This is a genomic window from Pandoraea commovens (assembly GCF_902459615.1).
In the GTDB taxonomy this organism is placed as follows: Bacteria; Pseudomonadota; Gammaproteobacteria; order Burkholderiales; family Burkholderiaceae; genus Pandoraea; species Pandoraea commovens.
The window spans coordinates 1-55969 of sequence record NZ_CABPSA010000003.1 but is presented as its reverse complement, the minus strand read 5'-3'; the positions used below and the strand labels follow the sequence as shown (position 1 = coordinate 55969).

The window sequence follows — 55969 nt, the reverse complement described above, 5'->3', positions numbered from 1 at the left end:
GTTACCCATCGACAGATCGATGATGTCCTCGCCACGACGGCGCGCGGCCATCTTCAGTTCGGCGGTGATGTTGAAAACGTACGGGGGAAGACGATTGATGCGCGCAAAGCTGCGCGAGCCCTGAGAGCTGGACATGTTGAACCCTGGAACGTAAGCGCCCGGAACCGTCCGAGCGACGCCGGTGTGCTGGCCACACCGTGACGGCGACTGTAGCGCGGCGTCGGGCGCTTTGGCAAGACATTCTTGCAAGCGAATTTTGCAATGGGGGGGACGCGCCTTCGGGCACAGTGTGTTGCACAGGAGGACGCGCGACGTGAGCGGCGCTGAGCAAGTCCGTCGGTTAAGATGACCGGCCTTGAACCGGGCAGCGCGAAAGCGAAAGGAGTGTCGATGGAGTACGTGTACCTGTTGGTGGCAATCGTGGCGGAAGTGATTGCGACGTCGGCATTGAAGGCATCCGACGGATTCTCACGCGTCGGTCCGGTGGCGCTGGTCGTCGTCGGGTATGGCATTGCGTTTTACATGCTGTCGCTCACGCTGCGCACGATCCCGGTGGGCATCGCCTATGCGATGTGGTCGGGACTGGGTATCGTTCTCATCTCGATTGCGTCACGCGTGCTCTTCGGTCAGAAACTCGACGTACCGGCATTGCTCGGTATGGCGCTCATCATCGCCGGGGTACTGGTAATGAATCTCTGGTCGAAGTCGTCGGCGCATTGAGGTCATTGATGCCATTGATGTCATTGAGACGTGGCTCAGCGATCCCCTTCGGCTTCGGCCAGCACCGCCTTGAGCGCGCCGATACAACTGTCGATTTCCGCACGTTCGATGACGAGTGGCGGCGCGAGACGCAGCACTGTCGAGCGGGTTTCCTTGGCGAGTACGCGCCGTCTTAGCATCCGCATCGAGAGGTCGTGCGCGTCGGCCCGAGCGGGATCGATTTCGATGCCAGCCCACAGGCCGCGTCCGCGCACTTCCCGAATCAGCGGCGAATGAATCGCGTGCAGGCGCGAAAGCAGGTATTCGCCCATTTCCGCACTTCTGCCCGGTAGGTCTTCGTCGGCCATGACGTCGAGCGCTTCGAGCGCGACGGTGGCTGCAAGCGCGTTGCCACCGAACGTCGAGCCGTGGCTGCCCGGCTCGAACAGGTCGATGACGTCGCGTCGCGCGACGAAAGCGGACACGGGCAGCAAGCCGCCGCCAAGCGCTTTGCCGAGCATGATGCCGTCCGGCACGATGCCTTCGTGCTGATAGGCAAACCATCGGCCGGTGCGTCCCAGACCCGATTGAATTTCGTCGAGCAGCATGAGGACGTTCTGCTCGGTGCACAGTTGACGCAGTCCGCGAAGAAAGCCGTCGGGCGGCACGACGATGCCGCCTTCGCCCTGAATGGTTTCGAACAGGACGGCGCAGGTGTTGGGGGTGATGGCGGCGCGCACGGCGTCGATGTCGCCATACGGCACGCGGATGAAGCCGGGTGCGAACGGCCCGAAGTCAGCGCGATAGGCGGGTTCCGACGAGAAGCCGACGATGGTGGTGGTGCGCCCGTGGAAATTACCGTCGGCGACGATGATTTCGGCGCGCTCGGCGGGAATTCGCTTGACGCTGTAGCCCCAGCGACGCGCCGCCTTGATGGCGGTTTCGACGGCTTCCGCGCCGGTGTTCATGGGCAGGGCGCCGCCGAGCGTGGTGAGATCGCAGAGGCGTTCGAGAAAAGCGCCGAGGCGGTCGGTGTAGAAGGCACGGGAGACGACGGCGAGGCGCTGCGCCTGCGCGGTGAGCGCGGCGACGAGACGCGGATGCGCGTGCCCGTGACTGACGGCGGAATAGGCGCTCATCATGTCGAGATAGCGATTGCCCTCGACGTCCCAGACCCAGACGCCCTTGGCATGCGAGAGCACGACGGGCAGGGGTGAGTAGTTGTGCGCACCAAAGCGTTGTTCGCGTTCGATCTCGTTCATGAGCGCGTTCCTCCACACCTGAAGTCTAGATGCGAACGAGATGGCACGCAAAGGGGACAACTCCCGAAGCGCCGCGCATGAAACTGGCCTGTACGTGCGCTATAATCGCCGATTACTCGGATGTGGCGCACGTTTCACGTGCACTCAGCCCCCCGAGTCTCTCCGGCAGCGATACTCGATCGCCGCCATCACGCACTGCCCATAGCTCAGTTGGATAGAGCATCGGCCTTCTAAGCCGACGGTCGGGGGTTCGAATCCCTCTGGGCAGGCCAGCAAATTTGACGTGCTTCAACTTGGCCGACGTCTGGCCTGTCGTGTATTCCCGGTACTGTCGTGGTCTGACGAGTCGGCCTTCGCGCGTATTGTGGCGATGTCGGCCCCCACGTGCCGTACAGCGCTTACAAACGCGTCCAGCGCTGGCGTTTGATTTGTCTCCGCGCGCGTCACAAGACCCACGGCTGGCATGGGCCATTCGCCCGGTGCGTTCAGGATGGCGATGACGCCGAGCCGCTGATATTGGACGGCAATCGGCCGGGGAAGAAAGGCGAGCCAATCGGTGTCCTGCAGCATTTGCAGATTCGCAAGCACCGAGACACATTCCACCCTGGGTATCGGGACCGTCGTCAGATGGTCGGCGAAGAATTGCCGGATCGACGTCCGCAATGGTGCATCGCCGCCCGGGAATATCCAGTCGGCGGATGCAAGCATCGCCGGTGTGATCTTTTTACGCCGGGCCAGAGGATGGTGATGACGAGCGACGATACAAACGCTCTCCTCGAACAGCGCTTCCCGACAAAAATGGGTCGCTGCAGTCCCTTCGCCTAGTCGACAGACAACGCAGTCGAGCTTGCCCTGAGCCAATCCGCCGAGCATCCAGTCGATCGACCCTTCATGAAACTCCGCCACTACGCCGGGCGCATTCTTCGATAAGTGCGTCAGCACTTTGCTCAGAAAATCGGGAATCGCGACCGGCATGATGCCCACGCGAACTTTTCCGAGGGCACCGTTGGAGATCAGTTCAAGATCGCTGCCGAGCTTTTGCATCTCAGTCAACATAATCCGCGCACGATCGATAACGATCTGGGTCGCAGCGGTGGGCCTGAGTCCTCGTGGATGACGATCAAATAATCGTGTGCCGAACAGCGTCTCCAACTCGCGAAGCGATTTGCTCGCGGCAGGCTGCGTCATGTGAAGACGCGTGGCCGCACGGTGAATGCTGAGCGTATCTGCCAGTGCGACAAGCAATGCCAGATGTCGTGCCCTCAGGCGGGCGAGAAGATGTCGTTCTATGACTGGTGGCATGGAATACCCTGATATCGCGAAGTTATCAGTCCCCAAAAAGAAAGCATTACTGACGCGCGGATGGGTCGTGCAATTCTACATGCGCAAATAGTTCGATAAATCAAACCAATCGGAGACCCCGTATGCAGAAGATGCTACGAAAATGTGGCGTGATCCTGGCGCTGCTGAGCGCAATAGGGAGTACCTCGGCGAGTGCTGAAACGATGCGCGTCACGCTTCTCGGCACCGGCACACCGATACTGAACATCAATCGCTTCGGGATCAGCGTGCTTGTGGAGGCGGGTACACAAAAGCTGCTGTTCGATGCCGGCCGGGGCGTAGCGATGCGCCTGCATCAGCGGCAGGTTCCATTGCGTGACATCTCCGCCGTCTTCATCAGTCTGTTGAACTCAGACCATATCACCGGGCTGCCCGACCTTTATGCCACCGCGCCGCTTCCGACCGATGACGGACGTCTCAAAACGCCGATGACCCTGTTTGGACCCGATGGCATCGACAACGTGGCGCGTGGCATCGAGCTGATGTTCAAGGACCAGAACCGGATGCGAATGCTGGAAGGCGAGGTGGTCGAGCCGGCGACGCATATCCACGCAAAGCGAGTCGAGCCTGGGATCGTCTATGAAAAGGATGGGGTGAAGGTCTCGGCCTTCCTGATCGAGCACGGTCATGTCAAACCGGATTTCGGTTACCGCATCGAATACGGCGGACACGCCGTTGTCATTACCGACGACACGACTTACTCCGAAAACCTTGTCGCACATTCGAAGCATGCCGACCTCATGGTTCAGAGCGTCGCCATTGGCAGTCGCGCACTCGAACGGGCCGCACCGGACTACGTCAATCACTTTTACGGATATCTCGCCAGCCCGGAGAGTGCGGGTCGCATTCTTTCGGAAGCCCAACCTAAGCTGGCGGTGTTTGCCCACATTTCACTTTACAGCCGTCCGGACATTCCGCGTGCCACCGTGGATGAGTTGCGTGAGCGCGTTCAGGCGGCCTATCGCGGGAATTTCGTCATTGGAGAGGACTTGATGACCTTTGATATCAATGACCACGGCGTCACACAAGCCCCGTATTCGCCAGAAGTCAGACAACAGGAGCCGCGGACCTGAGCGTGGGGCATGGCCGTGTTGGCTCAGGGGCCGAATGTCCGCGCTGCACGTTGTCGTCGTCGGGAGACCTTACGCCGCGGCGTAAGTGGGGCCGTCCCAGCCGTCGAGGTACTTCGGTAAGTCGTCGACGACATCCACCACGCGCTCCCGGTAAAACAGGTGCATTGTCGGCGCGAGTGCGGCGTCGAGCTTTCCGCCGGTCGCGCGGGCGGTGAGGGCGTTCGGCACCACGCGCATGCCCAGGCGATTGGTGCCGAAGACGACTTCGCCGCAGACGTCGCAGAACGTCTTCGTCATCTGCTTTTCCGGATGTTTGAACGTGCGTCCGGCCCGCTCGCCAACGCTGACCGCCTCAGACGCCCACGCCGTCGCGGAAAAGACCGACGTGCCGTAAAAGTCCCGGCATGACGAACAGTGGCAGTTCGCCCGCGCGGCGGGACTGCCATGCAAATCCAGGGACATACTTCCGCATAAACACGTGACATTCAGTGACATGAGTCTCTCGCTAAGCGTGCCGTTGGTCGGCGTCGCGCCAGAGTCTAACATTGGCCATCACTGGGGACGGTCTCGCCTTGCCGTATCATGGCGGCCTCTCTCCCGGAAAAGTCCTGAAATGCAAGTCCTCGTCGACGCCGACGCCTGCCCCGCAGTCATCAAGGACATCCTGTTCCGCGCGGCCAAGCGTGAAGAAATGATGGTGACGCTGGTGGCGAACCAGTTTCTGCGCACACCACCGTCGCCGTTCGTCAAATCGATCCAGGTGCCACCGGGGTTCGATGTGGCGGACGCGCGTATCGTTGAGATGGTCGAAGCCGGGGATCTGGTGATTACCGCCGATATTCCGCTCGCGGCGGCGGTCATCGAGAAGGGCGGGCGTGCGCTCGACCCGCGTGGGAGCTGGTTCACGCCGGAGAACATCAAAGAGCGCCTGTCCGTGCGCGACATGATGGACCAGTTGCGCTCCGCCGGGATCGAGACCGGCGGTCCCGCCCCGTTCAGTCCGCGCGACGGCAAGGCGTTTGCCGGTGAGCTGGACCGCTTTCTGGCACGTCTGCGTCAGTCACCTCGTTAGGCGTCGTCAGTCCTCTGCGCGAGGCATGCGCGCCTTCAACGCCACCAACATCTCCAAGATATCGCTCGGCAGCTTCCGTTCGCGGGCGATGTCCACACAATCCCGGCCACGGTCGTCGGCAATCGCAGGGTCCGCACCTGCATCGATCAGCAGACGCAGCGTGGCGAGCCGTTGCAGTCGTGCGGCGTAGAACATCGGTGTCTCGCCGTGGGCGCGCAGATTGAGCAACGAGTGGCAATCCGCGATTCCGTAAGCCGTTGCTTGCCTGTCACGCAAACTCACGCTTGTGGCGCACTCGCACGCAGCAATTCGGCAAAACGTGCTTCGCACCAGCGCATGACATCGTTGGGTTCGCGACCGAACCGCCAGAGCATGCGTACCGGTAACTGAGGAAGACCGAGATCGTCGCAGCGAAGTTCATGAAGATCTTCGTATTCCGCAATATCGATCGGCAGCACCGCCCAGCCCAGCTTGTCCACAACCATGCTGGCGATGACGTAGGAGCTGTCCGCCCGCCAGATCGACGGACTCAGTTGCAACGGCGTAATGTCGTCCATTTGCAACAGAATCTGACGATATTTCGCGAGATCCCCGCGCGTGACCTGATCGCGATAGGCCAGCGGATGGTCGCCTGCCACGAACACGCCCTGCACGGCCGAGCCGATGTACTTGTGGCCGAGCGCCGACGAAATCGCGCCACGGTCGACGTGAAAGCCAATATCCGCGCGCTGCTTCTCCACGTACTCGGCGACTTCCGTCGAGGTGCCGTTGAGCAGCGTCAGTTCGAGGTAGGCGAACTGATAGGCGAGGTCGCGCACCAGTTCGCTGACGGCCTGATACGGCAACGCCTCGTCCAGCGCCAGCGACAACTGGGGCTGTTCGCCGAACGCCAGCGCGTTCGCCCGATGGTTCAGCCCCTCGGCCTGCCGCAGCAACTCCTTGGCTTCGAGCAGCATCACCTCGCCCTGATCGGTGAGGCGGGCGTTTCGGCGGCTGCGGTCGAATAGCTCAAATCCCAAATCCGCTTCGAGCAACGAAATCGCCGTGCTCACCGCCGACTGGGCTTTCCCCATACGACGGGCGGCAGCGGATATCGAGCCGTCCTCCGCTGCCGCCACAAAGTAGCGCAATTGTTCAATTGTCCAGTTCATCCATTCATTTTATAGATAGGTTCCAACTTTTTCTAACAACAATTTCGCGGGAGAATCGCGCAGCTCCAATATGAAACGCCAGATTGAAACGCCAACATAGGCTTGGCGGCAGACGACCGGATCCCCCGGTCCGGTGGTCTTGGGCATAGACCTCCTTCGCGCAACGCGTACCTGCCGCCCATGGTGTCTCCGGAGCGATGCGGGGCCCCCGGTCCTCCCCCATCGCTGGCTCACTTGCAGCCAGCCCGTCGCTCGACGCCGCGCACCGAACGCGGTTGCGACACCCTTGACCGGATGTCGTAAATCCAACGTGCTTACATGTCATCGAAAATCGATAACCGAACTCTCCGTACCCGTTTCGGAGTCCTGACGGGTGTTTCCGCCACTCTGATCGCCAGCGTGTTGCTTCTCGCCGCATGCTCTGGCCGTGACAAAAAGGAAGAAGCCGACGCCACACCGGAGGCCGTCGTGCGCACGGTCGAGCGTCGCGCCGAGCCGCTCACGACCGAGCAACCGGGCCGTCTCGAAGCGTTCCGCAGTGCCGACGTGCGCGCCCGTGCGGGCGGCGTCGTCATGGAACGTAAATATCAGGAAGGCCAGAAGGTCGCCAAGGGCGACGTGCTGTTCCGCATCGACCCGCAGCCGCTGTCCGCTGCGCTCGACGCCGCACGCGGTGCGCTCGCCAAGGCGCAAGCCGAACACGATTCCGCCAAAGACAAGATCGAGCGCTATCGTGGTCTCCTTGAGGAGCGTGCCATCAGCGCCCGTGAAGACGCCGAGTCCCGTGCCGCCGAAGCGCGTACGCGTGCCGAAGTGCTGGCCGCCCGCGCCGAAGTACGCAAAGCGGAACTCAACCTCGGCTATACGAGCGTCGTCTCGCCTATCGCGGGACGCGTGCGTCGTGCGGAAGTCACCGAAGGCGCGCTGGTCGGCCTCGACTCGCCCACACTGCTCACGCGGGTGGAACAGATCGATCCGATCTACGTGAACTTCTCGCAGCCCGCCGCACAGGTCTACGCGATGACGCGCGACCTGCGGGCAGGCAAGCTGGAGCACGGCAACGAGGCGGCCGCTCCGCAGGTGCACGTCACGCTGCCGGATGGGCGCGAGTACACCTTGCCCGGCAAACTGCTCTTCACGGATCTGGCCGTCGACCCCGGCACGGACACTATCGCCATGCGCGCCTTGTTGCCGAACCCGGACGGCGTGCTGCTGCCCGGTGCGTTTGTACAAGTGCGCATGCAGGGCGCGGTGAACCCGAACGTGGTGCGTGTGCCGCGCGAAGCGCTCACGCGCACGACGGCGGGCGCCATCGTCCGTGTGGTCGGCGCCGACGGCAAAGTGCACGACCGCAAGGTCCATGCCGATGCCATCGAAGGTCATGACTGGCTGGTGACGGACGGTCTCAAGGGCGGCGAGCAGGTCATCGTTCAGAACCTGACGCAGTTCTCCGACGGCATGAAGGTCAAGACCAAGGTCGCAGGCAATGACACTAAAGATGCCAAGGACGTGAAGAACGCTGGCGAAGACACCGCCAAGTCCACCGACGCCAAGCCTCAGGGCAACGGCAGTCCGGCCTCCAATGCGGAGACGTAATCCAAATGGCTCGTTTCTTTATCGATCGCCCGGTTTTTGCCTGGGTGATCTCTCTGATGATTACGCTCGTCGGCCTGCTGGCCATTCGGGCGCTACCCGTCGCGCAGTACCCTGACATCGCTCCGCCGATGGTCAGCGTATACAGCAGCTACCCGGGCGCTTCGGCGAAGGTCGTCGAAGACTCGGTCACGGCCATCATCGAACGTCAGATGAACGGTGCGCCGGGGCTGATGTACACGTCGGCCACGAGCGGTAACGGTGAGTCGTCGGTCAACCTCACGTTCCGTCAGGGCACTAGTCTCGATCTGGCCGCCGTGGAAGTGCAGAACCGGCTGAAGACGGTTGAGTCACGCTTGCCGGAAGTCGTGCGCCGCTACGGCGTGAAGGTCGAACGTGCGGCCGACAACATCCACATGGTGGTGACACTGTCGTCGCGCAATCCGGCCATCGGCGAGTTCGATCTGGGTGAGTTGGCGGCGTCGCAGGTCGTCAACCAGCTCAAGCGCGTGCCTGGCGTCGGTCAGGTGCAGTTCTGGGGGACGGAGAAGGCCATTCGCATCTGGCCCGACCCGGCCAGACTCGTCGCGCTCGATCTCACCGCCTCGGACATCGTGTCCAAGGTGCGCGCCTACAACGCGCGTGTGACGGTCGGCGATCTCGGCGCTGGCTCGACGCCGACGTCCGCACCGATCAACGCTAACGTCGTCTCCGACACCACCTATTCGACGCCGGAGCAGTTCGCCAGCATTCCGTTGCGCGTGCGCGCCGACGGTTCGGCCATCCGGCTGGGTGACGTCGCGCGCGTGGAACTGGGTGCGTCGGACTACAACTATTCGTCGCGCGTCGACGGGCTTCCGGCCACCGCGATGGGTATCAAGCTCGCGGCAGGCTCGAACGCCGTCGAAGTGATGAAGGCCGTGCGCGCTGTGATGGACGAACAGGCAAAGCTGTTCCCGGCAGGCGTCGAATACCAGATGCCCTACGAGACGGCGTCGTTCGTGAAGGTGTCGATCCAGAAGGTCGTGAAGACGCTGCTCGAAGCCATCGTGCTCGTGTTCATCGTGATGTACCTGTTCATGCAGAACCTGCGTGCGACGCTGATCCCGACGCTCGTCGTGCCGGTGGCGTTGCTGGGTACGTTCGGTGTATTGCTGGGCCTCGGATACTCCGTCAACACACTCACGATGTTCGGCATGGTGCTGGCCATCGGCATTCTGGTGGACGATGCCATCGTCGTGGTGGAGAACACCGAGCGGATCATGGTCGAGGAGGGGTTATCCCCGTACGCGGCGACGGTCAAGGCGATGAAGCAGATCAGCGGCGCCATCATCGGCATTACGGTGGTGCTGGTGATGGTGTTCATTCCGATGGCGTTCTTCTCGGGCGCGGTGGGCAACATCTACCGGCAGTTCGCGGTCACGCTCGCGGTGTCGATCAGCTTCTCGGCATTCCTCGCACTCTCGTTGACACCGGCGCTGTGCGCAACGTTGCTGCGCCCGGTGGCGCACGACCACCACGAGAAGCGCGGCTTCTTCGGCTGGTTCAACCGTACCTTCGCGATGGGCACCGAGCGCTACACGCGCCGGGTCGACAAGACGCTGCGCCATCCGTGGCGCTCGATGCTGGTGTACGGCGCGATTCTGATCGCGGTGCCGCTGGCGTTCATGCGTCTGCCGTCGGCCTTCGTGCCTGAGGAAGACACCGGCAGCTTCATGGTGATGGCCTCCGAGCCGCAAGGCGCAACGTTGCCCGAGGCGATGACGGCACTCAAGCGCATCGAGAGCTATCTGATGCAGAACGAGCCGGTCAAGCACGTGTTCGTGTTGGGTGGCTGGAACGAATTCGGCGCGGGCCCCGGCGGCGGCATGTTGTACGTCACGCTCAAGGACTGGCACGAGCGCACGTCGAAGCATGACGGCGTGAACGCCATCGTCGAGCGCGTGAACGCGAAGTTCACCGGCCAGCCGGATCGCATGATGATCGCGATGAACAGCCCGGCGCTGCCGGAACTCGGTTCGTCGAACGGCTTCAATCTGCGCTTGCAGGATCGTGCAGGTGTCGGCACGGAAGTGTTTACCGCCGCGCGCGACGAGTTGCTGCAAAAGGCGGCCAAGGATCCCGTGCTCAAGAACGTGATCTTTGCCGGGCAGGGCGAGGTGCCGCAGATCGACATCGCGATCGACCGTCGCAAGATGGAAGCGCTCAAGGTCAACATGGACGACGTGAACACCACGCTCGCCACCATGTTCGGCTCGGAGTATGTCGGCGACTTCATGCTGGGTGCCGAGAATCGTCGCGTCGTCGTGCAGTCGGACGGGCGTCAGCGCGTGTCGCCGGAGGATATCGGCAATCTGCGCGTGCGAAATGCCAGTGGCGAGATGGTGCCGTTATCGTCGTTCGTCACGCTCAAGTGGAAGCTCGGCTCGCCGCAGTTAAAGCGCTATAACGGCTATCCGTCGTTCACGCTTCAGGGCGAATCGGCGCCGGGCAAGAGCAGCGGCGAAGCCATGGCGCGCATGGAGCAACTGATGTCGGAGATGCCTGCGGGCATCGGGCACGAGTGGAGCGGTCAGTCGCTTGAAGAGCGGGCGTCGGGCGCGCAGGCACCGATCCTGTTCGCGCTGTCGGTGCTCGTGGTGTTCCTCGCGCTCGCGGCGCTCTACGAGAGCTGGGCGATTCCGGCGGCGGTCATCATGGTGGTGCCGCTCGGCGTGATCGGCGCACTCGGTGCCGTGAGTCTGATGGGCATGCCCAACGACATCTATTTCAAGGTGGGCCTGATCGCGACCATCGGTCTGTCGGCGAAGAACGCCATTCTGATTGTGGAAGTGGCCAACGATCTCGCGAAGCAGGGCATGACATGGTTCGATGCGGCAGTGGAAGCCGCGCGACTGCGCTTGCGTCCGATCGTGATGACGTCGCTGGCGTTCGGCTTCGGCGTGGTGCCGCTGGCGATTGCGACCGGCCCGGCGTCGGGGGCGCAGCGCGCGATCGGTGTGGCCGTGCTGGGCGGGATCGTGACGGCCACGGTGCTGGCGATCTTCCTGGTGCCGTTGTTTTTCCTGCTGGTGGGCCGCTTCGTGCGCCGCTCGCATCCGGGTAAGGATGCGCCGCACGACGCGAATGATGCCGCACCGGCCGTAGAGGGGAAGGTATGACGATGTTTCGACCCCGCATGCGCGGGATAACTGTGGCGGGCGTGTGCTTGTTCGCGCTGCTGGCCGGATGCACGATGGCGCCGACTTATGAGCGTCCGGCTGCGCCGATGCCGACGACGTACGAAGCGCCGACAGGCAGCGGTGTGCATCTCGCACTCGCTGATCCCCTCTCCGCCGACGCCGATTGGGCCGAGGTCTTCACGGACGCGGACTTGCAGACGCTGATTCGCCGTGCGCTCGCACAGAATCGCGACTTGCGGCTGGCGTCGCTGCGCGTGCAGGAGGCGCGCGCGTTGTACGGCATCGAGTCGGCCAATCTGCTGCCGAGCGTTCAGGCAGGCGGGGCGTTCTCCCGTCAGCGATACTCCGGCTCGGCCGGGCAACCCGATGGCGCAAGCAATATGCCGGGCGGTTATGTCGCCAACGACGTGCGCGCGACGGTGGGCGTGAGTGCGTTCGAGCTGGACTTCTTCGGGCGCGTGCGCAGTCTGCGCGACGCCGCGCTTCAGGAGTATCTGTCGAGCGAGGAAGCACAACGCGCGGCGCAAGTGAGTCTGGTGGCGGAAGTGGCAACGTCCTACATCGGGCTGGTCGCCGCGAACGAGCAGATCGCTTACGCCCGCGATGTGCTGGCGGCGCGTGAGGACGGCATTCGCGTCATTCGTCTGCGCGCCGAGCGCGGACTGGTCGACGACCTCGACCTGAACACGGAGACGACGCAGGTCGAAGTGGCGCGGGCGGCGCTCGCTGAACGTGAACGTCAGCGCAGCGAGATCGTGCACGCGTTGCAGGTGCTCACTGGCGACGTCGGCGCGAAGCCTGCGGCGGCATCGTCGCTCGACGGTGCTTTCGTGGTGCCGGTCGCAGCGGGCTTGCCGTCGTCGCTGCTGATGCGGCGTCCCGACATTCGTCAGGCCGAAGCGAAGCTGCGCGGAGCTAATGCGAATATCGGTGCGGCGCGTGCAGCGTTCTTCCCGTCGGTCAGACTGACGACCGACATCGGTACCGCCAGCGCCAGCTTCTCCGATCTGTTCGGCGCAGGCACCGGCGTGTGGTCCTTCATGCCGCAGATCACCGTGCCGATCTTCAGCGGCGGGCGCAACATTCAGGGCCTCAATCTGGCGAACGTCCGCAAAGAGATGGCGGTTGTCTCGTACGAGCGCACGATCCAGACAGCGTTCGCGGAAGTCGACGATGCGCTCACAGCGCAGCAACTGCTCTCGCGTCAATATCAGGCACAAAAGCGTGTGTCCGATGGCGAACGCGAGCGGCTGCGGCTGGCCAAACGTCGTTATGTGAACGGCGTGGCGAGCTATCTCGAATTGCTCGACGCCCAGCGAAGCGAATTCCACGCGGCGCAGCAACTGATCGATGTGAAGCAACGGGTGCTCGTTAATCACGTGGCGCTGTATCGTGCGTTGGGTGGCGGATGGAAGCCGGAGAGTGATGCCTCGTGACGCGACCGTAACGTGATCGGCTAGGTTGCCGTCAAACAAAAACCCCGCCGGGTCTAGCGATCCGGCGGGGTTTTTTCATGCGTAGCCGTCAGCCACGTGGTGACGACAGGCGCAGGCGCGTTAGAACGCGAAGCGGCCTTCCGAAGCGATCTTCGCGATCGGCTCGCGCGGGCTCGGCACTTCGCGAGCGCGCAGGCCTTCGGGCAGTGCGTTCACGTCGCCGCCCGGACGGCCGATGGCGATGGCTGCTTCGATCTTGTACTTCGGCGACAGATCGAGTTCGTTGCGGATCTTGTCGTGTTCGATACCGGCCAGACCGTGCGTCGCCCAGCCCGAGAGCGAGGCTTGCAGCGCGAGGTAGCCCCACGCCGCACCGGCGTCGAAGCTGTGGGTCGGGGCCGGGACTTCCTTGTCGCTGCCCGGGGGCGTGAGCGTCGACTTCGAGATCACGAGGACGATGGCGGCGGCGTTCTTGGCCCACGTCTGGTTGAACTCATTGAGGAAGCCGACGAACTGGTCCCAATGCGGCGTGCCACGGCGGGCGAAGACAAAGCGCCACGGTTGCGCGTTGTAGGCCGACGGTGCCCAGCGGGCGGCTTCGAAGAACGACAACAGGGTGGCTTCGGGAATCGTTTCGTCCTTGAACGCACGGGGCGACCAGCGGGCCACGAATTGCGGGTCGATAGGATGATCGGCTTGGCGGGTGGTGATATCGGTCATGCGAATAGTCTCGTCGGCTAAAGTGCAATCAGTGCGGTCAGATACCTCTGATCGGGCCGCTAGGATACCCTGCGCGACGGGCGATCCCAACGAATATCGCCGCACGTGCATATGACTTGCGGTTATCTCGGCGGGCACGCCTTTGTCCTCGCCGTGGCTTCATCGTCTGTGCGACCGCCGTCCCGCGATATCATCGCCCTCCATGAACACCTTAAAGAACATGCGGATCTTCGTGCGCGTGGCCGACGTCGCGAGCTTTGCCGGTGCGGCGCGCGCGCTCGACATGACCACGCCTCAAGTGTCCAAGGCCATCTCCGAACTCGAAGCGCACCTGCGCACGCGGCTGCTGCATCGCACGACACGCAAGCTTGCCCTGACGGACGCAGGCAAGCGCTACCTTGAGCGTTGCCGCGACATCATCGCACTGGTCGATGTCTCGGAGGCCGAAGCCGGGGCCGCGAGCGCCGCACCCAGCGGAACGCTGCGTCTGCACGCGCCAGCCAGCTTCGGACAGGTGTTCGTGGTGCCCGCGCTGGCGCGCTTCCTTGAGCGGTATCCGGACGTCGAGGCTGACTTGCTGCTGTCGTCGCGCGTGCCCGATCTGCTGGAAGAGAACATCGACGTGTCGCTGCGGCTCGCCACGGCGCAGTTGCCCGATTCGGGGCTGGTGTCGGCGCGGATTTGCCGGATGGCGTCGGTGCTGTGCGCAGCCCCGCAGTATCTTGCCGCGCATGGTGCACCGCGCTCGCTGGACGAACTGGCGCAGCACACGCAGGTCCGCCTGAACGCACCGCATTACTCCGTCGATCACTGGCTTTTCGAAGGCCCGGACGGCGCGGTGAAGCTGCCGGTGCCCTCAGGGCGGCTGCGCGTGAACACGGCCGACTCGCTGGCGGCGGCACTCATCAGCGGCTGTGGCGTGGGGCCGGTGCCGTTGCTCTCGGCACTCTCGGCGCTGCGCAGCGGTTCGCTGGTGCGAGTGCTGCCCGATTACGAGTTGCAGGGGACGAATGTCTACGCGGTCTACGCGTCGCGGCTGTACCTCGACGCGAAGGTCAAGACATGGATCGAGTTTCTTCGGACATTTGTGGAGCAGGCGCTGTCTGCCCCAGACGCCGCAGCGATAGCGCAGCCACTGCGATCAGCAGGCCGATGACCAGCGACACCCAGAGGATGGCTGCGTCGCCCCAGTGTGCGCGAGCCACCGAGTAGCCCCAGGGGGCGACGGCCGAGACCGCGAACGCGGGGGTGAGCAAGGTGCCGAGCGCCCGCGCGTAGGCTTCGTGCGAGAACAGTTCGAGCGGGAGGCTGGCACGTAGCAGCGTCGCCAGTCCATTCAGTGCGCCATAGAAGAAGATGAAGACCCCGGCGGCAATGACGGACGACATCCCCGCCAATCCGAGCCCGAAGCACAGTGGCAGCCCGCAGCCGACCACCACGTTGAGATTCACCGCGCTCGACTGACGCGGCTGAAGCCACTCCAGTGTTCGTGCACACACCTGCCCCAGCCCCCAGAGCGCGGCGAGCCCGACCGGTAGCCCTTGCACGCTCAACAGCGACGTCAGGTGGGCCGCCAGCCCCGACGACAGGATCGAGACCAGCGCCATGATCGCGCCGTAGAGCAGGGCGGGCCGCCACGGCAACGGGGCGCGTGTCTTGCTGCTGGCGTCGGCGGCTGTTGCGCGCGGCGGCGTTGGCGGCAGGCTGCGCAGCAACGCCCACGCCAGCAGGCCGAATGCGCCATACACGAGCACCCCTGGTCGCCATCCCCATGTGTCTCCGAGCCAGTTGCCTACCGGCCAGAAGACGGTCGTGGCGAGGCCGCCGATCAGGGTGATCTGCGTCATCGGTCGGCGAGCGGTGGGCCCGTAGAGGGCGGCAAGCGTGGCGAAGGCGGCGTCGTACAACGACAGACGCATGCCCACGCCGAGCAGGCACCACGCGGCGTAGAACTGCGCGAGCGTGGTGCTCGTGGCCAGTGTGGCGCATCCGGCGGCGTAAATCAGGGTGCCGAGGCACATCACGCGGCGTCCCCCCATGCGTTCGAGCCAGCGGCCTGAAAGTGGCGACACGGCGGCCATCACCAGCATGGCGAGCGACGGACCGGCGAAGACCCAGGTCTGCGCCCAGCCGGTGTCGCGTGCGATGCGCCACGCAAAGGCGCCGGGCAGATAGAAGCTCACGCCCCAGTTGATGAGTTGTGCGAGGCCGAGCCGGAGAACGAGAGGCATGACGATATGGGGGCAAAAGGCCGGATTCAGGCCGGATTCAGGCGTCGTCGCGAAACGTCGACGAGGCTTTGGCGCGTTAGGACGCCCGGACCGACGCCACACTCTGCATGGTGCGCCTGCCGCATCTCTTGGTAAAGTCTTGGCATCTTATCCGGTTCATAAGGAAAACTTTGAGATGCGACGCCTGAATCTGGATCAGTTGCATACCTTCGCCGAAGTCGTTGACGCTGGCAGTTTCTCGGCGGCAGCGGTGCGTCTCGACCTGTCGCAACCGGCCGTCAGCCTTCAGGTGCGTCAACTGGAGCAACGCCTGAACGTGCGGCTCATAGAGCGGGTGGGTAAGCGGCTCAAGCCGACGTCGGCCGGGCTGACGTTGCTCGAACATGCGCGCCGCATCGATGCCGCCGTCGAAGAGGCGATGCAGGCGTTGTCGAGCCACGCGCGGGGTGTGGCCGGGGAAGTCGCTATCGGGACGGGGGCGACGGCCTGCATTCACCTGCTGCCGCCCATGCTGCGCGCGATGCGCAAGCGGCATCCGCAACTGGACATCCGGGTGAGCACGGGCAATACCGACGACGTTGTTGCAGCCGTCACGGAAAACCGGCTCGATATCGGCCTCGTGACGTTGCCCGCTGCGGGGCGCAGCCTGCACGTCACGCCGGTTTTGCGCGACGAGTTCGTCGCCATAGCACCGGCGAACGACAACACGTGGGGCGACGAAGTCACACCGCACACGTTGGCCGCCGCGCCTATGGTCGCATTCGAATCCGGCAGCAGCACCCGTCTGCTAATCGACGACTGGTTTCTGCAAGCCGGGTTGCGCATGCGTCCGGTCATGGCGCTGGGCAGCATCGAAGCCATCAAAGAGATGGTGGCGGCAGGACTCGGCTACAGCATCGTGCCGAAAATGTCGGTGAATGCCGTTCATCATCGACGCGGATTGCGTATATCGACACTCACACCGGAACTAACGAGAACGTTGGCGATTGTCGTCAGGCAGGATAAACCGCTCACGCCGGGATTGCGAAAAGTCCTGTCGGCATTGGAAGGGCTGGGCAGCGTGTTGTGAAATTCAATGAGAAAATGATTCGCACTCCACGTGAAAAAGTGTCGTTGTTTTATTGGGCAAAATTACTCCCCGCAAAACACAAGGCTCGGACTACAATGCGCGAATAACGGCATCCAAACCGGCAATTATTGAGAACGTGTAACTCGCAATGCATCACAACCTTTATCGATATGAGGGGCTGCTGGGAGCCCGCTCGGTCGAGGCGCTGGACGCCGAGTTTCAGAAGCTGACGCAAACGCTGGAATACGACGCGCTGTTTTATGCTCCGTTGTTGCCGCGTCGCGAGCGAGAAGCCGCCGCATTCCAGATGGAAGATCAGATCATTTCTGCGCAGGGCATGCCGAGCCGTCACATCTTCACGACGTTTCCGCCTGCCTGGATCGAGCGCTATCAGAGCGCGGGATATGCTGAAGTCGATCCTGTGCTGGTGGCGGCGAATCTGTCGCCACTGCCGATTCTCTGGCGCACGTTTCTCATGCAAAAGCGGCCGCATCCGATTTTTGCCGACGCGAGAGCGCATGGTCTGGCCAGCGGCGTATCGATCCCTATCTATGGCGCTGCGGGCGAGCGGGCGATCTTCAGCGCGGCGACTGCGAAATCGCCGGAAGAGTCGGCCGAACTCGAAGCGCGCATGGTCGGTGAAATCTATCTGACGGCGCTGTATTTCCATCAGGCGATTCAGCAACTCGACATGCAGTGGGTCGCCAGTCGTTGCACCGGCAAGCTCAGCCCGCGCGAGATCGAAAGTCTGTTGTGGGCGGCGCGCGGGAAGACTGCTTGGGAAATCGGATTGATTCTGAAGATCTCCGAGCACACCGTCACGTTTCACATCAATAACGCCAAGCGCAAACTTGGCGCGGTCAACCGGCATCAGGCGATTGCCGCCGCGATCAGCACCGGTCTGATTTCTCCCTGAAGTTATCCATTTCCAAACGAGTTCGTGAGCGCCAATTCCGGGCGTTCACGAAGCCGCTTTGCCTTGTGATTTCACATCTGTCGCCTTTGCCCATTGCGCGACATATTCCCGCCATTTTCGAGACATTCCTCCCCTGAATTCAGCGGATTTCACACCTTTTCCGAAACGGTGTGTTGTCGCTTTGAGGCTAGTTCAATTCCTAGGGAAAACTATAATTTACTCATGGCGAAAACTGATCGGTTAGCGGTTTTCGTCACTTTGAACGACATACGAACGATAAAAGGAGTTTTCCATGAAAAAGAACCTGCTGAGCGCCATTGCGCTGGTCAGCCTGACCGTAGCCGCTGGCTCGGCTTTCGCTGCCGATCAATCGACCGGTGTGACCCGTGAACATGTGCGCGCCGAACTGCAAGCCGCACGCGAACTCGGCCTGTCGCCGGTGACGGAATTCAACTTCCCGTACACCTTCGAGCAATCGGTTCAGTTGCAAAAGCGCACCGCCGAAATCGAAGCGGCGCAACACAGCGCTGCCCCGCAAGCCCCGGCAGTCAACTGAAGTCTCGATGTGTGGAAGAGGGACAGTCAGTCCCGAGATGTACTGAAGTGCTGAAGTTGCACCCGATTCGCCGACGGCCCGCCTGATTCGTTTGATCGCATCGACCGTTCGAGCATTACGCGTCCCGCCCGCGCCGCGCGAATCTTCCTCACGACGCCCTAGCGCGTCACTTGCCACAGCCCCGCCAGAGGACCTCGGTCCCGACGGGGCTTGTGTGTTTCTGGAGGCCCGGCAGCGTATCCGAGGTCATATCGTGCATATCGTGGGACAGGCGCCAGCGACCTCGTTTCAATGCGTGGATCAAAGCGTAGATGCGTCGGACGAATGAGATTCGGCCATGGCGGCCTTGTCCTTTGCGACGCTCGATTGCCATCCGCCGCCCAGCGCCAGGAACAGATTGACCTGATCCATGGCGACCTGCGTTTCGGACGCAGCGAGCGCTGCTTCGGCGCTCGCGTGCGTGCGCTCGGCGTCGAGGCTCGTGAGGTACGGCGCACGGCCCGCCTGATAGAGCTTGTGGTTCTGTTGCGCAGCGGCACGGGATTTGTCGCGCGCGTCGCGCAGCGCATCGTCGCGCTGCAATTCGCGGGTGTACGCCGAGAGCGAAGTCCGCGTTTCCTGAATCGCCTTGAGCACCACACCGTCGAAGTGCGCGAGCGCAGCGTTCGCGCCAGCCTCCATGCCCTTGATGTGCGAGCGCACGCCGTTGGTCGGCAGCGACCACGAGATCATCGGACCGACGGTCCATTGTTCGGTGCGTCCCTGACCGAAGTGTTCCAGCACGCCGTTCGCGCCAATCGATGCGCCGAAGCGAATCGTCGGATAAAGGTCCGCCGTCGCTACGCCGATCTTCGCCGTGGCCGATGCCAGTTCGCGCTCTGCCTGACGCACGTCCGGGCGACGTTTAAGCAGCGCCGTGCCGTCGCCGACGGGCAGCGCCTGCGTGAGTTGCGGAATCCGACGGCATTGCGTGAGGCTCGCGTCGAGCGTGCCCGGCACCTTGCCGAGCATCACCGCCAGCCGGTCGTTGGCGGCTTCGTTCTGCGCCAGATAATGCGGGAGCCCGGCGCGCAACGTGTCGGCTTGCGCCTGCGCGCGCAGCAGATCGGTCGGCTGATCGCGTCCGGCGTCGACCAGCTTGCGAGTGATCGCGACGCTGCGTTCCTGCAACTTCAGTTGCTCGTTGGCAATGTCGTACTCGTGATTGGCCGCGCAGCTTTGCACGTACGCGCGAACGGTCTCGGCCGCCACGCTCACGCGAGCGACATCGAGCGCAGCCTGGCTCGCTTCGGCGGCGGCGAGTGCGGCTTCGTCCGCACGGGCTAGCTTGCCGAAGAAGTCGATCTGATAGGAGATGCCGAGCGTGGCGACGGCAATGTTCACCACCGGCAGCTTCTCTTCCTTGAGCAGACTTTCGCCCGAAATCTGTGCGCGGGCCGCTTCGGCCTGCACACCGCCCTGCGGCAGATTCTCGGACTCCACTTCGTGATACAGCGCAACGGCGCGCTGCACATTGGCCAGCGCCACGCGCACGTTCGTATTGGCGGCGAGCGCTTCTTTCACGAGTGCGTCGAGCTTCGGATCGTCGTACAGCTGCCACCAGTCATCCGGCACCGCTTCGATGGAGACCACGCCCGGCTTCGAGACATTCGCGAGTGCGCCGTTTGCCTCGGACGAACGCATGAAGGAGTTCTCCGGCAAGTGATAGTCCGGCCCGACGGTCGTACATCCCGCGACGAGCGCGGCGGCAACTGCCACTGCGCTCAGCAGAAGGAGACGGGGCCGCGTTACTTTCATGGCGGTCTTCGTCGCGCTCACTTGCGCACTCCTGCCGGTGCGTCGCTTCGCGTGACGGCGGCCATTGCCGTCGGTGCTGCATCGTCAGGCTGCGCTGCGTGTTCTGCGTGTTTCGGCTGCGCTTTGTCCTGACCTTCGACGACGGTCACCGTGGCCGTACGACCGGCGACGAGACGCATGTCGGCGGGCACGTCGTCGAGCGCGATACGCACCGGAATGCGTTGCGCGAGACGGACCCAGTTGAAGGTGGGGTTGATGTTCGGCAGCATCGACGCGCCGCTGGTGCGGTCCCGATCCTCGATACCGGCGACGATGCTCTGCACATGCCCGTGCAACACGTGACGCTCGCCCATCAGGCGAATTTCCACCTTGTCGCCGATATGGATGCCGCGCATCTTGGTTTCTTCGAAATAGCCTTCGACGTGCAGCGAGCCAGCGTCGACCATTGAGAGGACCGGACGGCCCGTCGTCACGTAGTCGCCCACGCGCGGCAGACGGTCGTTCAGGTAGCCATCGGCAGGCGCAACCACGCGGGTGCGTTCCAGGTTGAGCTTCGCAAGGCGCACCGCGGCGTCGGCTTGCGCCACGGCCGCTTCACCGGATTCGACCTTGGCCTGACCGGCTTCGACGACTTCCTTGGCCACCACTTCCGTCAACTGATGATTACGTGCGTTCTCGCGACGTGCCTGCGCGAGCGTGGCGCGCTGTGCGGCGGCGGTCGCCTCGGCTTGCTGCAACGCGAGCGTGTAGCGATCACGGTCGATCACGAACAGCAGATCGCCACGGTGCACCGGCTGGTTGTCTTTGACCTCGACGTCGGTAATCAGACCGGAGACGTCGGGGGCGACCTGCACGATGTCGGCGCGAATACGACCATCGCGCGTCCACGGGGCGACCGTGTAGTAGTCCCAGAGGTGCAGCAGCACGTAGACCGCCACGCAGGAGACCGCGAGCGTCAGAACGACGGGACCGAGAGAGCGAAGTTTCAGTTTCATGGTTGGCAGGCGTGCGCGATGGCGACGATGCCGCCCAGCGCGATGATGTACACAGCAAGGTTGAATAAGGAGCGGTGCCAGACGAGCTTGTAAAAGCCGATGCGCGCCAGCACGAAGCGCAGCGCCCCCGTCAGCACGAACGCCACGACCATCAGGGCCAGCAGCGTCGGCACGAATACACCGTAGATGTCGATCTCGCCGCTCATTGGGGACTCCGGGTCAAGGCTGTGGAGGTGGGGGACGTAGGCGGGAAGAGTGCGACGTGGATGTCCATGAGCGAGGCGCGCGCGCTGCGCGAGGCCTGATCGCTATGGGCCACCAGCGAGCGCACGGCGCCCAGCAGTTTGTCTCGCAGCGTGGCGTCGGGCTGGCTCACCTGTGCGTCGAGTCGCGACTGGTAGAAGCGCGCCACGTCGGACAGCGCGGCCTCGACCGCATTGCGTTGCGATGGATTCAGATTCGGCAATTCGCGTTGTAGAGCGAGCGCGGAGAGTTCGACGCGCACTTCGGTAAAACCGTCGCTCGACGTTTCGCTTTCGCTCGCCGCCAGACGCGGCACCAGTTGGCCGAGCCGGTCGAGCAGCCGTGCCCGCAGGCGGTTGTGTTCGCTCACCGAGCGGCCCATCGCGTTCTTTGCGATGTCGCGCCAGCTCGAATGAATCAGTCGACGCATGGCGACGCGCGTGCCGAACGGGCGCGTCTGCAAGGTCCACAACAGTGCGAACAGAACCCCGGCTAGACCGGCGATGTTGTTGTTTAGAAAGCTTTGGAAGTCGGCGTTGTATCCGCCCTGAATCCCCACGAAAGTCGCCGTGTTCACCGCCACGAGCATGGCCACCATCGTGAAGCGCGGCTGTGGGATCAGTGTGCCGAGCAGCACGAACGGCACGGCAAAGAGCGCCACGAGCAGACCGAAGTCATGGGCGTTCGTCAGGATGAAGAACACGTACACGGCGGCGAACACCACGCACACGGCCGTCGCCCAGAAGAACGAGCGGATGAACGGTGCGGGCTCGTCCATCGCCGCGAAGAAGCAGCAGGCCACCGCGCCGAGCGACACGCCAGCCGCGCCGTCGTTCCAGCCCGTGTAGATCCACGCCATGCCCATCAGGAACGTGCAGAGTGCCGCCGAGATCGTCGAGAACAGCAGCAGGCCGTGGTCGTAGTGACGTGCACCGCCCAGTTCCCAGTGCGGGAAGGCGGGCGTCCATTCGGGGGCGCCTTCATGCTGTCCGAAGCGGCGTTGCAGCGAGGCGCAGTCCTGCCACAACTGCACGAGCGAGCGAAGACGGTCTTCCGTCGCGGACACGAGCGCGCCATACCAGTCCGACGCTTCACCGGCCGATTGTGGCGGCTTGAGCAGATGGGCGGGCGCGGGTGACGGTGCACCCCGGCGTAGCCACGCGACGATTTCCGCCATCTTGGCTTCGAGCGCTTCGGGCGCCCCGTTCGGATGCAAACGTAACGTTTGCACCAGCGACGCCACGGTCGAGAGTACCGGCATCATCATCGTCATGCGTCCGCGCAGTTCCTGTGCGTCGCGCACGCGCTCCGATGTATCGGCGTCATACGACAGTTGGCTGATCAACTGGTCGAGAGCCAGAATGTCGGCCGCCATGCGGTGACGGCTCATGTGGCGCGTAGCTTTACCTTCGGGGTCGGCCGACAGCATGTCGGTGGTCCAGCGCGCGGCGTCGGTGAGCCAGCGGGCCGAGCGGTCGTGCAGCACCTTCGCCACGCTCGTAGGCAGAATCACCGCGCCCACGACGCTGGCGCAGACGATGCCGAGAATGATCTCTTCCGAGCGCGCGATGGCAATGTCGAAAATGCCCGACGGAGTGTTCACGGCGGGCAGGGCGATGAGCGGCAGTGTGTACGACGCCAGCAAGAACACGTAACTGCGAGGCGAGCGATGCAGTAACGAGATATAGAGCAGCGTGCCGGTCCACAGACCGACGGCGGCCATCAGTAATTCGGGGGTGTTGACGAGCGCGGGCACGAACGCAATGGACGCCGCAGCACCCAGCAGCGTGCCGAGCACGCGGTACAGCGCCTTGGAGCGGGTTGCGCCCGTCAGCGGATGCGAGACGATGTAGACGGTGGCCATCGCCCAATAGGGGCGCGGCAGGCCGAGCGCGAGCGCGATGTACAGCGCCAGCATCGAGGCGACGAACGCCTTGATCGAGAAAATCCAGTCGCGGGAGGAAGGCCAGGTAAGCACGGTCGACGTCTTTGACTACTTTTTGGGGAGTTCCATCGCGAGGATGGACCCGTCCGGGTCCGCCGCGCGGTTGAGCGTTTCGAACACGCGCAGCACGGCATCGAAATCTTCCCGGGGGATATTCGCGAACACCTTGGCACGCAACTGGCTGAGTTCGACTTCGAGCTTTTCGGCGAGCGTTTCACCCGCTTCGGTGAGCCGCAGCGCATTGGCGCGACGGTCGCTGGCGTCCACTTCGCGCACGACCAGACCGGCCGCGCACAACTGATCGAGCAGGCGCACGAGCGACGCGCCTTCGAGCCCGACGTACTCGGCCAGCTCGACCTGACGCACACCCTGGCCAAGACGGCGGATGAACAGCAGGGGGCCGGCGCTCGCCGCGGAGATGCCGTATTCGACAATCGCGCCCTGCGATAACTGGCGCCATTGTTTGCCCGCCAGCAGCAGATGGCTGGTGAAGACAAAGCGGAGCGATTCTAGGGAGGTCATGGCGAAAGATTATATGTTAACTAATAATTAGGATGCTAGCTAATAGGCTGTTGCGAAATCCGTGGGAATCGTGGGAAGCCTCGGGCAGCATCCTTGGCAGAGGCTGACGTGGCGTGCCTTTCGGCGATGTCGGCGGGTAAGATAGCGGCATCCGGCGCGCAGGCTTCACGCCCGTCGCCAAGTGTTACGACATATTTCAAGGGACGCCCAATGACATCCAAGGGACTGGATAGCGAATCGTTCGAGCTGCTGCTCGCTGCGGTCCAACGCTTCATCCGCGAGCGGCTTGTGCCCGCCGAGAACGACGTCGAGGAGCACGACGAAGTGCCCGCCGTCATCGTCGAAGAGATGAAAGAGATGGGACTGTTCGGCCTGTCGATTCCCGAGGAGTTCGGCGGGATCGGTCTGTCGATGGTGCAGGAAGTGCGCGTGGCCTATGAGTTCGGGCAGACGTCGCTGGCGTTCCGTTCGGTGTTCGGCACGAACGTCGGCATCGGCTCGCAGGGCATTCTGATGGACGGCACCGACGCGCAGAAGCGCGATCTGTTGCCGCGCGTGGCGAGTGGCGAACTGATCATGTCGTTCGCGCTGACCGAGCCGGACGTGGGATCGGACGCGGCTGCGCTCAAGACCCGCGCGGTGCGCGACGGCGACGTCTATGTGCTCGACGGCGTGAAGCGTTTCATCACCAACGCGCCGCGCGCCGGGGCGTTTACGCTGATGGCGCGTACCGGCGGCGAGGGCGCAGGCGGCATTTCGGCGTTCATCGTCCCCGCTGACACCCCGGGCCTGTCGCTGGGCAAGGCAGACAAGAAGATGGGCCAGCGCGGCACGAAGACCTGCGACGTCGTGCTGCAAGGCGCGCGCGTCCCGGCGGCGAACATCATCGGCGGCGAAGCCGGTAAGGGTTTCAAGACGGCCATGAAGGTACTCGACCGGGGGCGTCTGCACGTGGCGGCGCTCGCCTGCGGCATGGCGCAGCGCATTCTCGACGAGTCCGTGGCCTATGCCCGCGAGCGCAAGCAGTTCGGCGAGCGCATCGGCGACTTCCAGTTAGTGCAGGCGATGCTCGCCGACAGTCAGGCCGAACTCTACGCCGGGTGGTCGATGGTGCAGGACTGCGCCGCGCGATACGACGCGAAGCCCGTGGGCAAGCGCGACGCCGACGTCAGCACGCGGGCCTCGTGCGCCAAGCTGTTCTGCACGGAAATGGTCGGACGCGTGGCGGATCGCGGCGTGCAGGTCCACGGCGGGGCGGGCTACATCAATGAATACAAGGTCGAGCGCTTCTATCGCGACGTGCGTCTGCTGCGTCTGTACGAGGGCACCACGCAGATTCAGCAGCTCATCATTGGCCGCGCGTTGATGCAGAGGGACTGAGTGAGCCGACGCGCGCTACCCTTTCTGGTGGCGTCGACGTTCTTCATGGAGAACCTCGATGCCACCATCATCACCACGTCGCTACCCGCCATGGCGACGGACTTCGGCGTCGCGCCGTCGCAACTGTCCATCGGTCTGTCGGCTTATCTCGTTGCACTCGCTGCGTTCATTCCGGCGAGCGGGTGGCTGGCGGACCGGCTCGGGCCGCGCCGCGTGTTCCCCGCCGCCATCGCGCTTTTCACGCTGGCGTCCGTGCTGTGCGCGATGAGCACAAGCCTCGGCATGTTCACCGCCTGCCGGGTGCTTCAGGGGCTGGCCGGGGCAATGATGGTGCCTGTCGGGAGACTCGTCGTGCTGCGCAATACCCCCAAGCCGGAGCTGGTGCGTGCCATTGCAACGATCACATGGCCGGGCCTCGCCGCCCCCGTCCTCGGTCCCGCGCTTGGGGGCTTCATCTCGTCGACGTGGAGTTGGCACTGGATCTTTCTGATCAACGTGCCGCTGGGCCTCGCGGCATTCGCGGGCGCGTTGTGGTTGGTCGGCCCCTCGCCGGGCGAGCGCAAGCCGTTCGATCTGCCGGGCTTCGTGATGAGCGGCGTCGGTGCCAGCTTGCTGATGTTCGGCGTCGAGCTGGCAAGCCGCACGCCTGCCGACTGGCCGATGGTGATCGGTTGCCTCGCCATCGGATTGCTCTCGATGGGCTGGTCGATCCGGCACTTCCTGCACACGCCGCACCCGCTCATCAATCTGGCGGCCATGCGCGTACAGACGTTTGCCGTGACGGTGTGGGGCGGTTCGCTTTTTCGCATGACGATCGGCAGCGCGCCGTTTCTGCTGCCGCTCATGTTCCAACTGGCGTTCGGTCTGAGCGCGGTGACGTCCGGCCTGCTGATGCTCGCACTCTTCGCGGGCAATCTCGGCATCAAGCCCGCAACGACACCGATCCTTAAGCGCTTCGGCTTCCGTCGTGTGCTGCTCGGCAACGGTGTGCTTGTCGTGATCGGCTTTCTGATGTGCGCCGCGCTGTCGTCGACGACCCCGTTCTGGCTCGTCGCGCTCGTGCTGCTGTTCGGGGGCATCTGCCGGTCGATGCAGTTCACCACGCTTGCCACGATGGCATTCGCCGACGTGCCACCTGCCGACATGAGCGGCGCTGCGACGCTGTCTTCCGCGCTTCAGCAGATGATGACGGGCATGGGCATCGCGCTTGGTGCGCTCATCCTCAAGTTCACGGAAGTGGCGGGTGTCGCACCGTTCAGCACCGCGAGTTTCCGTTGGACGTTCGTCGTCATGGCGGTGATTGCGTTACTCGCACTGATCGACGGCATGCGCCTGCCGCACGACGCTGGCGCGCAAGTCAGCGGACACAAATCGTCAGGTGCCAAACCGAAGGAAGCCAGTTGACGCACCGCGTGCAGGCATCAAGTTGGTGCGCGCGGGGCTGCGGCCCAGCGTCATGCACTGGTGCGGTGCAGCAGATTTAACGTTTTTTAGCGCCACTTTCGGGCGTTTCCCATAGACAACTTCTGATCTTCTCCTTGCCCGGTAACGCCCGGCGGGCGATATCCCACGTGCTGGCACGCTTGTTGCGTTAGCGTTAGTGCCAGCGGCAAAGGCGTCGCCGGCAAAGAATTCAGGTGCGACGTCAGGCGGGACAGCCTGCGACGTACCCACAGGACAACGGCGTCCCTCTGTGCTTCGGCACGGATGGACGCCGTTTTGTTTTTCGGGCGCTGCAGGCGCTACAGGAGAAGACAGCATGCGCAAACCTCGTCTGGTCGTCATCGGCAACGGCATGGCCGGCATCCGCACGCTCGAAGAGCTGCTTGAGATTGCACCGAACCAATACGACATCACCGTGTTCGGCGCCGAGCCGCATCCGAACTACAACCGTATCCTGCTCTCGCCGGTGCTCGCTGGCGAACAGGCGTTCAAGGACATCGTGCTCAATCCGCTCGACTGGTATGCGGAGAAGGGCATCACGCTGCATCTGGGCCGCGAAGTCACGCAGATCGACCGTCGGAGCCGCGTGGTGCGCTGTGCCGACGGCACCGAAGCGCCTTACGACCGTCTGCTCATCGCGACCGGCTCCAGCCCGTTCATTCTGCCGGTGCCGGGCAAGGATCTCGATGGTGTGATCAGCTATCGCGACATCCGCGACACCGAAATCATGATCGAGACGGCCAAGGTGAAGCGTCACGCGGTCGTGATCGGCGGTGGACTGCTCGGTCTGGAGGCGGCCAACGGCCTGAAACTGCGCGGCATGGACGTCACGGTCGTGCATCTGGCCGACACGCTGCTCGAGCGTCAGTTGGACAGCACGGCGGGCAAGCTGCTGCAACAGTCGCTCGAAGCGCGCGGCCTCGCGTTCCGTCTGTCGCATCAGACGTCCGAGATTCTCGGCGACGACAACCGCTGCGTGCGCGCCGTGAAGTTCAGCAACGGCGACGAAATCGCGGCGGATCTCGTGGTGATGGCCGCAGGCATCCGCCCGAATACCACGCTGGCGGAAGCGGCCGGTTTGCACTGCGCACGCGGCATCGTGGTGTCGGACACGCTGCAAACCTACGATCCGCGCATCTACGCCGTGGGCGAATGCGTGAGCCATCGCGGCGTGGCGTACGGTCTCGTCGCGCCGTTGTTCGAGCAGGCCAAGGTCTGCGCGAATCACCTCGCGTTGATGGGCATCGGCAGCTATCGCGGCTCGGTGCTCTCCACGAAGCTCAAGGTCACGGGCATCGATCTGTTCTCGGCGGGCGACTTTCTGGGCGGCGAGGGCACGGAGGAAATCGTGCTGTCGGACCCGGCGAGCGGCGTCTACAAGAAGCTCGTGATTCGCGACGACAAGCTCGTCGGCGCCTGTCTGTATGGCGACACGGCGGACGGCGCGTGGTACTTCAAGCTGCTGCGCGAAGGGCGCACGCTGGGCGAGTTGCGCGAGCGCATCATGTTCGGCGAGTCGAGCGTGGGCGACGTCGGCACGCAAGGGCAGAACCGCGCGTCGGCCATGGCCGATACCGACGAGGTCTGCGGTTGCAACGGCGTTTGCAAGGGCACCATTGTTAAGGCCATCACCGAGAAGGGCCTGTTCACGCTCGACGAAGTGAAGAAGCACACCAAGGCCGCCAGTTCCTGCGGCTCGTGCGCAGGGCTGTGCGAACAGATTCTGATGAGCACGCTCGGTTCGACCTACGACGCCGCGCCGAAGGAGAAGGCCGTGTGCGGCTGCACCGACCTGTCGCACGCAGATGTGCGTCGTGCGGTGCGCGAGCATCGCCTGACCACGCACCGCGCCGCCTTCGACTTCCTCGAATGGCGCACGCCCAACGGCTGCGCAACGTGCCGTCCGGCGCTGAACTACTACATGCTCAGCACGTGGCCGAAGGAAGCGGTGGACGATCCGCAAAGCCGCTTCGTCAACGAACGCGTGCACGCCAACATCCAGAAGGACAACACGTTCTCCGTCATCCCGCAGATGAAGGGCGGTGTGACGAATGCGAGCGAACTGCGCCGCATTGCAGATGTGGCCGACAAGTATCAGATTCCGATGGTCAAGGTCACGGGCGGTCAGCGCATCGACTTGCTCGGCGTGAAGAAGGACGATCTGGTGAACGTGTGGCGCGATCTGGGTATGCCGTCGGGTCACGCTTACGGCAAGTCGATCCGCACGGTGAAGACGTGTGTGGGCAGCGAGTTCTGCCGCTTCGGCACGCAGAACAGCACGCAGATGGGCATCGATCTGGAGACGATGCTCGCGAACATGTGGTCGCCGCACAAGGTGAAGCTGGCCGTGTCGGGCTGCCCGCGCAACTGCGCCGAAGCCGGGATCAAGGACGTGGGCGTGATTGCCGTCGACTCGGGCTGGGAGCTGTATGTGGGCGGCAACGGCGGCATCAAGACGGAAGTGGCGCAGTTCCTCGTGAAGGTGAAGACGGCCGAGGAGGTCAAGGAGTACACCGGCGCGTTCCTTCAGTTGTATCGTGAGGAAGCCTACTACCTCGACCGAACGGTGCATTACCTCGATCGCGTGGGCCTCGATTACGTGAAGCAGCGCGTGGTGGCGGACGCCGCCAATCGTCGTGCACTGTATGAGCGTCTGTTGTTCTCGCTCGACGGACTGCCCGACCCGTGGCAGGCGCGTATCAACGGCGCGCAAGCCAACGAGTACCGGCCGCTCACGGCGACGGCGCAGAGCGCAACGCCTGCCGACGTCGCGACCGAAACCACGACTGCCTGAGGAGATCCCATGACGACGTCATCCCAACCGATCTGGCTGCATGTCTGCGACGTAAATGCGATCCCGCGTCTGGGCACGCGTGTGCTGAACCACGCAAGCGGCAACATCGCACTGTTTCGCACCGAGAGCGACAACGTCTTCGCGCTGCGCGACAAGTGTCCGCACAAGGGCGGCGCGTTGTCGCTGGGCATCGTGCACGGCGAGAAGGTGACGTGTCCGCTGCACGCCTGGAACATCGATCTGACGACGGGCGAAGCCTGCGCACCGGACGTCGGTTGCGCACAGCGCTTCCCGGTGCGGATCGACGCGGGCGAGGTGTATCTGTCGATTGACGAGACGGTGAGCACTTCCGCGACCGAGACGGTAGCGGCCTGACGGTTGCCGCTTTTTCATCGGTTTGCGCAACACCCACGACACATACAAACAAGCGCCGGAGTCCCCATGACAACCCTCACGCAAACCACTTGCTGCTACTGCGGCGTCGGTTGCGGCATGCTCGTCGAGAGCGACGGCGAGCGCATCGTCGGTGTGCAGGGCGATCCGAACCACCCGGCGAACTACGGACGACTGTGCAGCAAAGGCATGACGCTGCCGCTGACAGCGCAGTCGCTCGCCGGACGCGTGCTGATGCCCGAGATGCGCGCCACGCGCGATGCCGAGCGCGTCCCCGCAACGTGGGACGCCGCGCTGGAAACGGTGGCGTCGCGCTTTGCCGACGTCATTCGCCGTCACGGACCGGACTCGGTGGCGTTCTACGTTTCGGGGCAGTTGCTGACCGAGGACTATTACGTCTTCAACAAGCTCGCGAAAGGGCTGGTGCGCACCAACAACATCGACACGAACTCGCGACTGTGCATGTCGAGCGCCGTGAGCGCGTACAAGATGGCGCTCGGTGCCGACGGCCCGCCCACGTGCTACGACGATCTCGAAGCCGCCCGCACTGTGATCTTCGCGGGCAGCAACATGGCGTATGCGCATCCGGTGCTGTTCCGGCGTCTGGAAGCGGCGAAGGCCGCCGATCCGTCGATTCGCTGGATCGTGGTCGATCCGCGCCGCACCGATACGGCGGCGATGGCGGACCTGCATCTGGCGATCGTGCCGGGTACGGACGTCGCCCTGTTTCACGGCATGCTGCACCACCTCATTTGGGAAGGGCGCATCGACCGTCGCTATATCGATGCGCACACGGAAGGGTTCGACGCCCTCAAGCAAGTGCTGCGCGCCTATCCGCCGCAGCTCGTCGCGGATATCTGCGGCATCGAAGAGTCGGCGTTGCGTCAGGCGGCGGACTGGTTCGGGGAAAGCCCGGCGGCGCTCTCGCTGTATTGCATGGGACTGAATCAGTCGAGCCACGGCACGGAGAAGAACCTTGCGCTCATCCATCTGCATCTGGCAACGGGGCAGATCGGACGCGCCGGTGCCGGGCCGTTCTCGCTGACCGGTCAGCCCAACGCCATGGGCGGACGCGAAGTCGGCGGACTGGCCACCATGCTCGCCGCGCATCGCGATATCGGCAATGCGGCCCATCGTGCCGAAGTCGAACAGCTCTGGGGCGTGCAGGGACTCTCCGACACGCCGGGCCTGCCCGCTGTGGAGATGTTCGATGCGGTGCGCGACGGACGTATCAAAGCAATCTGGATCGCCTGTACGAACCCTGTGCATTCGATGCCGGACAGCGCACGCGTGCGCGAAGCGCTGGCAACGGCGGAGTTCGTCGTCGTGCAGGAAGCTTTTCATCAGACGGATACGGTGCCCTACGCGGATGTACTGCTGCCCGCCGCGAGTTGGGGCGAGAAGGCCGGTACCGTCACGAATTCCGAGCGCCGAATTTCGCGTGTGCGTGCGGCGATCCCCGCACCCGGCGATGCGCGCGCTGACTGGTGGATTGCGAGCGAAGTGGCGCGGCGTCTCGCACCGAAGCTCGACGCGTCGCCCGAGCCGTTCGCGTTTTCGTCCATCGAGACGATCTTCAACGAACATCGCACGCTCACGCTCGGCCGCGATCTCGACATCGGCGGCATCGATTACGCCTTGCTGGAGCGTGACGGTCCGCAGCAGTGGCCGTATCCGGCGGGCGCAGCGCGCGGTGCGGCCCGGCGCTATGAGGACGGCGTGTTCGCGACCGGCGACGGCCGTGCGCGCTTTCACGCGTTCGAGTATCGGCCGGTGGCCGAGCCGATCAATGCACGGCATCCGCTGCGTCTGATTACGGGACGGTTGCGCGATCAGTGGCACGGCATGAGCCGCACAGGGCGCGTGGGGCAGTTGTTCGAGCATGCCCCTGAACCGGCGCTGACGATGCATCCGGCGGATGCGGCGCGTCGCAGCTTGCGGGCGGGCGACTTCGTGCGCCTGTCGAGCCGTCGCGGTGAACGGGTGCTGACGCTGACGGTGAGCGATGACGTGGCATCGGGCACGGTGTTCGTCCCGATGCATTGGAGCGGTCAGTTTCTCGGTGGCGGTGGCGTGAACGACACCACGATCGGTACCGTCGACAAATACTCGAAGCAACCGGAATTGAAGCATGCAGCGGTGCGCGTCGAACCCGTGACGTTGCCGTGGCGCGTGGCGGCGGTGCGTCGTGGCGATGCGCTGCAATTGCACGCGACCGTGCAGCCGTTGCTCGCGGAGCGACGGTTCGCGACGGTGCGGCTGGAGGGCGACGACCGGCTGGTGGTGACGGCTGCCGACGCTGAACCGGATGCCGATTGGCTGGAGCGTCTGCATACGGCGTTGGCCCTGCCGCGAGACGAATCGCTGCTGGAGTATCGCGACGCGCGCCGTGCAATGACCAAGCGCGTTGCTTGGTGCAACACGCTCATCGACGGTGTGCTGGTCGCGGGCAGCGAGGCGGATATTGCGGGATCGACGACGTTGCTCGCACGTGTGAAAGGGGCATCGCCGTGGACGCGCGCACGTCACGCGGTGTTCGTCGCCGATAGCGGGCCAGCGGTGCCGCGAGATCGCACCGTATGTCAGTGCAAGTCGGTGACGGCGTCGAGCATCGACGCAGCGATTGCCGCCGGGGCCGATGTCGCGCAACTGAAGGGGAAGCTTGGCTGCGGGACGGTTTGCGGTTCGTGCGTGCCGGAGTTGCAGCGCATGTGTGCGGCGTCAGCGGTGACGACGAATGCAGCTTAAGTGTCGTGAGCGACGAGCCTCCATGCACGACATCGAGGATGTAAAGGAATCAAGGGAGAACGATCATGAAGAACGGCAAAGTCACTCTGCTCAGCGCCGGACCTGGCGCGCTCGATCTGCTGACGTTGCGCGCGGCACGCGTGCTCGGCGAGGCGGACGTGTTGCTCGTGGACGATCTGGCCAATCCCGAGATCGCCACGCTCGCACCGCGGGCGCGCGTGATTGCCGTGGGCAAGCGCGGCGGTTGCCGCTCGACGCCGCAGGCGTTCATCGAACGGATGATGTGCCGCTTCGCGAAGCGCGGCGCGCATGTGGTGCGGGTCAAGGGCGGCGACGCGCTGATGTTCGGTCGCGCGGGCGAGGAAATGACGGCGTTGCGGCGTGCGGGCGTGCCGGTCGAGATCGTCAACGGCATCTCGTCGGCGTTCGCGGCGGCGGCCGGTCTGGGCATGTCGCTCACGCACCGCGATCATTGCGCGGGCGTGACCTTCGTCACGGCGCACCGGCAGGACGGCAGTGCCCCGAACTGGTCGGCGCTCGCCGCGACGGGCACCACGCTGGCGATTTACATGGGACTGCATCGGGTGGAGGCGTTGAGCGCGACGTTGCTGGCGCATCTCGATGCAGACACACCGGCGGGCGCGGTGCAGTGGGCGGGCACACCGCAGGAGCGCCGCATGGTGACGACGCTGGGGCGACTGGCGGCCGACGTGCGCGCGCAAGGATTCGCCAGTCCGTCCATTCTGCTCGTCGGCGGAGCCGTGGGTGAGGCGTCGGTAGCGATGGGCGGGATGGGCGTAGTCGCTGAGGAAGTTGTCGCTCGTGCCGCCTGACGTTCCCGTCACCAAGAGCGAGCACGGCATGCTGCGCGTGCTGCTCGTGACCGACACCGACAAGCCGATTGGCGAGTTGCGGGCGGCGCTCGCGCGTCTGGGATGCGAGATGCTGGCCGAGGTCGCCAAGCCGCAGGCGTTGCCGCGCGTGGTGGAGAGCGAGCGGCCGGACGTGGTCATCATCGATACCGAGTCGCCGTCGCGCGACACGCTGGAGCAGTTGGCGGTCATGAATGCGGCCGCACCGCGTCCGGTGCTGATGTTTTCCGCCGACGGCAATCAGTCGCTCATTCGTGCGGCCGTCGACGCCGGGGTGACGGCGTATTCCGTCGAAGGGCTGGCAGCGGACCGTCTCGCACCGATTCTCGAAGTCGCGCTCGCGCGCTTCGCCCATGAGGAGAAGTTGCGCGCGCGACTGGCCAAGGCGGAAAGCGAACTGGCCGACCGCAAACTGATCGACCGCGCGAAGCGGCTGCTCATGGACCGGCGGCGGATTTCCGAGCAGGAGGCCTACGCCATCCTGCGCAAACGGGCGATGGATCAGGGCGAGAAGCTCGTCGAAGTGGCGCGCCAGCTCGTCTCGATTGCCGAATTACTGGGATAGACACTGCACATGTCGACGTCATCATGGTTGGCTTCCGATGGGCCATCGCCGGACCGGCAAGATCGAATTTCGGACGATGTGCCGGAGAAGCGTCATTTGCGTGTGGGGTTCGTCGCGCTGTCGGATGCTGCGCCGTTGGTCGTGGCAAAGCGTCTGGAGCTAGGGCACGAGCATGGACTTACGCTGGAACTGAGCCGGGAAGCGTCCTGGGCGGCGATCCGTGACAAGCTGCTCACCGGTGAGCTGGACGCGGCACATTCGCTTTACGGGCTGGTCTACGGCGTGCAGCTGGGCATTGGTGGGCCGCGCGAGGATATGGCCGTGCTCATGGTGCTTAACCGCAACGGACAGGCAGTGACGGTGACACCGTCGCTAGCGGACGTACTGGCTGAGACGGGCGATCTGCGTGAGGCATTGGTGTCGCTCGGCCACAAGCCGGTATTCGCACAGACGTTCCCGACGGGCACGCACGCGATGTTCATGAATTACTGGTTCGCTGCGCAGGGCATCGATCCGTTGCGCGACATTACCAGCATGGTGATTCCGCCCGCGCATATGGTCGCGGCGATGGAAGAGGGCGGGCTGGACGGTTTCTGCTGCGGCGAGCCGTGGCACGCGGTGGCGCAGGCGCGCGGGTTGGGCCGGACAGTCGCGGTGTCGAGCGATATCTGGCCGAATCACCCGGAAAAAGTGCTCGCCTGCCGACGGGACTTCGTCGCCCGTTATCCGAAGACGGCGCAAGCGCTGGTGCGCACGCTGCTGAGCGCGTGCCGGTGGCTGGACATGCCGGGGCACCGGGCGGAAGCGGCGGGCTGGCTGGCGGAGCCGGCGTGGGTGGGGGCGCCGCGCGATCTGATCGCGGCGCGCTTGCTGGGGGATTTCGGACGCTTGTCCGGTCGGCACGCGTTATTGCCGGTGAGCTTCTTTGACGGTGGCGTGGTGAATTACCCGCATCCGTCGGACGGGATGTGGTTCGTCTCGCAGTACCGTCGTTGGGGGATGGTGGGGGACGATGCGGTCATTCATGCCGCGCAAACGGCGGCGGAAGTGAATCAGACGGACCTGTTCGCGGCGGCGGCGCGCGCGGAGGCGGTGCCGGTGGTGTCGGAGGCTAGCGGCGAAGTGTTGTGCGATGGTCGCCGGTGGGATGCGGCGAGTGCTGCCGATCTGACGGCTTACATCGATGGATTCGCCATTCGGGCGCGCTGAGCGGTCGGCGTCTTACTGTGCGAAGACGTCGCAATCGACGCCGCCACGCGCAAGGCAGGCGCGCACGGCGCGTTCGCGGTGACGGTGATGCATGTTCAGGTGATAGACGAGTGCGAGCAGGACGACTTGTCGCGACACGTTGGCGAACACGGGTTCGAGCCCGGCTGCGCGGGCCAGTTCACGGCGCAGGACGGGGTGCAGACAGGCGAGGGCGAGGATCGCGAAAGATCCGGGCACTGCGAGAAACGCCGCTAAAGCAATCTTCTTTTTCATGGCCGTCGTGTGTGGTGAGGGCGTTGTGAGGACGCACCTGCTGGAGACGGTTGGGTTCTTAACGGAAACCGGCGCACCGATGTGCGCCGGTTTTTCCATTTTGGCGGGCGTCTCCTCCCGTCTCACTGCATCACAGCATGTGTGACAGTGTAGGGAGCCGCCTCATTTCGATAAACGCGCGAAAATGAAAGCCTCTCTTGCGTAAAGTGAGGGGAATCATGTCAGGGAGGGAGTCGTATGTCGAAGGTGCTTGAGGGACGCTGCTTATGCGGTGCCATCAGCTTCGAGATTCGCGAGCCGATGGTCAAATTCAGTCACTGCCATTGCACGCAATGCCGCAAGGGACACGGCGCGGCATTCGCGAGCTATGGACGAACGAAGCGTAAAGACCTTTACGTCCTGTCGGGTAAAGAGCGCATCAAAGCATACGCCTCGTCCGAATCGGTCCGCAGGGAGTTCTGCGCGGACTGCGGGTCTTCTCTTTTCTGGTCGAGCAATACCCCGGAGTTGGCCGATTGGATCTCGGTAGCGTTAGGGACGGTCGACACCCCTTTCGCCGCCCCGGGGCAGCGGCATCTTCATGTGGCGTCGAAGGCGTCTTGGTATGAGATTGAGGACCTGTTGCCGCGGGACGGTTGACGTCTGGTCAGCTTAAAGTCATCTCGCTATGGTCTCGAGACGGATGGCAATTTTCGCACTCAAAAATCTACGGCAGGCCTGCTCCGGGCCATAACAACTTCGGAAAACACAATGTATACAAGTGTTTAAATCGTCAATAGAGGAGCGTTCATGATCCTAAGGGTTACAAATGATTACAAATCATTTGGGGTGTCGCTACACTTCGTTGGCGAGCCATATTGAGAATCATAGATATGAGCCCGTGATTTTCCATACATGAGAGACGCACAAAATAATGGAGAGCACATGAAGGGGTTCTTAAAAACATTCGCGGCCGTGGCTGCAGGCTTTGCTGCTCAAAGCAGCAATGCTGTGCAGATTCCGGTTCACACACCCACGCAAACGGTTGATACAACATCAGTCGCATCAGCCGACGCAGTAAGTCCCGAGTCAATCGCTGTGACCACTTCGACGGGAGACACTTTCAGCTTCGTGTTGAAGCGATCAAACGAAGAAGGTGCGTCGCTCATGGCATATCACCGTTCGCACTCGTCTCATTCATCACATTCTTCGCATTCGTCCCACTATTCCAGCCGTTATTAACGACAGCTGATTAACGTCGCAGCCGACTCCTTGTGAGTCGGCCTTCAGAGACTGCCATGACAATACGATTGGAATTAGACGCAGAGTTCTACAGTCCAGAAGCGGTTCAAAAGTCGGCGTACAGATTTATCGACCGGCTGACCGTGGTGATCTCTCGAGTGGGGGGGGACGTAATTTGCGAAATTGACGTGAACAACGGAATTGAGACGTCGGTGGATAACCTTCTAGCCAATTTCAAGCGAGAATTGCTCGATCAGCAACTGCGTGCGCAGATCAAGGCGGAAACCGAGCCGGTAAGGAACCTGATTCTTGCCTACGCATTCTCGCGCACGGGTTTGCAAAAATGAGCAAGTTTCTCGGTATAGAGCACTTCCAAAGTGAATCTAAGCAGTACCAGCTACTTCCCTTCCGATTTGAAGCACTCGGGGATGGAGATGTCGTCGCCACCAATGCCGTTGGCGAGTTTGTCTTCTTATCTCGTCAGAAATTGGAGGAGTTCGTCGGACGCGAGCTAAGTCCGACAGATCCCGATTACGCTGTGCTGAGATCTCGGCACTTTCTTCGCGAAGACGGTGACAAGGTTAGCTTGGAACTACTCGCGTTGAAGATGCGTACGAAATACAGCAAGCTGGCGAACTTCACGAATCTTCATATTTTTGTTGCGTCGCTGAGATGCGATCATAGCTGCCAGTACTGTCAGGTGTCTCGGCAATCGGAAGACAAGGCTGCTTTCGATATGACGATAGAGACCGCTGACAAGGCACTTGATTTGGTTTTTCGTTCGCCGAACCAAGCGTTAAAGATCGAATTTCAGGGGGGCGAACCGTTGCTGAATTTCGATCTAATCAGGCACGTTGTCACGAAGGCGGAGGAAAGAAACAAGATCGAACGTCGGGAGCTCCAGTTCGTTATCACAACCACGTTGTCGCTTGCCACCGACGAGATTTTGGAGTTTTGCCGAGCGCACAAAATTCTTCTTTCAGCATCGTTGGATGGTCCTGCGGATCTGCACAATAAGAATCGTCCGAGGCCTGGGCGTGATAGCCATGAACGCTTCGTCGAAGGACTGAGCCGAGCTCGCGACTTGGTGGGTTACGACTCGGTCTCAGCGCTGATGACCACGTCGCCGTCAAGTCTGACGCGCGTGCGGGACATCGTGGACGAGTATCTAGCGCATGGTTTCGATGGGATATTTCTTCGTCACCTTTCTCCGTACGGATTCGCTCTGAAAACGAAGAGTTTTCAGGCCTACAACACGGAGCGTTGGCTCGAATTTTATCGAGAGGGGATGGAGTACATACTGGAGCTCAATAAATCAGGAATTCCCTTCAGAGAGTATTACTCAACGCTCCTGCTGACCAAAATGCTGTCAGTCGAAGATCCTGGTTTTGTTGATTTGATGAATCCTGCTGGTATCGGTATCGCCGCGGTGGTATTCAACTACGATGGTGACGTGTATGCCTCAGACGAAAGTCGGATGCTTCGCGAAATGGGGGACACGACGTTTCGTATCGGAAATGTTCATCAACATCGATATGAGCAGATTTTCACTGCCGATGCGTTGCTTACCGCGCTCGACGACTCATTTACCGGATCGGCACCGATGTGCATCGATTGCGCGTTCGAGCCCTGGTGCGGAGCGGATCCGGTTTTCCATCATGGCATGTACGGTGATGTGCTCGGCCGGAAGCCGGAGTCTGACTTTTGCAAGCGCACGATGGGTGTTACCAAATACCTTTTGGAGCGCATGCGAAGCGACTCGGAGGTCGAGGAAATCTTCCTGCGCTGGGTGAACAAATGCTGACACTTTCTGGGCGCGTGATTCGCGCAGGCGACGAGGATGTCGAGCGTCAACGCTTGCCTTCCGGTCGCCGTCAATTTCGACTGCGGACCAATCCAAATCTTCCTCGTGCGCTTAGAGAAAAGTCTGCGTTTCTGTGTCGGAGTCCTCAAAAGGTACCGGAGGGATTTGACCACTACTTTGCCTTTGGTAGCCGTCCGACCGAACTTGACGACAGCGCCTCGTGCACCTTGTTGGGACAAGAGTTTTCGTACTTGGCTGATGGTGACGTGATTGGTGTTGGCGTGGACGGAAGAGTACGAGTGCTCTTTCGTGCCAATTCCGACCACAACAGTATCCTTGTTACGGAGCAGTGCAATAACTATTGTCTGATGTGTTCTCAGCCGCCGAAGGCAGTTGATGACCGATGGTTGCTTGATGAAGCAATGGAGACGATACGGTTGATTCCTCGCAGCACTCGTTCACTGGGAATCACTGGAGGCGAACCAACCTTGTTTGGGGATGGGTTTCTGGATCTACTTCGCCAAACCAAGCATTGGCTCCCGCGCACTTCACTTCATGTGCTCTCGAACGGCAGAAGTTTCTCCGATGCTGGATTCGCTGAACGATATGCATCGATCGATCACCACGACGTAATGGTGGGAATTCCTGTGTACTCTTCTGATCCGTCACGTCATGACTATGTCGTCCAAGCAAAGGGGGCGTTTGACGAAACAATCAGAGGCATTCTCAATCTGAAGCGCTTCAACCAAAAGGTAGAAATTCGCGTCGTCGTGCACAAGCAAACGTACGAGGGGCTTCCGGATCTAGCTGAATTTATTGCTAGAAATCTGTTGTTTGTGGACCATGTCGCGTTGATGGGGTTGGAAATGACCGGATTCACGCGAGCGAACTTGGATGTTCTTAGGATTGACCCAGCTGCTTACCGGGATGAGCTAAGTAAGGCGGTGCAGATCCTTCGTAGTTATGGGCTGAAAACGTCCGTTTACAATCATCAGTTATGTCTAGTGAACGAAGATATTGAGCCTGCGTACGTCAAGTCGATTTCTGATTGGAAGAACGAATACGCGCAAGAGTGCGAGCCTTGTATAAGGAAGGCGGAGTGCGGCGGCTTTTTTTCTTCAGAAATTCGATATGGTTATAGTGGCTCGATCCGAGCCTTTCTGTAGAGAACGGAAGCCCGCGGAGTTGTTGGCCGGCGGGCGGTTCTCGTTCCTTACACCTTCTTCACGAACTCCGCTTTCAGGCTCATTGCACCGAAGCCATCGATCTTGCAGTCGATGTCGTGGTCGCCGTCGACGAGGCGGATGTTCTTCACTTTGGTGCCGATCTTGATCGTGCCGCCGCCGCCTTTGAGCTTCAGGTCTTTGATGACCGTGACGGTGTCGCCGTTTTGCAGAATTGCGCCGGTGGCATCGCGATAGACGCGCTCCGTCGGCGCCGCCGCCGCTTCGGCCTGCGCAGACCATTCGTTGCCGCATTCCGGGCAGATGCACATCCCGCCGTCTTCATACGTGAATTTGGAGTTGCATTTCGGGCACGGGGGCAGAGCGCTCATTAGATATTTCCCTGAAGTAAAGCGAAGGCAATAAGAGCGCGAGAGTATAACGGTGTCGGCCGGGGGATTCCTTGCGTTGGCTCAAGGGCGGGGGTGATCCTGAAGCGCGCGTACAAGTCCCATCGGCTAAAGAATGCCGATGGTAAGACGTTAAATGGCCTGTGTTCACTCTTTCCCACCAGATGTCATGCCTTCGACTTTGATGATCCATTCCACTAAGCCGGAGCGTCGCGTGAAGCCCGGTTTCAACTGGGCCGCGCTGCTTTTTGGATCTCTGTGGGCACTTTCGGAAGGGCTCGTGCGCCGAGGTGGGCGTTTGGTTGCCGTTGACTGCCTTGTTGGAGTTCTCTGGTCCATCGGATATCCGGCGACGATGTTGGCCGGGAGTGCCGTGTTTATCGTGAAGAACGTAGTTGTCGCTCGGTCCGGTGGGGCGTGGCTGCAACAACATCTCGCAGATCAGGGTTATCGCGCGATCTCGTAGCCTGTGCCGTTTTTTGGGGGGGCGCACACAGGCGTTGAAATCCCTAATGGCTCCCGGGCGTCACACCGGCGATACTGGTTTGGCCGATAATGGGCGCCACGCCCGCCATTCCCTGTCGTACGCCCCCTTAATTGCGCTGTCCCCGTCATGGCCGCCGAGATTCAGATTCCCATTCGTACGGAGTGCCCGCCCGGTGCCTGCACCTGCGAGCGGGAAACGCTCTTGCAGGGTGCGGGAAGCATCCCGCCCATTCTGAAGCTCACGCAAACCGAGGAAAAGAAGCTGATCGCTCGCATCGAGGCGATTTCCAGCTACAGCGATCTGAATCGCATGATCGGATTGATGCATGCTCAGCTCGGCATTCAGTTGCGCATCACGCCAAGCCCGAACGAGGTCAAAACCCTTCGCGGCATCATCATTCAATTGGACGCGCAACCCGGCTTGTGTCGGAAAACCCGCGCCAACATTCCTGCGGCCATTCGACGCTGCCTCGACGCCCGCCCCGAAATCGCCTTCGCTATTCTCGACTCGCACGATTTGCTTGGCGGGATTTGATGCCGCATCGATAAAAAAGCCCGTCGCTAACTGCCGACGGGCTTTCAATGGCGCACCGATATCTCTTATCTGTGGGGCGCTGGTTATTTGACCATTGTCGTCCGACCTCACGGACGCGGCGGGTATTCTCCACGCTCCAATGCGATGCAAAAATTCATCGGCAGGAACGGTTGCATATTGTTGTGTGCCGCGCCTGCGCCAACGGCACTCATCGTCTTTGGCGACAGCGACACGAGCGATGACGCAGAATCCTCCACGAAGGCGTTCGCGCCCGCCGAGATGAATCGGGCAGGCAACTTGTCGTCGCCGGTCACATTGCCCGGGCGCGTGTTGTTCGTATAAGCGGTGTGCGTGTGCGACGGCATGTTCTCGTCAGTCAGTGTGACCGTCGTCGCGCCTTGAATCTTGCCCAAGTCACCCGCCGCATTCATCCCCTGCGCCACATATCCCCGGAGATCGGGAACGGCGAACGTGAGCCTGCCGTCACCACCGAAGCGATTGCCGATCACCGCGAACAACACCGGATAGGAACGTATTTGGAACAGCGAGCCGTCGCAAAATGCCCAGTAGGCAGGCGGGTAGTTGCACCCGAAGATGCGAATTTCACCAATGTAGTATTCGTCCATTTTTTGCTCTGGTCAGCCCTGCGACGGATAGATGCCGTCCACGGCGATGATGTAGTTCAGCGTCGCCGTGGGCATGAGGTTGTTGTGAGGCGTCGGTTCTGCGGTGCCCGACGGCTTGATGGCCTTCGGCGACAACGCGGCCTTGCCGCCCGGATTGCGCGCACCCGTGTCGTAGAAGTTGGCTGCGGTTTTGGCCAGCATGACGCCTTCGCCCGGCGTCGGCGTGGTGGCATCGCCGGTCGTCGCATAGACGTCATGCACGTGGCCCGGCACCTCGGTCGACTTGAGCGTGACCGTGGCGCTGCCGAGCTTTTGCCCCAGCACGCGATTGCTCAGCCCCAATCCCTGCCCCATGCCGATCGGCACCTGATTGCGCAGATCCGGCAACGCGAACCGGCTAACGCCGTCGCCGCCGTAGGTCGTTCCGATCAACGAGAACAAGACTTCAAAATCCGAAATGTTGACGAGCGTCCCATCGCAGATCATCCAGCCAACCGGGGCGTAGCTGCCCGCGAACAAGCGGATTTCTCCATAGTAAGGTGTCATGTCGAACTCCTAGCCGCGCGACGGGTAAATGCCGTTGATGCAGATCATGTAGCTCATGACCAGCGACGGTTGCATGTTGTTGTGGCCGACCGCGTCGGACGTTGTGCTACAGGCTTCAGGCGATTCCTTGACGAGCGTTTGCTCCGTCGGCGCGCCATACAACGCAGCGCCGTCAACCGTTTTTCCATCGGCGACCACAGCGCTTTTCGCAAACAGCCGGTTCTTGTCGGTGCTGGCGATAGGCTGGGTTCCGCTGTCCGTCGCGGCCTGAAACGAATGGGTGTGAACGGGCGTTTGCGCCTGCGTTAGCGTGACGGTCTCTTCGCCACCGGGAACGCCTTGTGCGTAAGTCCCCGGCAGACGGTGCATTGCGACGCGCCCGCGCAAATCCGGCAGCTTGAAGGTGTTTCTGCCATCTCCCCCGTATTGAATCCCCAGGACCGAAAACAGCGCCTGATTGATATTGACGTTCATCAGTTGTCCTGCACATGGCGCCCAATCGCGCGGCGACATACCGAACGCAAACAACCTAATTTCCCCGAGATAAGCTTCCACTGGTTCTTCCTCGTTATGTGGCAGTGCCACGATTTTTTGATGAGTTGTTGGCGCGAATTGTGCCATCGAGATCCGGTGATTTAAATTGTTTTGGCAGTGCTATTTTTTAGTTTCATTATTTGAAACGGTCGTTTTAATTTTTCTCATGTGCCGAAAAATGAAGGGTGAAAGCGTCGGTGAAAACCCTTGATTCGCTGGCGCTGCGTTTGAATTTTGTAAGTACTCCTTGACACGCATTTTCATGTTTTTTACCCTTCCCACGCGTTCGCACGGTGTCGTGAGGTGTCGGTAACGATTAATAAAAAGTACCGAAATGTGTGATAAAGCGCTTTGGCGTTTTATTTGGCGATATCGAAGCGATTGGTAAAAATAACAATGTGACCCCTGGGCCTGTGCAGGTCAGGGGTTCGGGGAAAACATGTCTTCCAGCATTCGCTTGCGCCGCGCTGAGCCCGGCGCTCGTCCCGGGTTATCCACGCTTTGGCTTTTCTGGCTGAAGGTTTTGCTGGCGATTGTCGCGAGCGTCGGGGCGTCGTCTGCGATTGCTGCGCCGTGTACGTTCAACTGGAACGCGGCACCGGCGGGACAGTCCGTCTATACGATTACAACGGCCGACCCTAATTTGGGCGCTTGCGACCCTACGCGAGAAGGTCTTTACAGCACAGCGGGTGGTGACACGACGGCACTCGTGGCCGCAGACGGGTCAACCCTTCAGGCGGATCTTACTGTTGCGACAGCGGATTACCCGTTGATATTCACGCCGAGCCCGGCGACAACGAACACGAGCTGGACGTTCACGATGTATCAGGTGACCGGCGCAGCGAGCCCGGTCACGATCAATATCACGCGTCAACTCGGTGTCCCGCTACCTAGCAGCACCTCTCCCTCCAGCGGGCCGACGGGAGGAGGCAATACAGTTGTCATCACCGGGACGAACTTTGTCCAGGGGACCCAGGTTTTCTTCGACGTCAATGCGGCCACGAGTGTGACGGTGAACAGTCAGACTCAAATCACAGCCGTCGCACCAAGTCACGCCGCAGGCCCGGTCAGCGTGGGGGTGGCAAACAATGGCGGGTCGTCGGCAGGGAGCAATTTGTACACGTACGTCCCGCCACCGGCGGTGACAGGGGTTTCTCCGACGCAGGGTTCGACGGCCGGCGGCACGAGCGTGACGATCACCGGCACGAACCTCGCCGATGTCACAAGCGTTAGCTTCGGAGGATCGGCGGGCAGCATCACATCGAAAACGACCACACAGATCGTCGCAACAGCGCCTGCGGCGAGTGCAGGTACCGTCGATATCACGGTGACCTCGCCCGGCGGCACGAGCGCGACGAGTGGCGCCGATCAGTTCACATACGTCAACGTGCCTACGGTGTCCAATGTCTCGCCGAGTTCGGGGCCCACAGGTGGCGGGACGACGGTGACGATTTCCGGCGCTAACTTTGTGGTCGGAAGCACAACGGTGAAATTCGGCGCGACGACGGCTTCGGGCGTGAGCGTCTCCAGCGCTTCGTCGCTGACGGCCATCGCACCGGCCGGTGCTGCGGGCACGGTCGACATCACCGTGACGACCGCTGCCGGGACCAGTGCTACGGCCGCGAGCGACCAGTACACCTATGTCGCCCCGCCCTCGCTCTCAGCCACTTCACCTTCGACAGGTCCAACGGCAGGGGGGACGTCCGTCACCATCACAGGCACCAATTTCACTTCGGGATCGACGGTGACCATCGGCGGGACAGCGGCCAGCTCAGTTACGTTCAATAGCGCGACGTCACTGACCGTGACCACACCTGCGCACGCGGCAGGCGCAGCGGACATCGTCGTGACAACGGCGGGAGGGTCCGTGACGCAGGTCGGCGGGTTCACGTTCATATCGCCCCCGGCAGTGTCGTCCGTCTCGCCCACGGAAGGGCCGACCGCCGGGAACACGGCGGTGACCCTCTCCGGGACGAACTTCACGGGCGCGTCGCAGGTGACGTTCGGTGGGACTTCGGCAAGTTTTGTCGTCGTCAACGCCACACAGATCAGCGCAACGGCACCGCCGCACTCCGTCGGCACCGTCGACATCCGCGTGACGACGCCCGGCGGCACGAGCGCTACCGGCCCCGGCGATCAATACACCTACACCGCAGTGCCGACGGTCACGTCGATTTCGCCGACGTCGGGCAGCGGCAGCGGGGGTACGAGCGTGACGATCACCGGTACCGGTTTCACCCCGTCGTCCACCGTGAAGTTCGGCACGACCAATGCCACGAACGTCTCTTACAACAGCAGCACGACGCTGACCGCCAATGCACCTGCGGGTACCGGCACGGTCGACGTGACCGTCTCGACGTCGGGGGGCACGAGCGCGACCAGCGCCAATGACAGGTTCACGTATATTGCTGCGCCGACGGTCACAGGTCTGTCGACGAACATCGGGTCGACTGCGGGCGGCACGTCCGTGACGGTGACGGGCACCGGGTTCACCGGGGCGACGGCCGTGAAGTTCGGCGCAACGACGGCGGGGTTCTCCGTGAGCAGCGACACGTCGATCACGACCACGTCACCCGCCGGATCGGCCGGGGTGGTGGACGTCACCGTCACCGGTCCCGGGGGGACGAGCACCACAGGGGCGGTCGACCGCTTCACGTACATTGCGCCGCCGAGCGCTGCGTCGATATCGCTTAGCAACGTGCCGTTCAACAGTTCAGCCGTGCCCATTCCGGTCGATCTCTCGAATCACATCACGTCGGTGGCTGTTAGCACAGGGGCCGCCCACGGCACGGCCGCGGCGACGGGTACGACGCTGACTTACACACCGACGCCCGGTTACTCCGGAACGGATACGTTCACCTACACCATGACGAACGTGGCCGGGACATCGACCCCCGGGACCGTCACAGTCACGGTGCTGCCGTCGACATTTGCGTACACGCCATCGGCACCTGCTGCCGGTACGGTCGGCGTGGCTTACAGCACCACGTCGCTGGCGTCGGCATCGGGGGGATCGGGGACGTATAGCTATGTCGTGGTTTCAGGCGCTTTGCCGACCGGTCTGACGCTGAGTTCCAACGGTACGCTTTCCGGTACACCCGGCGCGACAGGCACCTTTAGCTTCTCGATCAAGGCGACCGACACCGTCACGACGACCAACCCGCCGGTCACCAGCAGCTTGCTGACCATGACGATCGGCGTACCGACGATCACGTTCACGCCGGTGGTCCTGGCGGATGCGACCGCCGCCGTCCCTTACTCGCAGACGGTTCAGGCAACTGGCGGCGCGATGCCTTATACGTATGTGATGACCGGGACATTGCCTACGGGCCTGAGTTTTAACCCGACCACGGGCACGATCAGCGGAACACCGACGCAGACATCGGCCGGCACTTCCGTGACGCTCTCGGCAACGGACGCCAACCATTTCTCGGCTTCGATCGGATACAGCTTGCGCGTGCTGGGGCCGAATCTGAACATCACAACCAGTTCGCTGGCCGTCGGGACGCTGGGCGTGGCTTATACCCAAGGCATCTCCGTTTCGGGCGCGAACGCGGGCTACACGGTGACGGCGACCGGGCTGCCGAACGGCTTGCAGCTCACGCAATCCGGCGGCAATTACTCCATCACGGGGACGCCAACCGCAGCGGGGGCATTCTCCGTCACGATCCGGCTCGATGACTCGACCACAGGCACCGGCGCACCGTTCTCCAGAACTGTCACGCTGCCCCTGAACGTCAACACGGGATCGATGACGCTGACGCCGAGCGCGCTACCCACGCCCATCGCCGGTCAGGCGTACACCCAGACGTTCACGGCGACGGGCGGTGTTGCACCTTATCGCTACACGGTCACCACCGGTGCGTTGCCCGCAGGGCTCACGCTCGACCCGGTCAGTGGCGTGTTGTCCGGCACGGCGACGTCGACCGGCACCAGCACGTTCACCGTCACGGTGAAGGATTCGAGTACCGGGCCGGGCACGCCGTTAAGCGCGCTGCAAAGCTACAACGTCAACATCACGGGCCAGGTCGCATCGGCCCCGGCCGTGCAGACGCAGACGCTCTCCAGCGCACCTGTTTCGTTCCGCGCGACGGCCAATGCCGTGGGTGGGCCGTTCACGCGCATTGCGATTGCGACGCCGCCTGCCAGCGGCACGGCTGTGGTCAACGGTGAGGACATCGTCTATACGCCGACGCCGAGCACCAACGGCGACGTGACGTTTGCCTACACGCTGACCAACGCGATCGGTACGTCCGCCCCGATTCCGGTGACGGTGACCGTGCGTGCCGTACCGGTGACGGCCGGACCGCAAGAGACGTCCGTCGCCGCTAACGGCACGGCGGACTTCGATATCACCACGGGTGCCACAGGCGGACCGTTCACTGGCGCGAATGTTGTGTCGATCTCGCCTGCGAATGCCGGGACGGCAACGATCGTCAGCACATCGGCAGCACCCGCCGCAGCGGGTGTCGCGCGTGCCGCCGTCGCCACGGGTAATAAGTACACGCTGCGCTTCGTACCGGCGGCGGCGTTCGCGGGTGTCGCCGTGATCACGTACACGGTGTCGAACGCCAACGCGACGTCGGCCCCGGGCACGGCGAAGGTGACGGTCGCGCCGCGTAAAGACCCGACGACCGACCCCGATGTGACCGGCCTCATCGGCGCACAGGTCGAGGCCGCTCGTCGTTTCGCCACGACGCAGATCGGCAACTACAACCAGCGTCTTGAAATGCTGCACGGTAAGGGACGTGCGCCGTCGAGCAATGGGTTGAACGTGGTATTACCGTCGGCGGATCGGGGTAACAGTCGTGACCCGGCGCGCTGCCAGGACGTCGTCGGCATTACGGATCGCGACGCCTGCCTGCGTGGAGAAGTGAGCCCGACGGCGATGAACAAGGCGAAGAGCCTCGACGTGCGCGACAAGTCGGACAAGACTGCGGGCACGAGCGGCACGAGCGGCATTGCCACGGGCGACGGTCCCGACCTGCCCGGCGAAGGCGAGAATGGCGACCAACGCTTCGCCTACTGGACGGCCGGTACGGTGGACTTCGGTTTCGCCAATACCGCCGCCCAGCGCTCTGGCTTCAAGTTCACGACCGGTGGTGTGACGATGGGCGCGGACTATCGCTTCTCCGACCAGTTCTCGCTGGGGGCAGGCGTCGGTTACGGACACGACTCGACCGACATCGGCAGTTCCGGCACGCGCAGTACGGGCGACAGCTACAGCGGTGCGTTGTACGCGAGCTATCGTCCGATTCCGGTGCTCTTCGTCGATGCCGTCGCAGGTTACGGCACGCTGAGCTTCGATTCGCGCCGCTGGGTCATCGACGCGAACGACTTCGCGCGCGGCAAGCGCAACGGGCAACAGTTCTTCGGCTCTTTGTCGGCGGGCTACGAGTACCGGACCGACGACTGGCTGTTCTCGCCGTACGGACGTCTGACGGCATCGCGCTCCACGCTCGATCAGTACAGCGAAACCGGTGCGGGGCTGAACGCGCTCACGTACTTCAAGCAGAACGTGAACACGCTCTCCGGCACACTGGGCGTGCGCGCAGGTTTCGCGAAAGCGACACGCATCGGGACGTTCTCGCCCTACATTCGCGTGGAGTTGCAGCACGACTTCAACGGTCAGAGTCTGGCGGGGCTGGCGTATGCGGATATCGCGTCGAGCGGCCCGGTGTACTTCGTGCCGGGCAGTCCGTACGGCAGCGACCGTGTGCAAGTCGGCGCGGGAACGAAACTGCGCACCGGTACGCTCATCTTCGGGCTGGATTACAGCGTAACGACGGGGATGGGCGGCTTGCAGCAAGGTTTCCGGTTGACGTTCACGGCACCGTTCTGAAGGTCGTCGTCATTGGTTGAACAGGCCCGCCGGTCTCGTGATCGGCGGGCTTTTTACTTTTTGTCACCGCCCCTTCGCATGCTCGCCGCGCAGGGTCATGACGGCGCTGTCCACGCGTGCGACGACCTTGCCGTCCTCACGCAGGATGTCGCACTGATAGTGCGAGACGGTGCGCCCGCGATGCGTCGCCCACGCGCGTGCCAGCAGACATGCGTCCCACACCGGGCGCAAGAACGTCGCCTTCAGATCGATGCTCGTGAACGTCTCGCCTTCGCCCATGAGCGTCGAGTGCGCGGTGCCGATGGCCGCGTCTGCCAGCTCGCACAGCAGGCCGCCGTGTACGGTGCCTTGCTGGTTGCCGTGGATCTCAGGGTGAGTATTGAGTTCGATGACGGCGAGCGCCTCGCCGACTTCCACGATTCGAAAGCCGAGGAATTGCGAGATCGCCGTCGGGTAGCGCATGTGGAGGGATTCGTCTGCGTTGAGTGTGCCGTCAAGCATCCGCTGCAAGTAGGTCAGCACCGGGTATTGCGCGTCTTGGGGCATGTCGGTCGTCTGGGGCATGGCGGTCTCGTTTGACGTTTGCGATCTGCAGTGTCGCCGCCTAGAATCGGACAATCAAGAAATTGTCCTACGTACAGTCATGACCGATTCCCCCGTCTCCTCGCTTGTCCAACGCCTGTCGGACGATATCCGCAGCGGTGTGCTGTCGCCGGGTTCGGCACTGCCGACGCATCGAAAACTTGCGTCGCAGTACGGCATTGCAATTGCGTCCGCGACCAAGGTCTACGCGAAGCTGCGAGATCTGGGGCTGGTCGTCGGCGAGGTGGGGCGGGGGACGTTCGTGCGAGATCGTCCGATGCAACGCGAGTGGGACGTCGACGACGAGGCGCGGTTGAGTTCCAGCGCCGTGGATCTGTCGTTCAACCATCCGTCATGGCCGGATCAGAGCGAGTTGCTGCGCGCGACATTGCGTGAGCTGGCGACGGCTGGCGATCTCAGTGCGCTGATGCATCAGCAGCCGCCCGGCGGTCGGCAACATGAACGCGAGGCGGTGGCGGCGTATCTGCGTCGTGCGCGAGGGATCGACGTGACGGGGGAGTGCGTCTTTCTCGTCGGTGGCGCGCAACAAGGCCTCGACGTCGTGGTGCGAACGGCGTTGCGCCCGGGCGATGCTGTGGCTGTCGACGCGCTGACGTATCCGGGATTCAAGATGACGGCGTCGCTGGCAGGGCTGGCGTTGAAGCCCGTCGCGGCGGGGCATAGCGAGCGTAGTGTGCCAAGCGCGCCAAGCGCGCGAAGCGGGCATGTGGTCCCCGATCTCGACGCGCTGGAAGCGGTGTGCCGTCGCCATGCCGTGCGGGCCATCTATACGATGCCGACGTTGCACAACCCGTTGGGTTGGGTGTTGAGCACGGCACAGCGCCGGCGATTGGTCGAGATTGCGCGACGTTACGATTGCCTGATCATTGAAGATGCGACTTATGCGTATCTCGTTGATAACGCGGGACCGTCTATCGTCACGCTCGCGCCCGAGCGTACGTTTTACGTGTCGAGTCTCTCGAAGAGCGTGGCGACGGGCTTGCGCTTCGGGTATGTCGTTGCGCCTGAGACGTATGCAGCGCAGGTCAAACGTGTGGTGCGGGCGTCGTACTGGAGTCTGTCGAGTGTGGTTACGGCCATCGCGACACGCTGGCTCGCGAGTGGTGACGTCGAGCGTCTGGAGGGACGTCAGCGCACGCAGGCGAAGCGGCGTCAGACGGTTGCCCGTGAGGCGTTGCGCGGCATGGAGGTGGTCGCGAATCCGTCGTCTTTGTTTCTCTGGCTGCCGCTGCCCGAAGGGTTGCGTATGGATCGGGTGGCGTCCGCGCTGGCTGCGCGCGGTATCGCTGTTTCGAAGGCGCAGGCTTACGCGACCACGCGGCACGCGCCTCATGCCCTTCGGCTGGGATTGAGTTCGATGAGCGAGGCGCAGGTCGCACCTGTGCTCGCCGAGGTGCGTGAGGTCATTGAGCAGATGCCGTTTTGATGGGATTCGCCGGTTCTCCGGCATCGCGGGAATCGACTGCCTTGCACAAGTTGCGAATCGCAACTATATTGGTTGCGTGACGCAACTTCTATGCGTCACCGTCACGTCTGACGTCATTCGCCACTTGTGTGAGATGCCCTATGGACCTCGTCGATCTGCCCGGTAAGCCCCGCGAAGCGGAGATTCTTGAACTCCGCGATTTCTCTCGGAAATTGGTGCGTGAGCTGGGGTTCATGCGAACCACACTGGCCGACAGCGACCTCGCGCCTTCGGCCGTCCACGCCATCATCGAAATCGGCGCGACGCCCGGCATCAGCGCCAAGGACCTCGGCAATATTCTGCGCCTCGACAAATCGAACACGAGTCGGCAAGTGGCGAAGCTGGAGGCCAGCGGCCTCGTGCGGCGCGCGACAGCCAACGACGACGCGCGAACCTCCGAGCTCTCGCTGACCGAGGCCGGGCAGAAGCTGCGGCGCAAGATCGACCGCTTCGCGACGGATCAGGTGTCAAGTGCGTTGCGACGCATCGTGCCCGCAGATCAGGAGGCGCTGGTCCGCTCACTCGCGTTATATGCGGATGCGCTTGCCCAGGATAATTCGGCAAAACGGGTGGACGAGGCTGGGATCGATGCGCAGATTGCGGAGGGATATCAGCCCGGATGCATCGGCGATATCGCGAGCCTGCACGCTCGCTACTACGCAGAGCACTGGGGCTTCGGCGCTTACTTCGAGAAGAAAGTGGCGACGGGGCTGGCGGAGTTTGCCGGGGCGTTGCCTGCGGAGGGCAAGGCGCTATGGTTGTACGTCGAGAACGGACGCACGCTGGCCTCGCTCGCCATCGATGGAAATCTGGAGACGGGGGTCGCGCATTTGCGTTGGTTCATCGTGGACGACGTGCTGCGTGGCTCGGGCGTTGGACGGCGTCTCATGTCGGCGGCCATGGCGTATGTCGACGCGCGTTTCAATGAAACCTATCTGTGGACGTTCAAAGGGCTCGACGCGGCTCGTCATCTGTACGAATCGTTCGGTTTTCGTCTCGCCGAGGAAGCGGAAGGCGAGCAATGGGGAAGCCGCGTTGTAGAGCAACGGTTTGTTCGGCTGCGCGATTGATGGGCGCACGCGTGGGGCATGAGGCGTGCTCATACCTCATGCGGGCTATCCCGTCGCCACGATGACGTGCGCCTGAATCTTCCCACTGACGCGTCCGGCGCCATGACGCGCGGCAATGACCTTCGTTGCGAGGTCGGTCGCCATCGGAAGAGCCGAGGCATTTCGGGCTTCTATTTCGTTACGGAGCGGCGTGCCGTGGCAGTAGGCGGTGGCGGCGTCGCGGGCGGAAGCCGCGTGGCTGGTCTTGGCGTGCGTCTCGATCGAGATGTCAGTGAATCCGGCGCGTGTCAGATCGTCACGGATACGGTTGACGTCGTAATAGCCGTGCGGAGTACGCACGAGAAAACGCGGCGGGTCGTCGGAAAAAAGTGTGGCGAGTGCGTCGGTGACTTCGTTGGCGAAATCATTTTCCTCGATGCGATCCCAGACGCTGAAGACAAAACGCCCGCCCGGCTTTAGCACCCGTCGGGCTTGCGCATATCCCTGCGTGCGGTCGGGGAAAAACATCGCACCGAACTGGCAGACGACGACATCGAACGAGGCGGGATCGAACGGCAGGGCGAGCGCGTCGGCCTGACGCCATTCGAGCCGGTCATCGACAGGTTGCCGATTTGCGGCGTAGTCGAGCATCGGGCGGTTCAAATCGGTGACGATGTAGTGTGCATGGGCGTCGAGCTTCGGCGCGAGGGCGCGTGTCACTGCGCCGCTGCCCGCCGCCGTCTCAAGGACGGTTGCGGGATGTGACGCTGCGACAAGCGTGGCCGTGTCTGTCGCGTAGGCGTGGAAGATCAGTGGCACCATCAACGTGTCGTAGCACTGTGCGATGGTGCCGGAGAATCGCTTGTCATGGTCGGGCATGATGCGCTCCGCATGAAAACGTTGGCGATGGTGCCGTTTTCATTTTAGGCGGGCGACACGCGAATGGTAGGTTCGATCACCGATCGGGAGAGTCGTCGGCGGACGCCTGAAAATCGACGTCAGAATGACAAAAGCTCGTTGATCTTGCGATCAACGAGCTTTTCGTATTTGGTTGCGGGGACAGGATTTGAACCTGTGACCTTCGGGTTATGAGCCCGACGAGCTGCCAGACTGCTCCACCCCGCGTCTGAGAAGAAGAATAATACGGGTATTCTGTGCATTGTGTCAAGCATTTATGACATTAAATTTAAGGTGCTCCCGAATTTCATGCGCGAGGTGTGCGTTTTTTAAGCATCCCGCGCATTCACCGCTCACCACCGAATCGTGACGCCCGCCTGTACGGAATGGCTCAGGGATGCGGGGTTCAGGCCGCGCTTGTAGCCAACGTCCAGATCGAGATCCTTCGTCGGGCTGTAGACGACGCCGACCAGTGCGTAGGCCGGTTTGGTCGATGTCGTGCTATCGGGATTGGTGGCCAGTCCGATGTCGCCGACGAGTCGGACCTCCTCCGTCACGCTGAAGAGCACGGCCGTCGACGCATTCCACAAGCTTGTGCGATTGCCCAGGCCGTTGTTGTTCCACGTGTAGCCGACGTTCGCGAGGAACGTCCAGCGATCGAGGTTGTACTGCATCAACAGATTCGCCCCGGTCGTCGCGCGGCCGTTGCCCAGGCCGCGGTCCTGACTGGCCGTCGGGAGTGTGATGAAAGGCTTGAAGCCGAGACTCCACTGTTCCCCTTCGAGGAAGCGCCATTTGGCTTGCAACTGGAGATCGGTGAAGCCGCTGGTCCAACCGTCGCCGTCGGGGTGCGTGCGCTGATAGGGGGCTTGAATGGCGACGTCGAGATTTGGCAGGACACCGTAGGTCAGCGTGTTGGTCCACTGCTGTTGACGCGAGGTCGGCTGCGTCAGCCATTCGCTGTTGAGTTCGAGCTGCCAGTTGCCCGTGTCTTGCGTACCGGTGTCGTCCGTGACGAGCGGGTTCGTCGCGTGTGCGGCCAGCGGCGCGAGTGTCGCGGCGAGGATCAGAAACTTCTTCATCGAAAACTCCGGCGGGGACCTGTTCTCTGTGTGCGGCGTCGTCTTGCTGTGAATCTGTGGCGGATTTGCGGTGAATCCGCCTGTCGATTTGCCGGACGCGCAATCGATTGTGTAATCGGTCGGCGGGATCGTACGGGCCGCATATGACACCGTCAATCGGATTGCAGTGAAAAAACGGCGAACGTGTCGTATTTGCCGATGTTTCCGGTTTGGGAAGGCGAAGGCCTTGCGCGTTGGTTTTCGGTGTGGTGACGAACGGCGCAATCGTGAAAGTCACAGGCCGTGCGCGGTGGTAGACTTCGGCCCCTTTTCAGGCGCGGAATCGCATGCGATTTCGCGGGCCGTTACCTGTTCACTCGCCCTTTATGCAAGCCAGAAGTCATCTCATTTTCGGTGTCGCTGCCACGTGGCTGATGCATCGCACCGGTTGGGCTGCCAGCGTTCATGCGTGGCCGCTTACGCTCGTCGGCGCGTTGCTGCCCGACATCGATCATCCAAAGAGTATGTTGGGGCGTCGCATTGCCCCGGTGTCACTGGTGATCTCCGGGGTGTTCGGACATCGCGGCATGACGCACTCGCTTTTGCTGCCCGCGCTCGCCATCGCTGCATGTATTTATGGGTGGGGGCATGTGCCGCCGTGGATGCTCGCGTTATGTGCGGGATATCTCTCGCATCTGCTGGCCGACTGGTTGACGCCCTCCGGTGTGCCGCTCTGTTGGCCGCTTCGAACGCGCTTTCGGTCGCCACTCTATGTGACGACGGGGTCGAGTGCGGAGTGGTGCGTCGTGGCGGCGCTGGCGTTCGCGATGTGGCGGTGGTGGTAGTGCGCCCGGCGGCACGCGTTCGACGACGTCGTACGTCGGGCGTGGGTGCCGGGCGGCGTAGGTTGAGTGGTTCGACTCACCGAGCGACGGTTAGCGCCAGGTCAGCGGCGGTTCATCCATCAATGCGACTTGTTCGCGAAGCTCGAGGATTCGGTCCTGCCAATAACGTTGCGTGTTGAACCACGGAAATGCTGCGGGAAACGCGGGGTCGTCCCAGCGTCGGGCGAGCCAGGCGCTGTAGTGCAGCAGGCGCAACGTTCGCAAGGCTTCCGTCAGATGCAGTTCGCGGGGATTGAAGTCGGCGAAGTCTTCGTAGCCAGAGAGGACTTCGTTCAACTGACCGGTCATCTCCGCGCGCGTGCCGGAGAGCAGCATCCAGAGGTCCTGCATCGCCGGGGCCATGCAGGTGTCGTCGAAGTCGACGAAGTGCGGGCCCGTATCCGTCCACAGGACATTGCCGCCGTGGCAGTCGCCGTGCACCCGTAGCAGTTTGACGTCTCCCGCTCGCTCATAAGCGCGGGCGACGCTATCGAGCGCCAGGTCTACGATGGTGCGCCAGGCGTCGCGCAAGTCGGACGGGATGAAGTCGTTCGTCCACAAATAGTCGACGGGGGCGCGGCCGTAGGTGTCGATGTCCAGCGTGAGGCGGTGTTGGTACGGCTGCGTTGCGCCTTGGGCGTGGATGCGTCCGAGAAAGCGGCCGAGCCAGTTGAGCGTGTCAGGATCCTGAAGCTCAGGGGCGCGGCCGCCGCGTCGCGGAAAGAGGGCGAAGCGGAAACCGTCGAAGTGGTGCAGGGTCGCGCCGTGAATCTCAAGCGGGGCGACGACCGGGATTTCTTGATGCGCGAGCGTCTGGGTGAAGGCGTGCTCTTCGAGGATGGCGTCGTCGGTCCAGCGCTGCGGACGGTAGAACTTCGCGATCAGCGGCGGACCGTCTTCCATTCCCACCTGGTAGACGCGGTTCTCGTAGCTGTTGAGGGCGAGCAGACGCCCATCGCTATAACTCCCAAGTTGTTCCACGGCGGTAATGACCGTGTCGGGGAGCAGAGCGGCGAACGGGTGCTGGGGCGCGTCGGCGCCATGGGGGAGATCGGTGTTCATGCGCGCTATTGTGCCCAAAGGTGAGGGCGCGCGTGAGGGGGTGTCGAGTCGTCCCTATATATAGAGCGATGACGTATGCGACGCGCGACAGGCCGAGGAAAACGCGCCTTCGTAAAAATAGTTTCACAAAGGGCTTGCGCTCGTTCGTGAACGTCATTAATATTCCGTCTCTCGCAACGACAGCGACGCAGCGAAAGCAGCGACGAGGTTGAAGCGACGGGCTGGAAAGCCCGGTGGTTAGTGGTTTTGGAGCTTGTGAGTCGCTACGGCGACGAACGAAGAAAGCGAAAAAAACTGTTGA

The 55969-nt window shown here is 62.5% G+C and carries 50 protein-coding genes and 2 tRNA genes (1 of these 52 cut by a window edge); 29 read left to right on the top strand and 23 right to left on the bottom strand.

From position 1 onward, the window contains the following. Nucleotides 1-135, bottom strand: partial view of an alanine transaminase gene (gene alaC / locus PCO31010_RS10660; RefSeq protein WP_150664271.1) — the start only. Its footprint begins 1083 nt before the window's first position; the window shows 135 of its 1218 coding nt (coding positions 1-135); it begins with the start codon at nt 133-135; its stop codon lies beyond the left edge, outside the window. A gap of 255 nt (nt 136-390) precedes the next feature. On the opposite strand from alaC, the gene PCO31010_RS10655 reads away from it, so the two are divergent. Further along, nucleotides 391-720 (top strand): DMT family transporter, encoded by a 330-nt coding sequence (locus PCO31010_RS10655; RefSeq protein WP_150664270.1) that lies wholly within the window; start codon nt 391-393, stop codon nt 718-720. A 35-nt stretch (nt 721-755) separates the two neighbouring features. Here the strand turns inward: PCO31010_RS10655 and rocD are convergent, their stop codons facing one another. Continuing rightward, nucleotides 756-1961: an ornithine--oxo-acid transaminase gene (gene rocD, locus PCO31010_RS10650; RefSeq protein WP_150664269.1), complete on the bottom strand. Its 1206-nt coding sequence runs from the start codon at nt 1959-1961 to the stop codon at nt 756-758. Between the two features lie 195 nt (nt 1962-2156). On the opposite strand from rocD, the gene PCO31010_RS10645 reads away from it, so the two are divergent. After that, nucleotides 2157-2233, top strand: a tRNA-Arg gene (locus PCO31010_RS10645). A gap of 16 nt (nt 2234-2249) precedes the next feature. Here PCO31010_RS10645 and PCO31010_RS10640 read toward each other — a convergent pair. Then, complete coding sequence (locus tag PCO31010_RS10640; RefSeq protein ID WP_150664268.1) at nt 2250-3263, bottom strand: LysR family transcriptional regulator; 1014 nt, start codon at nt 3261-3263, stop codon at nt 2250-2252. A 122-nt stretch (nt 3264-3385) separates the two neighbouring features. On the opposite strand from PCO31010_RS10640, the gene PCO31010_RS10635 reads away from it, so the two are divergent. Then, complete coding sequence (locus PCO31010_RS10635) at nt 3386-4375, top strand: MBL fold metallo-hydrolase (protein ID WP_150664267.1); 990 nt, start codon at nt 3386-3388, stop codon at nt 4373-4375. A gap of 69 nt (nt 4376-4444) precedes the next feature. On the opposite strand, the gene PCO31010_RS10630 is transcribed toward PCO31010_RS10635, so the two are convergent. Next, on the bottom strand, nt 4445-4870 hold the full coding sequence (locus tag PCO31010_RS10630) for a GFA family protein (protein ID WP_150664266.1): 426 nt from the start codon (nt 4868-4870) through the stop codon (nt 4445-4447). 118 nt (nt 4871-4988) lie between these two features. Between PCO31010_RS10630 and PCO31010_RS10625 the strand changes: the two genes are divergently transcribed. Beyond that, nucleotides 4989-5447, top strand: coding sequence for a YaiI/YqxD family protein (locus PCO31010_RS10625; protein ID WP_150664265.1), 459 nt, complete (start codon nt 4989-4991; stop codon nt 5445-5447). Between the two features lie 6 nt (nt 5448-5453). Here the strand turns inward: PCO31010_RS10625 and PCO31010_RS10620 are convergent, their stop codons facing one another. Together PCO31010_RS10620 and PCO31010_RS10615 are read right to left on the bottom strand one after the other, a co-directional pair. Then, entirely contained in the window at nt 5454-5675 is a 222-nt protein-coding gene (locus PCO31010_RS10620; protein WP_174984624.1) for an ankyrin repeat domain-containing protein, read from the bottom strand. A gap of 50 nt (nt 5676-5725) precedes the next feature. Continuing rightward, entirely contained in the window at nt 5726-6598 is an 873-nt protein-coding gene (locus PCO31010_RS10615) for a LysR family transcriptional regulator (protein WP_174984620.1), read from the bottom strand. 318 nt (nt 6599-6916) lie between these two features. Between PCO31010_RS10615 and PCO31010_RS10610 the strand changes: the two genes are divergently transcribed. The 3 genes from PCO31010_RS10610 to PCO31010_RS10600 are packed head-to-tail and all read left to right on the top strand — an operon-like array spanning nt 6917 to nt 12809. Next, nucleotides 6917-8194, top strand: coding sequence for an efflux RND transporter periplasmic adaptor subunit (locus PCO31010_RS10610; RefSeq protein WP_150664263.1), 1278 nt, complete (start codon nt 6917-6919; stop codon nt 8192-8194). A 5-nt stretch (nt 8195-8199) separates the two neighbouring features. Further along, a complete protein-coding gene (locus tag PCO31010_RS10605) occupies nt 8200-11352 on the top strand; it encodes a multidrug efflux RND transporter permease subunit (protein ID WP_150664262.1) in 3153 nt (1050 codons plus the stop codon). A gap of 17 nt (nt 11353-11369) precedes the next feature. Further along, a complete protein-coding gene (locus tag PCO31010_RS10600) occupies nt 11370-12809 on the top strand; it encodes an efflux transporter outer membrane subunit (protein WP_246184548.1) in 1440 nt (479 codons plus the stop codon). Between the two features lie 120 nt (nt 12810-12929). On the opposite strand, the gene PCO31010_RS10595 is transcribed toward PCO31010_RS10600, so the two are convergent. Further along, nucleotides 12930-13529: a nitroreductase family protein gene (locus PCO31010_RS10595; RefSeq protein WP_150664260.1), complete on the bottom strand. Its 600-nt coding sequence runs from the start codon at nt 13527-13529 to the stop codon at nt 12930-12932. Nucleotides 13530-13731: 202 nt separating this feature from the next. On the opposite strand from PCO31010_RS10595, the gene PCO31010_RS10590 reads away from it, so the two are divergent. Further along, nucleotides 13732-14685, top strand: coding sequence for a LysR family transcriptional regulator (locus tag PCO31010_RS10590; protein ID WP_150664259.1), 954 nt, complete (start codon nt 13732-13734; stop codon nt 14683-14685). On the opposite strand, the gene PCO31010_RS10585 is transcribed toward PCO31010_RS10590, so the two are convergent. Further along, nucleotides 14585-15760: an MFS transporter gene (locus PCO31010_RS10585; protein ID WP_150664258.1), complete on the bottom strand. Its 1176-nt coding sequence runs from the start codon at nt 15758-15760 to the stop codon at nt 14585-14587. The two genes, PCO31010_RS10590 and PCO31010_RS10585, sit on opposite strands and share 101 nt — an antisense overlap. A 175-nt stretch (nt 15761-15935) precedes the next feature. On the opposite strand from PCO31010_RS10585, the gene PCO31010_RS10580 reads away from it, so the two are divergent. The 3 genes from PCO31010_RS10580 to PCO31010_RS10570 all read left to right on the top strand — a co-directional run bounded on the left by PCO31010_RS10580 (nt 15936) and on the right by PCO31010_RS10570 (nt 18301). Next, the gene (locus PCO31010_RS10580; RefSeq protein WP_150664257.1) at nt 15936-16829 is read left to right on the top strand and encodes a LysR family transcriptional regulator; all 894 of its coding nucleotides are present in this window, start codon (nt 15936-15938) and stop codon (nt 16827-16829) included. Nucleotides 16830-16977: 148 nt separating this feature from the next. Continuing rightward, on the top strand, nt 16978-17745 hold the full coding sequence (locus tag PCO31010_RS10575; RefSeq protein WP_150664256.1) for an autoinducer binding domain-containing protein: 768 nt from the start codon (nt 16978-16980) through the stop codon (nt 17743-17745). A gap of 292 nt (nt 17746-18037) precedes the next feature. Next, nucleotides 18038-18301, top strand: a complete 264-nt coding sequence (locus PCO31010_RS10570) for a DUF4148 domain-containing protein (protein ID WP_039400593.1) — start codon at nt 18038-18040, stop codon at nt 18299-18301. 300 nt (nt 18302-18601) lie between these two features. Here PCO31010_RS10570 and PCO31010_RS10565 read toward each other — a convergent pair whose 3' ends face one another. Genes PCO31010_RS10565 through PCO31010_RS10545 form a run of 5 tightly spaced genes read right to left on the bottom strand, consistent with a single transcriptional unit; the run spans nt 18602 to nt 23803 of the window. Continuing rightward, nucleotides 18602-20098 carry an efflux transporter outer membrane subunit gene (locus tag PCO31010_RS10565; protein WP_150664255.1) on the bottom strand — a complete coding sequence of 499 codons (1497 nt, stop codon included), beginning with the start codon at nt 20096-20098 and terminating at the stop codon, nt 18602-18604. Between the two features lie 17 nt (nt 20099-20115). Then, the gene (locus PCO31010_RS10560; protein WP_150664254.1) at nt 20116-21093 is read right to left on the bottom strand and encodes an efflux RND transporter periplasmic adaptor subunit; all 978 of its coding nucleotides are present in this window, start codon (nt 21091-21093) and stop codon (nt 20116-20118) included. Further along, entirely contained in the window at nt 21090-21299 is a 210-nt protein-coding gene (locus PCO31010_RS10555) for a DUF1656 domain-containing protein (protein ID WP_039400588.1), read from the bottom strand. The genes PCO31010_RS10560 and PCO31010_RS10555 overlap by 4 nt, the downstream gene beginning before the upstream one ends. Then, entirely contained in the window at nt 21296-23314 is a 2019-nt protein-coding gene (locus PCO31010_RS10550) for an FUSC family protein (protein ID WP_150664253.1), read from the bottom strand. The genes PCO31010_RS10555 and PCO31010_RS10550 overlap by 4 nt, the downstream gene beginning before the upstream one ends. Nucleotides 23315-23329: 15 nt before the next feature. Then, complete coding sequence (locus PCO31010_RS10545; protein ID WP_150662332.1) at nt 23330-23803, bottom strand: MarR family winged helix-turn-helix transcriptional regulator; 474 nt, start codon at nt 23801-23803, stop codon at nt 23330-23332. A gap of 210 nt (nt 23804-24013) precedes the next feature. Between PCO31010_RS10545 and PCO31010_RS10540 the strand changes: the two genes are divergently transcribed. From PCO31010_RS10540 to PCO31010_RS10505, 8 genes are all read left to right on the top strand, one after another. Beyond that, entirely contained in the window at nt 24014-25183 is a 1170-nt protein-coding gene (locus PCO31010_RS10540; protein ID WP_150664252.1) for an acyl-CoA dehydrogenase family protein, read from the top strand. Beyond that, a complete protein-coding gene (locus tag PCO31010_RS10535; protein ID WP_246184547.1) occupies nt 25184-26587 on the top strand; it encodes an MFS transporter in 1404 nt (467 codons plus the stop codon). 355 nt (nt 26588-26942) lie between these two features. Further along, a complete protein-coding gene (gene nirB / locus PCO31010_RS10530) occupies nt 26943-29420 on the top strand; it encodes a nitrite reductase large subunit NirB (protein WP_150664251.1) in 2478 nt (825 codons plus the stop codon). 9 nt (nt 29421-29429) lie between these two features. Next, nucleotides 29430-29795, top strand: a complete 366-nt coding sequence (gene nirD / locus PCO31010_RS10525) for a nitrite reductase small subunit NirD (protein ID WP_150664250.1) — start codon at nt 29430-29432, stop codon at nt 29793-29795. Nucleotides 29796-29861: 66 nt separating this feature from the next. Beyond that, nucleotides 29862-32561: a nitrate reductase gene (locus tag PCO31010_RS10520; protein ID WP_150664249.1), complete on the top strand. Its 2700-nt coding sequence runs from the start codon at nt 29862-29864 to the stop codon at nt 32559-32561. A 65-nt stretch (nt 32562-32626) separates the two neighbouring features. After that, complete coding sequence (cobA, locus tag PCO31010_RS10515) at nt 32627-33394, top strand: uroporphyrinogen-III C-methyltransferase (protein ID WP_150664248.1); 768 nt, start codon at nt 32627-32629, stop codon at nt 33392-33394. Nucleotides 33395-33422: 28 nt separating this feature from the next. Continuing rightward, the gene (locus PCO31010_RS10510; RefSeq protein ID WP_039404017.1) at nt 33423-33998 is read left to right on the top strand and encodes an ANTAR domain-containing response regulator; all 576 of its coding nucleotides are present in this window, start codon (nt 33423-33425) and stop codon (nt 33996-33998) included. 9 nt (nt 33999-34007) lie between these two features. Next, nucleotides 34008-35207, top strand: coding sequence for a CmpA/NrtA family ABC transporter substrate-binding protein (locus tag PCO31010_RS10505; protein ID WP_150664247.1), 1200 nt, complete (start codon nt 34008-34010; stop codon nt 35205-35207). Nucleotides 35208-35219: 12 nt separating this feature from the next. Here PCO31010_RS10505 and PCO31010_RS10500 read toward each other — a convergent pair whose 3' ends face one another. After that, on the bottom strand, nt 35220-35480 hold the full coding sequence (locus PCO31010_RS10500) for a hypothetical protein (protein ID WP_150664246.1): 261 nt from the start codon (nt 35478-35480) through the stop codon (nt 35220-35222). 237 nt (nt 35481-35717) lie between these two features. On the opposite strand from PCO31010_RS10500, the gene PCO31010_RS10495 reads away from it, so the two are divergent. From PCO31010_RS10495 to hxsC, 5 genes are all read left to right on the top strand, one after another. Continuing rightward, a complete protein-coding gene (locus PCO31010_RS10495; RefSeq protein WP_150664245.1) occupies nt 35718-36119 on the top strand; it encodes a GFA family protein in 402 nt (133 codons plus the stop codon). A gap of 255 nt (nt 36120-36374) precedes the next feature. Continuing rightward, nucleotides 36375-36701, top strand: coding sequence for a His-Xaa-Ser repeat protein HxsA2 (gene hxsA2 / locus PCO31010_RS27195; RefSeq protein ID WP_425495012.1), 327 nt, complete (start codon nt 36375-36377; stop codon nt 36699-36701). A gap of 56 nt (nt 36702-36757) precedes the next feature. Beyond that, nucleotides 36758-37048: a His-Xaa-Ser system protein HxsD gene (hxsD, locus tag PCO31010_RS10485; RefSeq protein WP_150664243.1), complete on the top strand. Its 291-nt coding sequence runs from the start codon at nt 36758-36760 to the stop codon at nt 37046-37048. After that, the gene (gene hxsB, locus PCO31010_RS10480; RefSeq protein WP_150664242.1) at nt 37045-38505 is read left to right on the top strand and encodes a His-Xaa-Ser system radical SAM maturase HxsB; all 1461 of its coding nucleotides are present in this window, start codon (nt 37045-37047) and stop codon (nt 38503-38505) included. The genes hxsD and hxsB overlap by 4 nt, the downstream gene beginning before the upstream one ends. Further along, nucleotides 38499-39671 (top strand): His-Xaa-Ser system radical SAM maturase HxsC, encoded by a 1173-nt coding sequence (hxsC, locus tag PCO31010_RS10475; protein WP_150664241.1) that lies wholly within the window; start codon nt 38499-38501, stop codon nt 39669-39671. The genes hxsB and hxsC overlap by 7 nt, the downstream gene beginning before the upstream one ends. Nucleotides 39672-39718: 47 nt before the next feature. Here hxsC and PCO31010_RS10470 read toward each other — a convergent pair whose 3' ends face one another. After that, on the bottom strand, nt 39719-40060 hold the full coding sequence (locus tag PCO31010_RS10470; protein WP_150664240.1) for a zinc ribbon domain-containing protein YjdM: 342 nt from the start codon (nt 40058-40060) through the stop codon (nt 39719-39721). A gap of 631 nt (nt 40061-40691) precedes the next feature. Between PCO31010_RS10470 and PCO31010_RS10465 the strand changes: the two genes are divergently transcribed. Further along, on the top strand, nt 40692-41099 hold the full coding sequence (locus tag PCO31010_RS10465) for a hypothetical protein (RefSeq protein ID WP_150664239.1): 408 nt from the start codon (nt 40692-40694) through the stop codon (nt 41097-41099). Nucleotides 41100-41206: 107 nt separating this feature from the next. Here PCO31010_RS10465 and PCO31010_RS10460 read toward each other — a convergent pair whose 3' ends face one another. From PCO31010_RS10460 to PCO31010_RS10450, 3 genes are read right to left on the bottom strand one after another with little or no spacing between them, the layout of a single operon-like run. Further along, the gene (locus tag PCO31010_RS10460; RefSeq protein WP_150664238.1) at nt 41207-41725 is read right to left on the bottom strand and encodes a phage tail protein; all 519 of its coding nucleotides are present in this window, start codon (nt 41723-41725) and stop codon (nt 41207-41209) included. 12 nt (nt 41726-41737) lie between these two features. Beyond that, entirely contained in the window at nt 41738-42271 is a 534-nt protein-coding gene (locus tag PCO31010_RS10455) for a phage tail protein (RefSeq protein ID WP_150664237.1), read from the bottom strand. Between the two features lie 9 nt (nt 42272-42280). Next, nucleotides 42281-42892: a phage tail protein gene (locus tag PCO31010_RS10450; RefSeq protein WP_150664236.1), complete on the bottom strand. Its 612-nt coding sequence runs from the start codon at nt 42890-42892 to the stop codon at nt 42281-42283. 352 nt (nt 42893-43244) lie between these two features. On the opposite strand from PCO31010_RS10450, the gene PCO31010_RS10445 reads away from it, so the two are divergent. Beyond that, complete coding sequence (locus tag PCO31010_RS10445) at nt 43245-48647, top strand: IPT/TIG domain-containing protein (RefSeq protein ID WP_150664235.1); 5403 nt, start codon at nt 43245-43247, stop codon at nt 48645-48647. Between the two features lie 63 nt (nt 48648-48710). Here PCO31010_RS10445 and PCO31010_RS10440 read toward each other — a convergent pair whose 3' ends face one another. Next, on the bottom strand, nt 48711-49211 hold the full coding sequence (locus PCO31010_RS10440; protein WP_246184546.1) for a PaaI family thioesterase: 501 nt from the start codon (nt 49209-49211) through the stop codon (nt 48711-48713). 79 nt (nt 49212-49290) lie between these two features. On the opposite strand from PCO31010_RS10440, the gene PCO31010_RS10435 reads away from it, so the two are divergent. Both PCO31010_RS10435 and PCO31010_RS10430 read left to right on the top strand, forming a co-directional pair. Continuing rightward, nucleotides 49291-50676 carry an aminotransferase-like domain-containing protein gene (locus PCO31010_RS10435; RefSeq protein WP_150664234.1) on the top strand — a complete coding sequence of 462 codons (1386 nt, stop codon included), beginning with the start codon at nt 49291-49293 and terminating at the stop codon, nt 50674-50676. A 140-nt stretch (nt 50677-50816) separates the two neighbouring features. Then, nucleotides 50817-51785 (top strand): bifunctional helix-turn-helix transcriptional regulator/GNAT family N-acetyltransferase, encoded by a 969-nt coding sequence (locus tag PCO31010_RS10430; protein ID WP_150664233.1) that lies wholly within the window; start codon nt 50817-50819, stop codon nt 51783-51785. A gap of 45 nt (nt 51786-51830) precedes the next feature. Here PCO31010_RS10430 and PCO31010_RS10425 read toward each other — a convergent pair whose 3' ends face one another. The 3 genes from PCO31010_RS10425 to PCO31010_RS10415 form a co-directional block, all read right to left on the bottom strand. After that, nucleotides 51831-52643: a class I SAM-dependent methyltransferase gene (locus PCO31010_RS10425; protein ID WP_150664232.1), complete on the bottom strand. Its 813-nt coding sequence runs from the start codon at nt 52641-52643 to the stop codon at nt 51831-51833. Between the two features lie 169 nt (nt 52644-52812). Further along, nucleotides 52813-52889: transfer RNA gene (locus tag PCO31010_RS10420), tRNA-Met, on the bottom strand. 125 nt (nt 52890-53014) lie between these two features. Beyond that, nucleotides 53015-53743: a transporter gene (locus PCO31010_RS10415; RefSeq protein ID WP_150664231.1), complete on the bottom strand. Its 729-nt coding sequence runs from the start codon at nt 53741-53743 to the stop codon at nt 53015-53017. Between the two features lie 365 nt (nt 53744-54108). On the opposite strand from PCO31010_RS10415, the gene PCO31010_RS10410 reads away from it, so the two are divergent. Continuing rightward, entirely contained in the window at nt 54109-54567 is a 459-nt protein-coding gene (locus PCO31010_RS10410; RefSeq protein ID WP_150664230.1) for a metal-dependent hydrolase, read from the top strand. A gap of 90 nt (nt 54568-54657) precedes the next feature. On the opposite strand, the gene PCO31010_RS10405 is transcribed toward PCO31010_RS10410, so the two are convergent. Then, complete coding sequence (locus tag PCO31010_RS10405) at nt 54658-55668, bottom strand: serine/threonine protein kinase (RefSeq protein ID WP_150664229.1); 1011 nt, start codon at nt 55666-55668, stop codon at nt 54658-54660. Nucleotides 55669-55969: the final 301 nt, after the last annotated feature.

What these genes read in the sequence shown, in the direction of transcription:
- cobA (WP_150664248.1), top strand. Translation starts at nt 32,627, where the DNA reads ATGAAGAACGGCAAAGTCACTCTGCTCAGCGCCGGACCTGGCGCGCTC.
- PCO31010_RS10450 (WP_150664236.1), bottom strand. Translation starts at nt 42,892, where the DNA reads ATGGCACAATTCGCGCCAACAACTCATCAAAAAATCGTGGCACTGCCA.
- PCO31010_RS10435 (WP_150664234.1), top strand. Translation starts at nt 49,291, where the DNA reads ATGACCGATTCCCCCGTCTCCTCGCTTGTCCAACGCCTGTCGGACGAT.
- PCO31010_RS10640 (WP_150664268.1), bottom strand. Translation starts at nt 3,263, where the DNA reads ATGCCACCAGTCATAGAACGACATCTTCTCGCCCGCCTGAGGGCACGA.
- PCO31010_RS10580 (WP_150664257.1), top strand. Translation starts at nt 15,936, where the DNA reads ATGCGACGCCTGAATCTGGATCAGTTGCATACCTTCGCCGAAGTCGTT.
- nirD (WP_150664250.1), top strand. Translation starts at nt 29,430, where the DNA reads ATGACGACGTCATCCCAACCGATCTGGCTGCATGTCTGCGACGTAAAT.
- PCO31010_RS10545 (WP_150662332.1), bottom strand. Translation starts at nt 23,803, where the DNA reads ATGACCTCCCTAGAATCGCTCCGCTTTGTCTTCACCAGCCATCTGCTG.
- PCO31010_RS10590 (WP_150664259.1), top strand. Translation starts at nt 13,732, where the DNA reads ATGAACACCTTAAAGAACATGCGGATCTTCGTGCGCGTGGCCGACGTC.
- hxsC (WP_150664241.1), top strand. Translation starts at nt 38,499, where the DNA reads ATGCTGACACTTTCTGGGCGCGTGATTCGCGCAGGCGACGAGGATGTC.
- PCO31010_RS10625 (WP_150664265.1), top strand. Translation starts at nt 4,989, where the DNA reads ATGCAAGTCCTCGTCGACGCCGACGCCTGCCCCGCAGTCATCAAGGAC.
- PCO31010_RS10470 (WP_150664240.1), bottom strand. Translation starts at nt 40,060, where the DNA reads ATGAGCGCTCTGCCCCCGTGCCCGAAATGCAACTCCAAATTCACGTAT.
- PCO31010_RS10560 (WP_150664254.1), bottom strand. Translation starts at nt 21,093, where the DNA reads ATGAAACTGAAACTTCGCTCTCTCGGTCCCGTCGTTCTGACGCTCGCG.
- PCO31010_RS10630 (WP_150664266.1), bottom strand. Translation starts at nt 4,870, where the DNA reads ATGTCACTGAATGTCACGTGTTTATGCGGAAGTATGTCCCTGGATTTG.
- PCO31010_RS10430 (WP_150664233.1), top strand. Translation starts at nt 50,817, where the DNA reads ATGGACCTCGTCGATCTGCCCGGTAAGCCCCGCGAAGCGGAGATTCTT.
- PCO31010_RS10520 (WP_150664249.1), top strand. Translation starts at nt 29,862, where the DNA reads ATGACAACCCTCACGCAAACCACTTGCTGCTACTGCGGCGTCGGTTGC.
- PCO31010_RS10600 (WP_246184548.1), top strand. Translation starts at nt 11,370, where the DNA reads ATGCGCGGGATAACTGTGGCGGGCGTGTGCTTGTTCGCGCTGCTGGCC.
- PCO31010_RS10615 (WP_174984620.1), bottom strand. Translation starts at nt 6,598, where the DNA reads ATGAACTGGACAATTGAACAATTGCGCTACTTTGTGGCGGCAGCGGAG.
- PCO31010_RS10415 (WP_150664231.1), bottom strand. Translation starts at nt 53,743, where the DNA reads ATGAAGAAGTTTCTGATCCTCGCCGCGACACTCGCGCCGCTGGCCGCA.
- PCO31010_RS10555 (WP_039400588.1), bottom strand. Translation starts at nt 21,299, where the DNA reads ATGAGCGGCGAGATCGACATCTACGGTGTATTCGTGCCGACGCTGCTG.
- PCO31010_RS10465 (WP_150664239.1), top strand. Translation starts at nt 40,692, where the DNA reads ATGGCCGCCGAGATTCAGATTCCCATTCGTACGGAGTGCCCGCCCGGT.
- PCO31010_RS10460 (WP_150664238.1), bottom strand. Translation starts at nt 41,725, where the DNA reads ATGGACGAATACTACATTGGTGAAATTCGCATCTTCGGGTGCAACTAC.
- PCO31010_RS10425 (WP_150664232.1), bottom strand. Translation starts at nt 52,643, where the DNA reads ATGCCCGACCATGACAAGCGATTCTCCGGCACCATCGCACAGTGCTAC.
- nirB (WP_150664251.1), top strand. Translation starts at nt 26,943, where the DNA reads ATGCGCAAACCTCGTCTGGTCGTCATCGGCAACGGCATGGCCGGCATC.
- PCO31010_RS10440 (WP_246184546.1), bottom strand. Translation starts at nt 49,211, where the DNA reads ATGCCCCAGACGACCGACATGCCCCAAGACGCGCAATACCCGGTGCTG.
- PCO31010_RS10605 (WP_150664262.1), top strand. Translation starts at nt 8,200, where the DNA reads ATGGCTCGTTTCTTTATCGATCGCCCGGTTTTTGCCTGGGTGATCTCT.
- PCO31010_RS10405 (WP_150664229.1), bottom strand. Translation starts at nt 55,668, where the DNA reads ATGAACACCGATCTCCCCCATGGCGCCGACGCGCCCCAGCACCCGTTC.
- PCO31010_RS10610 (WP_150664263.1), top strand. Translation starts at nt 6,917, where the DNA reads ATGTCATCGAAAATCGATAACCGAACTCTCCGTACCCGTTTCGGAGTC.
- PCO31010_RS10540 (WP_150664252.1), top strand. Translation starts at nt 24,014, where the DNA reads ATGACATCCAAGGGACTGGATAGCGAATCGTTCGAGCTGCTGCTCGCT.
- PCO31010_RS10500 (WP_150664246.1), bottom strand. Translation starts at nt 35,480, where the DNA reads ATGAAAAAGAAGATTGCTTTAGCGGCGTTTCTCGCAGTGCCCGGATCT.
- PCO31010_RS10445 (WP_150664235.1), top strand. Translation starts at nt 43,245, where the DNA reads ATGTCTTCCAGCATTCGCTTGCGCCGCGCTGAGCCCGGCGCTCGTCCC.
- hxsD (WP_150664243.1), top strand. Translation starts at nt 36,758, where the DNA reads ATGACAATACGATTGGAATTAGACGCAGAGTTCTACAGTCCAGAAGCG.
- PCO31010_RS10635 (WP_150664267.1), top strand. Translation starts at nt 3,386, where the DNA reads ATGCAGAAGATGCTACGAAAATGTGGCGTGATCCTGGCGCTGCTGAGC.
- PCO31010_RS10655 (WP_150664270.1), top strand. Translation starts at nt 391, where the DNA reads ATGGAGTACGTGTACCTGTTGGTGGCAATCGTGGCGGAAGTGATTGCG.
- PCO31010_RS10595 (WP_150664260.1), bottom strand. Translation starts at nt 13,529, where the DNA reads ATGACCGATATCACCACCCGCCAAGCCGATCATCCTATCGACCCGCAA.
- PCO31010_RS10570 (WP_039400593.1), top strand. Translation starts at nt 18,038, where the DNA reads ATGAAAAAGAACCTGCTGAGCGCCATTGCGCTGGTCAGCCTGACCGTA.
- hxsB (WP_150664242.1), top strand. Translation starts at nt 37,045, where the DNA reads ATGAGCAAGTTTCTCGGTATAGAGCACTTCCAAAGTGAATCTAAGCAG.
- PCO31010_RS10505 (WP_150664247.1), top strand. Translation starts at nt 34,008, where the DNA reads ATGTCGACGTCATCATGGTTGGCTTCCGATGGGCCATCGCCGGACCGG.
- PCO31010_RS10565 (WP_150664255.1), bottom strand. Translation starts at nt 20,098, where the DNA reads ATGAAAGTAACGCGGCCCCGTCTCCTTCTGCTGAGCGCAGTGGCAGTT.
- PCO31010_RS10495 (WP_150664245.1), top strand. Translation starts at nt 35,718, where the DNA reads ATGTCGAAGGTGCTTGAGGGACGCTGCTTATGCGGTGCCATCAGCTTC.
- PCO31010_RS10510 (WP_039404017.1), top strand. Translation starts at nt 33,423, where the DNA reads ATGCTGCGCGTGCTGCTCGTGACCGACACCGACAAGCCGATTGGCGAG.
- PCO31010_RS10410 (WP_150664230.1), top strand. Translation starts at nt 54,109, where the DNA reads ATGCAAGCCAGAAGTCATCTCATTTTCGGTGTCGCTGCCACGTGGCTG.
- PCO31010_RS10575 (WP_150664256.1), top strand. Translation starts at nt 16,978, where the DNA reads ATGCATCACAACCTTTATCGATATGAGGGGCTGCTGGGAGCCCGCTCG.
- PCO31010_RS10455 (WP_150664237.1), bottom strand. Translation starts at nt 42,271, where the DNA reads ATGACACCTTACTATGGAGAAATCCGCTTGTTCGCGGGCAGCTACGCC.
- PCO31010_RS10585 (WP_150664258.1), bottom strand. Translation starts at nt 15,760, where the DNA reads ATGCCTCTCGTTCTCCGGCTCGGCCTCGCACAACTCATCAACTGGGGC.
- hxsA2 (WP_425495012.1), top strand. Translation starts at nt 36,375, where the DNA reads ATGAGAGACGCACAAAATAATGGAGAGCACATGAAGGGGTTCTTAAAA.
- rocD (WP_150664269.1), bottom strand. Translation starts at nt 1,961, where the DNA reads ATGAACGAGATCGAACGCGAACAACGCTTTGGTGCGCACAACTACTCA.